The sequence below is a fragment of the Stenotrophomonas sp. As-7 genome, from assembly GCF_030291015.1.
Classification (GTDB): Bacteria; Pseudomonadota; Gammaproteobacteria; order Xanthomonadales; family Xanthomonadaceae; genus Stenotrophomonas; species Stenotrophomonas lactitubi.
In genome coordinates, this window is record NZ_CP127405.1 from 1098778 (window position 1) to 1152397 (window position 53620).

Annotated in this window: 62 protein-coding genes (2 of these 62 running past the window's edge); 21 read left to right on the forward strand and 41 right to left on the reverse strand. The window is 66.9% G+C overall.

Translation table 11 applies throughout. The annotated features are described in order from the left end of the window. Nucleotides 1-197: the final stretch of an alpha/beta hydrolase gene (locus QP457_RS05080; RefSeq protein WP_205405058.1), read on the forward strand. It extends 1846 nt beyond the left edge of the window; 197 of the gene's 2043 nt are visible here — the last part of the coding sequence; its start codon lies off the left edge, out of view; it ends in the stop codon at nt 195-197. Between the two features lie 44 nt (nt 198-241). Here the strand turns inward: QP457_RS05080 and QP457_RS05085 are convergent, their stop codons facing one another. Further along, entirely contained in the window at nt 242-1663 is a 1422-nt protein-coding gene (locus tag QP457_RS05085; protein WP_205405057.1) for an MFS transporter, read from the reverse strand. Nucleotides 1664-1692: 29 nt separating this feature from the next. Here QP457_RS05085 and soxR point away from each other — a divergent pair, with 29 nt between their 5' ends. Beyond that, on the forward strand, nt 1693-2127 hold the full coding sequence (soxR, locus tag QP457_RS05090) for a redox-sensitive transcriptional activator SoxR (protein WP_032951587.1): 435 nt from the start codon (nt 1693-1695) through the stop codon (nt 2125-2127). A gap of 37 nt (nt 2128-2164) precedes the next feature. Here soxR and QP457_RS05095 read toward each other — a convergent pair whose 3' ends face one another. Beyond that, entirely contained in the window at nt 2165-2767 is a 603-nt protein-coding gene (locus tag QP457_RS05095) for a short chain dehydrogenase (protein ID WP_205405056.1), read from the reverse strand. 98 nt (nt 2768-2865) lie between these two features. On the opposite strand from QP457_RS05095, the gene QP457_RS05100 reads away from it, so the two are divergent. Next, complete coding sequence (locus tag QP457_RS05100) at nt 2866-3741, forward strand: LysR family transcriptional regulator (protein WP_180163775.1); 876 nt, start codon at nt 2866-2868, stop codon at nt 3739-3741. A gap of 55 nt (nt 3742-3796) precedes the next feature. Here the strand turns inward: QP457_RS05100 and proC are convergent, their stop codons facing one another. Continuing rightward, nucleotides 3797-4618, reverse strand: coding sequence for a pyrroline-5-carboxylate reductase (proC, locus tag QP457_RS05105; protein WP_205405055.1), 822 nt, complete (start codon nt 4616-4618; stop codon nt 3797-3799). 16 nt (nt 4619-4634) lie between these two features. Continuing rightward, nucleotides 4635-5312, reverse strand: coding sequence for a YggS family pyridoxal phosphate-dependent enzyme (locus tag QP457_RS05110; protein WP_205405054.1), 678 nt, complete (start codon nt 5310-5312; stop codon nt 4635-4637). An 87-nt stretch (nt 5313-5399) separates the two neighbouring features. Here QP457_RS05110 and QP457_RS05115 point away from each other — a divergent pair, with 87 nt between their 5' ends. The 3 genes from QP457_RS05115 to QP457_RS05125 all read left to right on the forward strand — a co-directional run bounded on the left by QP457_RS05115 (nt 5400) and on the right by QP457_RS05125 (nt 8806). Further along, the gene (locus QP457_RS05115; RefSeq protein WP_004147099.1) at nt 5400-6437 is read left to right on the forward strand and encodes a type IV pilus twitching motility protein PilT; all 1038 of its coding nucleotides are present in this window, start codon (nt 5400-5402) and stop codon (nt 6435-6437) included. A 79-nt stretch (nt 6438-6516) separates the two neighbouring features. Beyond that, on the forward strand, nt 6517-7680 hold the full coding sequence (locus QP457_RS05120; protein WP_049467229.1) for a PilT/PilU family type 4a pilus ATPase: 1164 nt from the start codon (nt 6517-6519) through the stop codon (nt 7678-7680). Between the two features lie 142 nt (nt 7681-7822). Next, a complete protein-coding gene (locus QP457_RS05125; RefSeq protein WP_099819251.1) occupies nt 7823-8806 on the forward strand; it encodes an aldo/keto reductase in 984 nt (327 codons plus the stop codon). Nucleotides 8807-8879: 73 nt separating this feature from the next. Here the strand turns inward: QP457_RS05125 and QP457_RS05130 are convergent, their stop codons facing one another. Then, the gene (locus QP457_RS05130; RefSeq protein WP_205405053.1) at nt 8880-9779 is read right to left on the reverse strand and encodes a LysR family transcriptional regulator; all 900 of its coding nucleotides are present in this window, start codon (nt 9777-9779) and stop codon (nt 8880-8882) included. Between the two features lie 407 nt (nt 9780-10186). On the opposite strand from QP457_RS05130, the gene QP457_RS05135 reads away from it, so the two are divergent. After that, nucleotides 10187-10399 carry a DUF4287 domain-containing protein gene (locus QP457_RS05135; protein WP_033830520.1) on the forward strand — a complete coding sequence of 71 codons (213 nt, stop codon included), beginning with the start codon at nt 10187-10189 and terminating at the stop codon, nt 10397-10399. 326 nt (nt 10400-10725) lie between these two features. Beyond that, nucleotides 10726-11433: a YitT family protein gene (locus QP457_RS05140; RefSeq protein WP_099819252.1), complete on the forward strand. Its 708-nt coding sequence runs from the start codon at nt 10726-10728 to the stop codon at nt 11431-11433. A 33-nt stretch (nt 11434-11466) separates the two neighbouring features. On the opposite strand, the gene QP457_RS05145 is transcribed toward QP457_RS05140, so the two are convergent. Continuing rightward, the gene (locus QP457_RS05145) at nt 11467-12012 is read right to left on the reverse strand and encodes a DNA-3-methyladenine glycosylase I (RefSeq protein WP_205405052.1); all 546 of its coding nucleotides are present in this window, start codon (nt 12010-12012) and stop codon (nt 11467-11469) included. Further along, entirely contained in the window at nt 12009-13796 is a 1788-nt protein-coding gene (locus tag QP457_RS05150; RefSeq protein WP_205405051.1) for a DUF4153 domain-containing protein, read from the reverse strand. Before QP457_RS05150 ends, QP457_RS05145 begins: the two co-directional genes overlap by 4 nt. Nucleotides 13797-13877: 81 nt before the next feature. Here QP457_RS05150 and QP457_RS05155 point away from each other — a divergent pair, with 81 nt between their 5' ends. Genes QP457_RS05155 through QP457_RS05165 form a run of 3 tightly spaced genes read left to right on the forward strand, consistent with a single transcriptional unit; the run spans nt 13878 to nt 15871 of the window. Then, nucleotides 13878-14444, forward strand: a complete 567-nt coding sequence (locus QP457_RS05155; protein ID WP_165376445.1) for a YqgE/AlgH family protein — start codon at nt 13878-13880, stop codon at nt 14442-14444. Beyond that, nucleotides 14437-14904 (forward strand): Holliday junction resolvase RuvX, encoded by a 468-nt coding sequence (gene ruvX / locus QP457_RS05160; protein ID WP_025874031.1) that lies wholly within the window; start codon nt 14437-14439, stop codon nt 14902-14904. Before QP457_RS05155 ends, ruvX begins: the two co-directional genes overlap by 8 nt. A 16-nt stretch (nt 14905-14920) precedes the next feature. Next, nucleotides 14921-15871 (forward strand): aspartate carbamoyltransferase catalytic subunit, encoded by a 951-nt coding sequence (locus QP457_RS05165; RefSeq protein ID WP_099819257.1) that lies wholly within the window; start codon nt 14921-14923, stop codon nt 15869-15871. 103 nt (nt 15872-15974) lie between these two features. Here QP457_RS05165 and QP457_RS05170 read toward each other — a convergent pair whose 3' ends face one another. From QP457_RS05170 to QP457_RS05250, 17 genes are all read right to left on the reverse strand, one after another. After that, nucleotides 15975-16463: a transposase gene (locus QP457_RS05170; RefSeq protein ID WP_205405125.1), complete on the reverse strand. Its 489-nt coding sequence runs from the start codon at nt 16461-16463 to the stop codon at nt 15975-15977. A 194-nt stretch (nt 16464-16657) separates the two neighbouring features. After that, nucleotides 16658-17455 (reverse strand): prolyl oligopeptidase family serine peptidase, encoded by a 798-nt coding sequence (locus QP457_RS05175; protein ID WP_205405050.1) that lies wholly within the window; start codon nt 17453-17455, stop codon nt 16658-16660. A gap of 70 nt (nt 17456-17525) precedes the next feature. Beyond that, nucleotides 17526-17792: a hypothetical protein gene (locus tag QP457_RS05180; RefSeq protein ID WP_089239293.1), complete on the reverse strand. Its 267-nt coding sequence runs from the start codon at nt 17790-17792 to the stop codon at nt 17526-17528. 11 nt (nt 17793-17803) lie between these two features. Beyond that, nucleotides 17804-19165 (reverse strand): magnesium transporter, encoded by a 1362-nt coding sequence (gene mgtE, locus QP457_RS05185; RefSeq protein WP_025874026.1) that lies wholly within the window; start codon nt 19163-19165, stop codon nt 17804-17806. A gap of 216 nt (nt 19166-19381) precedes the next feature. Then, nucleotides 19382-21151, reverse strand: a complete 1770-nt coding sequence (gene ptsP, locus QP457_RS05190; protein ID WP_205405049.1) for a phosphoenolpyruvate--protein phosphotransferase — start codon at nt 21149-21151, stop codon at nt 19382-19384. 2 nt (nt 21152-21153) lie between these two features. Beyond that, nucleotides 21154-21423: an HPr family phosphocarrier protein gene (locus tag QP457_RS05195; protein ID WP_025874024.1), complete on the reverse strand. Its 270-nt coding sequence runs from the start codon at nt 21421-21423 to the stop codon at nt 21154-21156. Next, nucleotides 21416-21808 (reverse strand): PTS fructose IIA subunit family protein, encoded by a 393-nt coding sequence (locus QP457_RS05200; RefSeq protein ID WP_099819261.1) that lies wholly within the window; start codon nt 21806-21808, stop codon nt 21416-21418. Before QP457_RS05200 ends, QP457_RS05195 begins: the two co-directional genes overlap by 8 nt. A 425-nt stretch (nt 21809-22233) precedes the next feature. Then, complete coding sequence (rapZ, locus tag QP457_RS05205; protein WP_162292003.1) at nt 22234-23118, reverse strand: RNase adapter RapZ; 885 nt, start codon at nt 23116-23118, stop codon at nt 22234-22236. A gap of 27 nt (nt 23119-23145) precedes the next feature. Beyond that, on the reverse strand, nt 23146-24096 hold the full coding sequence (gene hprK, locus QP457_RS05210) for an HPr(Ser) kinase/phosphatase (RefSeq protein ID WP_004147299.1): 951 nt from the start codon (nt 24094-24096) through the stop codon (nt 23146-23148). Further along, the gene (locus QP457_RS05215; protein ID WP_032977285.1) at nt 24093-24545 is read right to left on the reverse strand and encodes a PTS sugar transporter subunit IIA; all 453 of its coding nucleotides are present in this window, start codon (nt 24543-24545) and stop codon (nt 24093-24095) included. The genes hprK and QP457_RS05215 overlap by 4 nt, the downstream gene beginning before the upstream one ends. Nucleotides 24546-24565: 20 nt before the next feature. Next, nucleotides 24566-24883 carry a ribosome-associated translation inhibitor RaiA gene (raiA, locus tag QP457_RS05220; RefSeq protein WP_004147311.1) on the reverse strand — a complete coding sequence of 106 codons (318 nt, stop codon included), beginning with the start codon at nt 24881-24883 and terminating at the stop codon, nt 24566-24568. Between the two features lie 58 nt (nt 24884-24941). Next, on the reverse strand, nt 24942-26381 hold the full coding sequence (locus QP457_RS05225; RefSeq protein ID WP_205405047.1) for an RNA polymerase factor sigma-54: 1440 nt from the start codon (nt 26379-26381) through the stop codon (nt 24942-24944). Between the two features lie 40 nt (nt 26382-26421). Further along, complete coding sequence (gene lptB / locus QP457_RS05230; protein ID WP_025874019.1) at nt 26422-27141, reverse strand: LPS export ABC transporter ATP-binding protein; 720 nt, start codon at nt 27139-27141, stop codon at nt 26422-26424. Continuing rightward, complete coding sequence (gene lptA / locus QP457_RS05235; RefSeq protein WP_099819263.1) at nt 27141-27671, reverse strand: lipopolysaccharide transport periplasmic protein LptA; 531 nt, start codon at nt 27669-27671, stop codon at nt 27141-27143. Before lptA ends, lptB begins: the two co-directional genes overlap by 1 nt. 105 nt (nt 27672-27776) lie before the next feature. Next, entirely contained in the window at nt 27777-28352 is a 576-nt protein-coding gene (gene lptC / locus QP457_RS05240) for an LPS export ABC transporter periplasmic protein LptC (RefSeq protein WP_089239303.1), read from the reverse strand. After that, nucleotides 28349-28897 (reverse strand): HAD hydrolase family protein, encoded by a 549-nt coding sequence (locus QP457_RS05245; RefSeq protein ID WP_100463540.1) that lies wholly within the window; start codon nt 28895-28897, stop codon nt 28349-28351. Before QP457_RS05245 ends, lptC begins: the two co-directional genes overlap by 4 nt. A 66-nt stretch (nt 28898-28963) precedes the next feature. Further along, nucleotides 28964-29965, reverse strand: a complete 1002-nt coding sequence (locus QP457_RS05250) for a KpsF/GutQ family sugar-phosphate isomerase (protein ID WP_100551733.1) — start codon at nt 29963-29965, stop codon at nt 28964-28966. Between the two features lie 54 nt (nt 29966-30019). Here QP457_RS05250 and QP457_RS05255 point away from each other — a divergent pair, with 54 nt between their 5' ends. From QP457_RS05255 to QP457_RS05265, 3 genes are read left to right on the forward strand one after another with little or no spacing between them, the layout of a single operon-like run. Then, on the forward strand, nt 30020-30250 hold the full coding sequence (locus QP457_RS05255) for a BolA family protein (protein WP_089239309.1): 231 nt from the start codon (nt 30020-30022) through the stop codon (nt 30248-30250). 21 nt (nt 30251-30271) lie between these two features. Then, entirely contained in the window at nt 30272-31546 is a 1275-nt protein-coding gene (murA, locus tag QP457_RS05260; RefSeq protein ID WP_180163785.1) for a UDP-N-acetylglucosamine 1-carboxyvinyltransferase, read from the forward strand. Further along, nucleotides 31543-31857 (forward strand): hypothetical protein, encoded by a 315-nt coding sequence (locus QP457_RS05265; protein WP_100551735.1) that lies wholly within the window; start codon nt 31543-31545, stop codon nt 31855-31857. Before murA ends, QP457_RS05265 begins: the two co-directional genes overlap by 4 nt. Before the next feature lie 112 nt (nt 31858-31969). On the opposite strand, the gene QP457_RS05270 is transcribed toward QP457_RS05265, so the two are convergent. The 7 genes from QP457_RS05270 to purM all read right to left on the reverse strand — a co-directional run bounded on the left by QP457_RS05270 (nt 31970) and on the right by purM (nt 36878). Continuing rightward, nucleotides 31970-32653, reverse strand: coding sequence for a DUF3108 domain-containing protein (locus QP457_RS05270; protein ID WP_180163786.1), 684 nt, complete (start codon nt 32651-32653; stop codon nt 31970-31972). A gap of 2 nt (nt 32654-32655) precedes the next feature. Continuing rightward, nucleotides 32656-33453, reverse strand: coding sequence for a DUF3108 domain-containing protein (locus QP457_RS05275; RefSeq protein WP_205405046.1), 798 nt, complete (start codon nt 33451-33453; stop codon nt 32656-32658). 68 nt (nt 33454-33521) lie between these two features. Further along, a complete protein-coding gene (purN, locus tag QP457_RS05280) occupies nt 33522-34178 on the reverse strand; it encodes a phosphoribosylglycinamide formyltransferase (RefSeq protein WP_205405045.1) in 657 nt (218 codons plus the stop codon). Continuing rightward, nucleotides 34175-34837, reverse strand: coding sequence for a DUF2238 domain-containing protein (locus tag QP457_RS05285; RefSeq protein ID WP_205405044.1), 663 nt, complete (start codon nt 34835-34837; stop codon nt 34175-34177). The genes purN and QP457_RS05285 overlap by 4 nt, the downstream gene beginning before the upstream one ends. 43 nt (nt 34838-34880) lie before the next feature. After that, nucleotides 34881-35303 carry a hypothetical protein gene (locus QP457_RS05290; RefSeq protein ID WP_205405043.1) on the reverse strand — a complete coding sequence of 141 codons (423 nt, stop codon included), beginning with the start codon at nt 35301-35303 and terminating at the stop codon, nt 34881-34883. Next, nucleotides 35300-35797 (reverse strand): hypothetical protein, encoded by a 498-nt coding sequence (locus QP457_RS05295; RefSeq protein ID WP_205405042.1) that lies wholly within the window; start codon nt 35795-35797, stop codon nt 35300-35302. The genes QP457_RS05290 and QP457_RS05295 overlap by 4 nt, the downstream gene beginning before the upstream one ends. 22 nt (nt 35798-35819) lie before the next feature. Then, on the reverse strand, nt 35820-36878 hold the full coding sequence (gene purM / locus QP457_RS05300; RefSeq protein ID WP_100551742.1) for a phosphoribosylformylglycinamidine cyclo-ligase: 1059 nt from the start codon (nt 36876-36878) through the stop codon (nt 35820-35822). 112 nt (nt 36879-36990) lie between these two features. Here purM and QP457_RS05305 point away from each other — a divergent pair, with 112 nt between their 5' ends. Genes QP457_RS05305 through hda form a run of 3 tightly spaced genes read left to right on the forward strand, consistent with a single transcriptional unit; the run spans nt 36991 to nt 39994 of the window. Further along, complete coding sequence (locus QP457_RS05305) at nt 36991-38118, forward strand: DUF2066 domain-containing protein (RefSeq protein WP_223482051.1); 1128 nt, start codon at nt 36991-36993, stop codon at nt 38116-38118. After that, entirely contained in the window at nt 38115-39287 is a 1173-nt protein-coding gene (locus QP457_RS05310; protein WP_100551743.1) for an AI-2E family transporter, read from the forward strand. The genes QP457_RS05305 and QP457_RS05310 overlap by 4 nt, the downstream gene beginning before the upstream one ends. Beyond that, nucleotides 39287-39994 carry a DnaA regulatory inactivator Hda gene (gene hda / locus QP457_RS05315; protein WP_180164311.1) on the forward strand — a complete coding sequence of 236 codons (708 nt, stop codon included), beginning with the start codon at nt 39287-39289 and terminating at the stop codon, nt 39992-39994. The genes QP457_RS05310 and hda overlap by 1 nt, the downstream gene beginning before the upstream one ends. 603 nt (nt 39995-40597) lie before the next feature. Here the strand turns inward: hda and murU are convergent. The 4 genes from murU to QP457_RS05335 all read right to left on the reverse strand — a co-directional run bounded on the left by murU (nt 40598) and on the right by QP457_RS05335 (nt 44241). After that, nucleotides 40598-41308 carry an N-acetylmuramate alpha-1-phosphate uridylyltransferase MurU gene (murU, locus tag QP457_RS05320; RefSeq protein WP_205405041.1) on the reverse strand — a complete coding sequence of 237 codons (711 nt, stop codon included), beginning with the start codon at nt 41306-41308 and terminating at the stop codon, nt 40598-40600. Between the two features lie 11 nt (nt 41309-41319). Continuing rightward, nucleotides 41320-42345 (reverse strand): phosphotransferase, encoded by a 1026-nt coding sequence (locus tag QP457_RS05325; RefSeq protein ID WP_100551745.1) that lies wholly within the window; start codon nt 42343-42345, stop codon nt 41320-41322. A 63-nt stretch (nt 42346-42408) separates the two neighbouring features. Beyond that, the gene (locus QP457_RS05330; RefSeq protein ID WP_089239335.1) at nt 42409-42678 is read right to left on the reverse strand and encodes a GlsB/YeaQ/YmgE family stress response membrane protein; all 270 of its coding nucleotides are present in this window, start codon (nt 42676-42678) and stop codon (nt 42409-42411) included. Between the two features lie 69 nt (nt 42679-42747). Next, complete coding sequence (locus QP457_RS05335) at nt 42748-44241, reverse strand: M20 family metallopeptidase (protein WP_180163792.1); 1494 nt, start codon at nt 44239-44241, stop codon at nt 42748-42750. 102 nt (nt 44242-44343) lie between these two features. Between QP457_RS05335 and QP457_RS05340 the strand changes: the two genes are divergently transcribed. The 4 genes from QP457_RS05340 (at nt 44344) to QP457_RS05355 (ending at nt 47557) form a co-directional block, all read left to right on the forward strand. Then, nucleotides 44344-44766 (forward strand): helix-hairpin-helix domain-containing protein, encoded by a 423-nt coding sequence (locus tag QP457_RS05340; protein WP_286041275.1) that lies wholly within the window; start codon nt 44344-44346, stop codon nt 44764-44766. A gap of 337 nt (nt 44767-45103) precedes the next feature. Then, on the forward strand, nt 45104-46171 hold the full coding sequence (locus QP457_RS05345; protein WP_205405040.1) for a L,D-transpeptidase: 1068 nt from the start codon (nt 45104-45106) through the stop codon (nt 46169-46171). Between the two features lie 17 nt (nt 46172-46188). Then, nucleotides 46189-46914, forward strand: a complete 726-nt coding sequence (locus tag QP457_RS05350; protein ID WP_205405039.1) for a murein L,D-transpeptidase catalytic domain family protein — start codon at nt 46189-46191, stop codon at nt 46912-46914. Between the two features lie 34 nt (nt 46915-46948). After that, on the forward strand, nt 46949-47557 hold the full coding sequence (locus tag QP457_RS05355; protein ID WP_180163795.1) for a HutD family protein: 609 nt from the start codon (nt 46949-46951) through the stop codon (nt 47555-47557). A 236-nt stretch (nt 47558-47793) separates the two neighbouring features. On the opposite strand, the gene QP457_RS05360 is transcribed toward QP457_RS05355, so the two are convergent. The 6 genes from QP457_RS05360 to QP457_RS05385 form a co-directional block, all read right to left on the reverse strand. Then, entirely contained in the window at nt 47794-49398 is a 1605-nt protein-coding gene (locus QP457_RS05360) for a sulfite reductase subunit alpha (protein ID WP_205405038.1), read from the reverse strand. Further along, complete coding sequence (locus tag QP457_RS05365; RefSeq protein WP_205405037.1) at nt 49395-50366, reverse strand: FAD:protein FMN transferase; 972 nt, start codon at nt 50364-50366, stop codon at nt 49395-49397. Before QP457_RS05365 ends, QP457_RS05360 begins: the two co-directional genes overlap by 4 nt. A gap of 55 nt (nt 50367-50421) precedes the next feature. Next, the gene (locus QP457_RS05370) at nt 50422-51225 is read right to left on the reverse strand and encodes a DUF4198 domain-containing protein (protein WP_205405036.1); all 804 of its coding nucleotides are present in this window, start codon (nt 51223-51225) and stop codon (nt 50422-50424) included. A 77-nt stretch (nt 51226-51302) separates the two neighbouring features. Next, nucleotides 51303-51821, reverse strand: coding sequence for a DUF2271 domain-containing protein (locus QP457_RS05375; protein WP_032975835.1), 519 nt, complete (start codon nt 51819-51821; stop codon nt 51303-51305). 41 nt (nt 51822-51862) lie between these two features. Beyond that, nucleotides 51863-52498, reverse strand: a complete 636-nt coding sequence (locus tag QP457_RS05380) for a PepSY-associated TM helix domain-containing protein (RefSeq protein ID WP_180163798.1) — start codon at nt 52496-52498, stop codon at nt 51863-51865. 236 nt (nt 52499-52734) lie between these two features. Continuing rightward, nucleotides 52735-53620, reverse strand: partial view of a TonB-dependent receptor gene (locus QP457_RS05385; RefSeq protein ID WP_205405035.1) — the end only. Its footprint extends 1535 nt past the window's final position; 886 of the gene's 2421 nt are visible here — the last part of the coding sequence; the start codon falls outside the window, past its right edge; the stop codon is at nt 52735-52737.

The window sequence follows — 53620 nt, forward strand, 5'->3', positions numbered from 1 at the left end:
AGCGCAAACCGGAACTGCCGGTGGAGAAGTCCGACGATGGGCTGGTGCCGTACTGGAGTTCGCACCTGCCCGGCGCGCTGTCGGAGAAGGTGATCATTTCCGGCCACAGCGTGCAGGAAACCCCGCAGGCAGTGCTGGAAGTACGCCGCATCCTGCACCAGGACATCGATGAAGTGGGCACGGTGGCGCGCCCCTGATCGCGGGTTCCGCCGGGCGTGTCCCGGCGGAACCCGCGGCGTGTCTACACCCGCCTGGCGATCACGGTGGCGAACGCGGCCAGGCCGAGGGTGATGGCCAGGCACATGATGTAACCGGTATGCGGGGCGCTTTCCACGAACAACGCGAACAGCGCGCCGGATACCGCCAGTGCGGTGGTCACCGACAGCGCTTCGCTCAACTGCAGGGCCGAGGTGTTCGCGCCCTGTTCGTGCGGCGGTGACAGTGACAACGTCAGCACCGACAGGCTGGCGTAGATCATGCCCATGCCGAAGCCGGTCAGCGTCCAGCCGACCAGTGCGACCGGCAGTGGCACCGCAGTGAACAGCACCGCCAGCGTCGCGGCGATGCCGACGGTCATCAGCGGCGTGCCCACGCGCAGCAGTTGCTGGCGCGACCAGCCGCGCTGCTGGTGGCCCTGCAGCCACGAGCCGGTGAACCAGCCCAGTGCACCCAGGCTCAGCACGGCACCGGCCCAGCTGGGCGACAGCCCTCGCTCGCGCTGCAGCAGCAGGGGCAGGTAGGCCTCGCAGGCGAAGAACGCGGCAGCGGCCACACCGCGCAGCGCGATCACGCTGGGCAGGCCGCGGCGCAGGCGCAGGGTGCCGGCCGGCAACAGGCGATGCACGCAGAACAACAGCGCCAGCATTGCCACGCCGATGCACACTAGCGCCGGCACGCCCTGTTGCTGCCCACCCAGGTACAGCAGCAGGGCAGCAAGGGACGCGCCGGTGGCCCAGCGCACGATGCTGCCGCGGCCATCATCGGCAACACCGGTCGCTGGCGCCTGCATGCGCGCCAGCGCCGGTCGCAGCAGCAGGCCGGCCGGTATCGCCAGCAGCGGCACCGCCAGGAACACCCAGCGCCAGCCCAGGTGCTGCACGATCACCCCGCTCAATGCCGGGCCGATCATCGAGGGCACCACCCAACCGGCAGAGAACGCGGCGAATACCTTCGGCCGCAGATGCTCGGGATAGGTGCGGCCGACCATCACATACAGCGAGACCGAGATGGCACCGGCGCCGAGGCCCTGCAGCAGACGGCCGGCCACCAGCATGCCCATGCGCATCGCGAAGCCGGCCAGCAGCAGGCCCAGCACGAAGCAGGCCAGACCCCACCACAACGGCCGTGCCGGCCCGTGGCGGTCGGCCCAGCGGCCGGCCAGGGTCATGCCGATCACGCTGGTGGCCAAGGTGCCACCGAAGGCCAGCGCATACAGGCGCAGGCCATCCAGGGCCTCGGCTACGGTAGGCATGGCGGCGGCTACCGCCAGCGCCTCGAACGCATGCAGGGAGACCAGGGCGACCATGCCCACGGTGGTGGCGCGGTAGCGCGCGGACAGGATGGAGGAATCGACCGGATCGGCCGTGGCAGCGGGGGAGGGCATCGGGTTCCTGCGGGTGGCGGACGGGCCGCGCTTGTCATCTGGCGGCGATGGTAGCAGCATGCCACCTCAACCAAAGTTGAGGTCAATCGATGCTGGCACAGGACATGAGCGTCGGCGATGTCGCCCGCCGCAGTGGCGTAGCGGTTTCTGCGCTGCATTTCTACGAGCGCAAGGGGTTGATCAGCAGCCTGCGCACGTCGGGCAACCAGCGCCGCTACGCCCGCGATGTGCTGCGGCGGCTGGCGGTGATCCGCGTGGCGCAACGCGTGGGCATGCCGCTGGAGGCGGTGGCGCGTGCGTTCGAGAGCCTGCCGCAGGGGCGGGCGCCGACCAAGGCCGACTGGGCCAAGCTGTCGGCACGCTGGCAGGTGGAGCTCGAAGAACGCATCCACATGCTGCAGTTGCTGCGCGACGAGCTGACCGGTTGCATCGGCTGCGGCTGCCTGTCACTGAAGCGTTGCCGCCTGGCCAACCCGGATGATGTGCTCGGCGAGCGCGGCGACGGCCCGATGCGCTGGGGCTGACCGTGCTGGTGGGTGCCGACCCTGGTCGGCACGCCCGTCACCAGACCGTGATCGTTTCGCCGCTCTGGATGCCTTCCACCGCGCGCTGGAAGGCCAGCGCCGCGCGCTGTGCGGTGACTGCTTCAAAGCCGGGGAAGTACGGAGCGTAGGCCTCCATCGATTCCACCAGCACGTTCGGGCTGACCACGTTGATGCGCAGCCCGCGCGGCAGCAGTTCCAGCGCCGCCGCGCGCACGAAACCTTCCAGTGCATGGTTGACGGCGGTGGCGTTGGCACCATCGCGGATTGGCTGCGCGCTGACGATGCCACTGGTCAGGGTGATCGAGCCCCCCGCGTTGAGATGGTGCTGCGCGGCCAGTGCAAGGCGCACCTGACCGAGCAGTTTGTCCTGCAGGCCGACGTTGAACTGTTCGGGTGTCATCTGCTGCAGGGGGCCGAAATGCAGCTTGCCGGTGGTGGAGATCACTGCATCGACCGGGCCGGTCTGCGCGAACAGCTCGCGCACGCTGGCGTCGTCGGTGAGGTCCACGCGCAGGCTGCCGCTGCGGCGGCCGGCTGCGAGGATCTCGTGCTGCTGGCCCAGGTGGCGGGCAACGGCCTGGCCGAGGGTGCCGCTGGCACCGACGAGAAGAATCTTCATGACAGTTCCTTGCGAGAGGGGATGGACGCAGTCTGCGCCGTCGCTGGCTGGTTTGGTAAGGGGCGTATGATTCGCATATTCCTAACCATGGGTTTGTAATGGATACCTTGCGCTGCATGCAGGCCTTCGTCGCCGTGGCCGAGCACGGCAGTTTTTCCGCTGCGGCCAGCCAGCTGCAGGTCTCGGCGGTGATGGTCGGCAAGTACATCCAGCAGCTGGAAGCGCATCTGGGCACCGCGCTGCTGCAGCGGAACACCCGGCGCCAACGCCTGACCGAAGCCGGCAATGCCTATCTGGCCGGTTGCCGGCAGGTGCTGGAACAGGTGCAGCAGGCCGAGGCCGACGTGGCCGGGCTGCAGGTGCAGCCGCGCGGGCTGTTGCGGGTCAGTGCGCCGACCACCTGGGGCAGTTGTGTCCTGGCGCCATTGCTGGCCGAGCTGCTGCGGGCACAGCCGCTGCTGAACCTCGAACTGGACCTGAGCAATCGCCGCATCGATCTGATCGAGGATGGTTTCGATGCAGCGATACGCGTCGGTCCGCTGCCGTCGCAGGAACTGGTGGCGCGGCCGCTGCCGCCGTATGCGATGAGCCTGTGCGCATCACCGTCGTACCTGCGCCGCCGCGGTACGCCGCGCACGCCGGCCGATCTTGAAGGACATGATTGCCTGAGCCACCTGGCCTGGCGCGGTGGTCACGGTTGGCAGTTGGCCAACGGCGAACAGGTGGACTGGGAAGCACGGTTGACCAGCAATGACGGTTACGCGCTGCGCGAAGCAGCCGTGGCGGGTGCGGGCCTGGTGCTGCAGCCGACGGCGCTGCTTGCTGGTGAAATCGCGGCAGGACGATTGAAGCCCCTGCTGCGTGACCATCTGCCCGAGCCACGGCCGATGCACCTGATCTACCTCCCCGACCGTCGCCCACGACCGCGTCTGCAGTGTTTCGTCGATTTCGTCATGGCCAAGTTGGGCACGTAGATCCACGCCGCGCGTGGATGGCGGCGGGTGCCGACCGTTGGTCGGCATACCTGTTTCAATCATTCGCTGCAGAGAGCTCCCGCCCACGCACCTGCGCTGCACGTAGTGCTTTTCCCACCAACGCTTCAAACCCGCCGGCCTGGAAGCTCTCGATCGCCGCCTGCGTGGTGCCGTTGGGCGAGGTCACCCGGCGACGCAGTTCGGCTGGGCTTTCACCGGCTTCGTCCAGCATGCGCGAGGCGCCCAGCAGCGTCTGCACCACCAGCGTGCGCGCCGCCTCTGCAGGCAGGCCCTGTGCGATACCCGCCGCTTCCATCGCTTCGGCCAGCAGGAACACATAGGCCGGGCCACTGCCGGATACGGCAGTGACCGAATCCATCTGTGCTTCATCGTCGATCCACACCGTGCGTCCCGCGCTGGCCAACACACGTTCGGCCTGCGCATGCTGCTGCGCATCCACCGACGGCGTGGCATACAGACCGGTGACCCCGGCACCGAGCAGCGCCGGCGTGTTGGGCATCGCGCGCACCACCGGCAGCGAGCCACCCAACCAGCGCTGCAGCTGCGGGCTGGTGATGCCGGCGGCGATCGAGATCACCAAGGGCTTCTGCGCCTGCGCCAGTACCTGCAGTGACTGGCAGACATCGCGCAGCACCTGCGGCTTCACTGCCAGCAGCCACGTATCGCCGTGTGCTGCGGCGTCGGCCGCGTTGTCATGGGTCTGCACGCCGAAATCGGCAGCCAGTGCTTCCCGCAGTCCGGCCACCGGCTCGGCCACGTGGATATGCGTGGCCGGCACGCCCTGCCGGATCAGGCCGGCGATCAGGCTGCGTGCCATGTTGCCGCCGCCGATGAAGGTGATGGAATCAGCTGCCATGAGAATCTCCTTGGAATCAGGCCGGGCGCGGACGCGCGCCGAACAGGGCGGTGCCGATGCGCACCAGGGTGGCACCTTCGGCAATGGCTTCAGCGTAGTCGCTGCTCATACCCATCGACAGGGTGTCCACTTGGGGATGACGGGCCGCCAGTGCCTCGAAAAGTGTGCGCATGCGCACGAACGCATCGCGTCGGCGCTCGGCCTCGGGCCACGGCGCAGGAATCGCCATCAGGCCGCGCAACCGCAGGTTGGGTTCGGCGAGGATGGCCGCGGCCAGCGCCTCGACGTCCTCCGGCACACAACCGTGCTTGCTCGATTCGTCATCGATGTTGACCTGGATGAGCACGTTCAGCGGGCCGCGTTCAGCGGGGCGGTAGCGGGCCAGGGCGGTGACCAGCTTGGGCCGGTCCACGCTCTGCACCCAGTCGAAGTGCATGGCCACCGGTTCGGCCTTGTTCGACTGCAGGTGGCCGATCAGGTGCCATTCCAGCCCCAGACGCTGCAGCTCCTGCATCTTGGCCAACGCCTCCTGCACGTAGTTCTCGCCGAAGGCGGTCTGGCCCTGCGCGGCAAGGGCCGCGACGGCCTCGGCCGGCTGGGTCTTGGACACCGCCAGCAGGCGCGGCGGTGGCCGCCCGGCGGCATCGGCGGCGTTGTGCAGGTTGCTCAGGATCTGGGGCAGGGGAGTGGCCACGTAACGCGTTCCGTTCAATCAGGAGGCTATACTGCCGCCCGGGGAAAGATCCTTCCAGTCGAAGCCGTTATTGGGGAGTAGCCGCTCATGGATATCGCCGAGCTGTTGGCGTTTTCCGTAAAGAACAAAGCGTCCGACCTGCATCTGTCCGCAGGCCTGCCGCCGATGATCCGCGTGGACGGCGACGTTCGCCGGATCAACATTCCAGCCCTGGACCACAAGCAGGTCCATGCGCTGGTGTACGACATCATGTCCGACAAGCAGCGCCGCGATTACGAGGAATTCCTCGAAGTCGACTTCTCCTTCGAGATCCCGTCGCTGGCGCGCTTCCGTGTCAATGCGTTCAACCAGAACCGCGGCGCCGGTGCGGTATTCCGTACCATTCCGTCCGAAGTGCTGACCCTGGAAGACCTGGCCTGCCCGCCGCTGTTCCGCGAGGTGATCCAGCAGCCGCAGGGGCTGATCCTGGTGACCGGCCCGACCGGTTCGGGCAAGTCGACCACGCTGGCGGCGATGATCGACTACATCAACAAGAACGAATACGGCCACATCCTCACTGTCGAGGATCCGATCGAATTCGTGCACACCTCGCAGAAGTGCCTGATCAACCAGCGCGAAGTGCATCGCGATACGCATGGTTTCAACGAGGCGCTGCGCTCGGCGCTGCGTGAGGACCCGGACATCATCCTGGTCGGCGAACTGCGTGACCTGGAAACCATCCGCCTGGCGCTGACCGCCGCGGAAACCGGCCACCTGGTGTTCGGCACCCTGCATACCAGTTCGGCGGCCAAAACCATCGACCGCATCATCGACGTGTTCCCGGCCGGCGAAAAGCCGATGGTGCGCTCGATGCTGTCCGAATCGCTGCGCGCGGTCATTTCGCAGGCGCTGCTGAAGAAGGTCGGTGGCGGTCGTACTGCTGCGTGGGAAATCATGGTCGGCACCCCGGCCATCCGCAACCTGATCCGCGAAGACAAGGTGGCGCAGATGTATTCGGCCATCCAGACCGGCCAGCAGTACGGCATGATGACCCTGGACCAGCACCTGCAGGACCTGGTCAAGCGCAGCCTGATCACCCGCAACCAGGCCCGCGAATACGCCAAGGACAAGCGTCTGTTCGAGTAAGGCGAGGCAATGACGGGGCAGGGCGCAGCACTACGCCATCGGCCCCGCGCTGTTTCCTCCACCGACCGATTCCTGGTACATGCCCCATTGGGAGCCCGCCGTGAACACCACCGCGACCACCATCGATTTCACTTCGTTCCTCAAGCTGATGGCGCACCAGCGCGCCTCGGACCTGTTCATCACCGCTGGCATGCCGCCGGCGATCAAGGTCAACGGCAAGATCTCGCCGATCACCCAGACTCCGCTGACGCCGCAGCAGAGCCGCGACCTGGTGCTGAACGTGATGACGCCGGCGCAGCGCGAGGAATTCGAAAAGACCCACGAATGCAACTTCGCCATCGGCCTGTCCGGTGTCGGCCGCTTCCGTGTGAGCTGTTTCTACCAGCGCAACCAGGTCGGCATGGTGCTGCGTCGCATCGAGACGCGCATCCCGACCGTGGAAGAGCTGAGCCTGCCGCCGATCATCAAGACGCTGGCGATGACCAAGCGCGGCATCATCCTGTTCGTCGGCGCTACCGGTACCGGTAAATCCACGTCGCTGGCCGCGATGATCGGCTACCGCAACCAGAATTCGACCGGGCACATCATCACCATCGAAGACCCGATCGAATTCGTGCACAAGCACGAGGGCTGCATCATCACCCAGCGCGAAGTCGGCATCGATACCGACAGCTGGGAAGCCGCGCTGAAGAACACCCTGCGCCAGGCCCCGGACGTGATCATGATCGGCGAGGTGCGTACCCGCGAGGGCATGGACCACGCCATCGCCTTCGCTGAAACCGGTCACCTGGTGCTGTGCACCCTGCACGCCAACAATGCCAACCAGGCGATGGACCGCATCGTCAACTTCTTCCCGGAAGATCGCCGCAACCAGCTGCTGATGGATCTGTCGCTGAACCTCAAGGGCGTGGTCGCGCAGCAGTTGATTCCGTCGCCGGATGGCCGCTCGCGCAAGGTCGCGATGGAGATCCTGCTGGGCACGCCGCTGGTGCAGGACTACATCCGCGACGGCGAGATCCACAAGCTGAAGGAGCTGATGAAGGAATCGGTCCAGTTGGGCATGAAGACCTTCGACCAGAGCCTGTTCGAGCTGTACCAGGCCGGTGAGATCAGCTACGAGGACGCACTGCGCTACGCCGATTCGCAGAACGAAGTGCGCCTGCGCATCAAGCTCAGCCAGGGCGGCGATGCCCGCACCCTGTCGCAGGGGCTGGATGGGGTGGAGATTTCCGAGGTCCGGTAACGGCGGCGCCGGCCACCGGCGCCAGTGCGATGGGTGGCTGGACGGCATTCATGAAATCCAGTCATGACCGACTGCCATCCAGGTCGTTCAATCCACCGGCCCTGCAGGCGTATCGTCATCGCTCCCCTACTGGAGCACGACGATGCAGACACGTGAACTCGGCCGCAGCGGCCTGAAAGTCTCCGCCCTGGGCCTGGGCTGCATGGGCCTGAGCCATGGCTACGGTCCCGCCGTCGAGCAGAGCCAGGGCATCGCCCTGCTGCATGCGGCGGTCGAACGCGGCGTGACCTTCTTCGACACCGCCGAAGTCTACGGGCCGTATACCAACGAAGATCTGCTCGGCAAAGCGCTGGCACCGCACCGCGACAAGCTGGTGATCGCCACCAAGTTCGGCTTCAAGGACGCACAGGTCGACACCGGCTTGGACAGTCGCCCGGAGAACATCCGCGCGGTGGCCGAAGCCAGCCTCAAGCGCCTGCGCACGGACCATATCGACCTGTTTTACCAGCACCGTGTGGATCCGAACGTGCCGATCGAGGACGTCGCCGGTACCGTGCGTGACCTGATCGCCGAGGGCAAGGTGCGCCACTTCGGCTTGTCCGAAGCCAGTGCGGCCACGGTGCGTCGCGCCCATGCCGTGCAGCCGGTGGCTGCTGTGCAGAGCGAGTACTCGTTGTGGTGGCGTGAGCCGGAACGCGAACTGCTGCCGGCGCTGCAGGAACTGGGCATCGGCTTCGTCCCGTTCAGTCCGCTGGGTCGCGGCTTCCTGACCGGCGCGATCAACGCCGACACCACCTTCGCCGACAACGATTTCCGCAATACCGTGCCACGTTTCGAAGTGGAAGCACGTCGGGCCAATCAAGCGCTGGTTGATCGCATCACCACGATCGCGGCGGCGCGCGGCGCCACTCCGGCACAGGTCGCGCTGGCCTGGCTGCTGGCGCAGGCGCCGTGGATCGTGCCGATTCCGGGTACGACCAAGGTCCATCGCCTGGAAGAGAATCTGGCCGCCGCCGACCTGCAGTTGTCGCCGGCCGAGCTGGAGCGTATCGCGCAGACGCTGCAGGAGATCGCCATCGTCGGCGAGCGCTACAACGCACAACGTGCGGCACAGGCCAAGGGCTGATCGCAGTGGGTGCGTTCTATGGTGGGTGCGGACTCTCGGCCTGTGGTGGGTGCGGACCGTTGGTCCGCACTCCTCAATCCATCATCGGCCCACGCAGCGCATCAAGCACGGTGCGCATCGCCACGGTGACATGCCGGCGCGACGGGTAGTACGCGTAGTAGCCGTCGAAGTGCGGGCACCAGTCATCCAGTGTTGATTGCAGCTGGCCCTCCTGCAGGGCCGCCTGCACCTGGTCCTCGGGCAGCCAGGCCAGGCCACTGCCAGCCAATGCTGCCGCCCGCGTCATGCCCATGGTGTTGAAGGTCCACTGACCAGAGACGCGGATGCTCAGCTCGTTGCCGTCCTGGCCGAAATCCCACGGCATCAGGCCGCCATGGGTGGGCAGGCGCAGGGTGATGCAGTTGTGCCCGGCCAGATCGTGCGGGTGCACCGGCGCCACGTGCTGGCGGAAGTACGACGGCGCGCCCACCACGCGCATGCGCAGCGGCGGGCTGATCGGCAGCGCCACCATGTCGCGTGCCAGGCGCTCACCGAGACGGATGCCGATGTCATAGCGCTCGGCGACGATGTCGGCCAGGCCGTAATCGGTGGTCAGCTCGACCTTCAGGTCGGGGTACTGCTGCAGCAGCGGCGCCAGCCTTGGCCAGGCCAGGTATTCGGCGGCGTGGCCGGTGGCATTGATGCGGATGGTGCCTGCGGGCCGCTCGCGATATTCGGCCAGTGCAGCCAGTTCGTCTTCGATCTCGGCCAGGCGCGGGGCCAGTGTCTCCAGCAGACGGGCGCCGGCCTCGGTGGTGGCGACGCTGCGGGTGGTGCGGGTCAGCAGGCGCACGCCCAGCCGTTCTTCCAGCCCACGCATGGCATGGCTGAGGGCGGACTGGGACACGCCCAACTGGGCGGCGGCCTTGGTGAAGCTGCCTTCGCGGGCGACGTGGACGAAGGCTTGCAGGTCGTTGAGGTTTTCACGCGGCATGAGGGGATGATACGGCCGGGCTGCGCCCGGCGCCCGTGGTAGTGCCGGCCGCTGGCCGGCAACCTCAACAGCAACAGCCGAAGCAACAGCAACAGCGTGCATTCCGTGGGATGGCAGGGTGGGTCCGGTTGCGGGGGACGCCGTGAATACGTCCCTGTAGGCTTGGCCGCGGCATCCATGCCGCGGACACCCCCGCAACCGGACCCACCCCGCCTTCGACAGGGCTCCGCGACCTGTCGGAATGGCATGGCCTGCTCTTGGTGGGTGTCGACCTTGGTCGACACGTAGATCCACGCCATGCGTGGATGCGTGCCCGGTGGTACCAGCGCTGGTCGGTAAATGCCGATGTCGATTTGTGGTTCCGTGGTTCGTCGAATGGGTACTTTCCAAACAACAGGGAGCAGCACATGAGCACCGACAGCAAACCCAAGGGCCCGGCGTCCTACTTTCCGTCCATCGAGAAGACCTACGGGCAGCCGGTGGCACATTGGTTGGGGCTGCTGGCCAAACGGCCGGGGCTGAAGCACATGGAGCTGGTCAGCTTCCTGAAATCCGAGCACGGACTGGGCCATGGCCATGCAAACGCCCTGGTCGCCCACCACCTGGCCACCCAGCGCTGAGACAACCGCTCCACCGAGCGCAGCGACCCGCTTCTGCTCTTCTTTTCTCTTTACGTGGCTGGACGCGCACGGAAATTGTCCAAGGCCGGGGGAGATGGGTTCGCGGGGGTGTCCGTGGCATGGATGCCGCGGCCAAGCCCCCAAGGACGGGTTCACGGCGCCCCCCGCGAACCCATCTCCCCCGGCCAAGCGCGGCTTTTGCTGTTGATACGCCCAGCCACGAGGGGCTGCGTCGTTCGCCGGAACTCCCAACTGAACGATTTCATCTGCAACTGTCATGCAGATCGTGTCTAATACCGCTCCCCACCCGTAGTGCCCCCACCTGTATGTCCCTCCAATCCCATGGCCCGGCGCCGTGCGACGACGCTGACGGCCACCTGGTCACCGCTGGTCCGCTGACCCCGCCGCCCGATGTTGCCGGCACCCCCGCCGACGAGAAGGCACTGCGCCACTCGGTCGCCGAGGACGTGCAGGGCATGGTGCTGGCGATGCTGGTGGCCTCGCTGGGCCTGGCCATCTTCGCCAAGGGCGGGCTGATGATCGGCGGCATGGCCGGCATGGCCTTCCTGCTGCACTACGCCATGGGCTGGAACTTCGGCCTGGTGTTCGTGCTGGTCAACCTGCCGTTCTACTGGGTGGCCGTGCGCCGCATGGGATGGGAATTCACCCTGAAGACGTTCGCGGCGGTCACCGCCTGCGGCCTGCTGACCGACATCCTGCCGCGCTGGGCCGACTTCTCGCATATCGCGCCGTTGTACTCGGCGCTGGTCGGTGGCGCGCTGTCCGGCCTGGGCATCCTGTTCTTCATCCGCCACCGCGCCAGCCTCGGCGGCATCGGCATCCTGGCGGTGTACCTGCAGCGCACCCGCGGCTGGAGTGCCGGCAAGGTGCAGATGTCCTTCGATGCATGCCTGATGGTGGCCGCATTCTTCGTGCTGTCGCCGTCGAAGGTGATGTACTCGGCCATCGGTGCGGTGGTGCTCAGCCTGGTGCTGATGTTCAACCACCGCCCGGGCCGCTACATGGGCGTCTGACGGCTCAAGGGCAATGCCGGCCAGTCGCCGGCATTAGCGGGGCGATGACTGCAGCCACGGTGGCGCCAGCTTCAGCAGCGTGGCGTGCACCGGGCAGTCCTCGGCATGCGCGCCCGGCAGGTAGCCCAGGCTCATCAGGAACTCGCCGGTGATCTCGCCGCCGGTGAAGCGGAACGTCTTCTTGAACAGCTTTACCCAGTCGGCCTTGCTGCGCGGGTGGTGCGCGTCCAGCCATGCGGCGAAGCTGCCGTGGCTCTGGCGCAGCTGCTGGATCACCTGTGCGTTGTGGATCGCCGCCAGCACCTTCAAGCGGTTGCGGATGATGCCGGGGTCCGACAGCAGGCGCTCGATGTCCTGCTCGGCATAGGCGGCGACGCGATCGACGTCGAAGGCGTCATAGGCCGCGCGGAACCCCTCGCGCTTCTTCAGGATGGTTTCCCAGCTCAGGCCAGCCTGGTTGATCTCCAGCAGCAGGCGCTCGAACAGCTCGCGCTCATCACGCTGCGGGAAACCATATTCGTTGGCGTGGTAGTACTCGTGCACCGGGTGGCCCGGGGCGATGCGGCAGTATCCGCTCATTGCTTTTCCTTCATCCTGCCGAAGTCATGGGAGTGGTGGATGTCAGCCGGTTGGTCGCCCAGCGAAAGATCGGGCCAACGGCTGGGCGCAATGCGTAGCTGGCCGTCGCGAAGCGCCTGGTTCGCCGCCTTGCCATCGTCTTCGCGGAAGTTTACCTCGGCCGCCTCCCGCCACTGGGCGTCCTGCCAGACATGCAGCGCGCACTCCGGCCCCCGGCTGCGGCCCTCCTTGCACAGCAGCACCTCCTGCTGGCCATCGCCATCCAGATCGCGCTGCAGGGCGATGCAGCCGTTGTCTTCCTTCACGCAGTCGCTTGCATCCATATGCTCCAGCACGCTTGTCCACCAGGTGTCCGGCGGCGATGCGCTGCCCTTGGCCAGTGTGATGCGCTGCTTCAGCGTCAGAAGGTCGTAGACACCCGCCTCCACGTAGTCCTCCAGGGTATAGCTGGCACCGGGTTCACCCTTCATCTGCTGGGCGATGATCGCCGTTGCGCGCCGGTCGGCCTGGATGACCGGGTCCTGCTGCAGCGCGCGCAGCGCATCCACGCCGGGGCGCCCGTTGTACTGCCGCAGCTGGCGGCTGTCATTGACCGTCAGTGCGGAGGGATCGGCACGCACACGCTCGGCCAGGCTGCGGGCGGCGATGCGTGCTGGATCCAGCAGCGGCGTATTGCCCAGCACGGCCAAGGCCAGCACGGCCCAGCACATCACCCGGTTCACCGGTTCGATGCCCTGCAGCCAGCGCTCGCTCCGGCGCACCACCGCCAGCGCATAGCCTGCGGCGTAACCGGCGGTGAGCACGCCAACACCCACGCCCCAGAAGCGCTCGATGGTCCAGCCATACTGGCCGATGCGCAGCGCCAGCGAGTACAGCGCCACGCCTGTGTACACTGGCAGCACCAGCAGACTGGCCTCGACCACCCGGCGCAGCATCGTCGGGTAGGGGCGCTCGATGCCGCTGCGCTGATAGACCGCGTTGACCATGCATACCAGCAGCACTGCCAGAGTCAGCAGCTCCTGCGCCTGCGAGCGATAGCCACCTGGCGAGGCCAGGCCTGTCAGCGGCAGTGAAATCACGAACAGCACCGCAATGAACGAAAGCAGCGGCAGCAGCCCGCGGCAAAGTGCGAACAAGACCTGGCGGATGATCTGGATGGCGCGATGCTGGGTACGGCCGATCAGCACGCCGAACCCGGCCAGGGTACCGGTCGCCAGGGCGACGAATGCGCGCTCCCTGAACAGATGATGGAAGAAGTCCACTTTCACGACCGAGAACAGCGCCGCCCACAGCCACAACAGCATCCAGGCCAGGCCGGTGAACACCGCCGCGACCAGCAGGATCAGACCGTTCTGCCACGCCCGCTCGAACAGCGCCGGGTAGTCCGCGCGCCAATGCCCGTGCTGCAGACGGAACTGCCACCATGGCAACAGCACGAAGGTGGCGATGGCCAGGCTGATCGACAGCGGATCGCGCAGGGACGCAACCCAGATGTTTTCGACGCCGGCAAGATTCCAGCCAACCCATGCGGCCAGCGCGATCACCAGCAGCGAGGCCAGCAGGGCGTGCAGCCACAGGCGCCGGTCACGCAGGTGGCCCAGGGTCAGGGCGATGGCCGAAGGCACCGTCAGTACCCAGGCATTCCAGCTGTAGCGGCAGGCCAGATCGTGGAAGGGCCAGTGCGGCGCCAGTTCCTGTGCGGCGTACAAGGCCAGACCCTGCAGCAGCGCGATCAGCACGATCATGCTGCGGGTCGACCAGGGCAGCGGAGCATCCTGTTGCATCGCTCAATCCTCCATGGAATCACACCATCCTAGCCCATCCCTTCGCGCCCGCATCCGGCCGCAGCGGTTAGAATGACGCCCATGCCAGTAACGCCGACTTCCCTCGCCAATCACCTGCTCGTGGCGCTGCCGTCGCTGATCGACGCCACCTTCGCCCGCACCGTTGCGCTGATCTGCCAGCACGACGAGAACGGGGCAATGGGGGTGCTGGTCAACCAGCCGTCCGAGTACACCCTGGGCGAAGTGCTGGCGCAGATGGACATCGCCACCGTCGATGGCGTCCTGCAGGCGCGTCCGGTGCTCAATGGCGGGCCGGTGCATCCCGAACGTGGCTTCGTCATCCATGACGATGCGCGCGCGTGGGATTCCAGCCTCGTCGTCGGTGACGGCCTGTACCTGACCACCTCGCGTGACATCCTCGAGGCGATGGCGCGCGGCGAAGGCCCGGCCAACGCCGTGGTCACCCTGGGCTGCGCGGGCTGGAGTGCCGGCCAGCTGGAAAGCGAACTGTCCGAAAACAGCTGGCTGACCGTGCCGGCCGACGCCGAGCTGGTGTTCCAGCTGCCGCTGGAACAGCGCTGGCAGGGTGCCGCCTCGCGCATTGGCGTCGATCTGTTCCGGCTGACCGATTACAGCGGCCATGTCTGAGCCGGCCCTCATCCGCCGCGATGGCACCGTGCTCGGCTTCGATGTCGGCTCGCGCCGGATCGGTGTGGCGATCGGCAGTGCGTTCGCCGCGCATGCGCGCGCGGTGGCCGTGGTCGATGTGCACGGCAATGGTCCCGACTGGGCGGCGATCGAACGCCTGCTCAAGGAATGGAAGCCCGATGGCCTGGTGGTTGGCGATCCGCTGACCCTGGACGGCCAGGACCAGCCCAACCGCAAGCGCGCGCAGGGCTTTGCCCGCCAGCTGCGGGAACGTTTCAAACTGCCGGTGGTGATGATCGACGAGCGTTCCAGCTCGGTCGAGGCCGCCCGCCGCTTCGCCGTCGAGCGCGCCGAAGGGCGCAAGCGCCGCCGCGATGCGGCCGCCCTCGATGCCGTGGCCGCGGCGGTGATCATCGACCGCTGGTTGTCGTCGCCGGACGACGCCATTCCCATTCCCTGACGATACGAACCCCGCCATGACCGCCCAGCAACTCGATGACTCCGGCCGCCTGCGCCACCTGTTGACGCTTGAAGGTCTTCCCCGCGACACCCTGGTGCAGCTGCTCGACCGCGCCGGCCAGATCCGCGATGCCGCGGTCGGCCGTGTCGGCAACAAGCGCCACGTGCTGGGCGGATCGGCGGTGTGCACCTTGTTCTTCGAACCCTCCACCCGTACCCGCAGCTCGTTCCATCTGGCGGCGCAGCGGTTGGGTGCGGACGTGCTCAACTTCGACGCCTCCACCTCGTCCACGCGCAAGGGCGAAACCGCGTGCGACACGCTGAAGAACCTGGAAGCGATGGGCGTGCGTGGTTTCGTCGTACGCCACCCGGATGACGGCGCCGTGGCCGCGCTGGCCGCCGTGGCGGGCGAGGGCACCGCGCTGATCAATGCCGGCGACGGCCGCAGCTCGCACCCGACCCAGGGCCTGCTGGACATGCTGACCCTGCGCCAGGCCAAGGGCCCGGACTTCTCGAAGATGAAGGTGGTGATCGTCGGTGACGTCAAGCACTCGCGCGTGGCCCGCACCGACCTGCATGCGCTGCGTACGCTGGGCGTGGGCGAGATCCGCGTGTGCGGCCCGCAGTCGCTGCTGCCGGACGACGACACCCTGAAGGGCTGTGTGGTCGGTGATGATTTCGACGCGATGCTGGAAGGCGTCGACGCGCTGATGATGCTGCGCCTGCAGCGCGAGCGCATGGAAGAGGGGCTGGTGCCGTCGCTGGAGCAGTATCACGCACAGTACGGGCTGAACACCGAACGCCTGGCCCGCGCCGGCAAGGACGCAGCCGTGCTGCATCCGGGCCCGATCAACCGCGGCGTGGAAGTGACCGACGACGTGGCCGACGGCCCGCAGTCGTGGGTGCTGCGCCAGGTCGCCAACGGCGTCGCCGTACGCATGGCCGTGCTGGAAACCCTGCTGGGTTGATTGCCGGTGGGTGCCAACCTTGGTTGGCACTGGCCCCGCTCTGGTAGATGCCAACCTTGGTTGGCACGTGCACTGCTTTGGTAGATGCCAACCTTGGTTGGCACTATCCGTCCGTGAATGCCTCCGGCCAATCACCCAAGGCCTCCAGCTCCCACTCGCACCATGCGTGCGGATACTGACCGAGCTGCGTCGCCAGACCCGCCCTGATCGGATTGCCCATCAGGTACAGCGCATGCCGGTACAACGATTCGTCCGAGCGGATCGCATGATCGTGGTAGCAGGCCTGCCAGAAACGCCCGACCCTTCCCAACAACCGGTTTGCCTGCTGCGCCGTGCGCGATTTGAAGCGCTTCATGACGGTTTCCAATGTTCCTGCACGCAATTCGAACAGCCAGTGGATGTGATCGGGCATGACTACGTAGGCGATCGAGCGGGTGAAGCCTTCCTGATCGAGCCTCTGGAATTCCTGGATTGCCAGGGCTGCGGCAGCATCGTTGGCGAACAGGGGCGCGCGGCGATCCACGACGGTAGTGAGGAGGTAGCTGAGGCCGACGCTGGAGCGACGGCCGAGCAGGAGACGGACGTTTTGCATGGCGCAAGCTTGGGTGGACATGCCTGCGACGAACATCGGGGAATGGCTTGATCTTGGGTAGGCCAGTGCCAACCAAGGTTGGCATCTACCAGAACAGTGCCAACCAAGGTTGGCATCTACCAGAACAGTGCCAACCAAGGTTGGCATCTACCAGAGCAGTGCCAACCAAGGTTGGCATCTACCAGAACAGGCGCTCAGCGCTTCTGCTTGAACAACCACGCCCACATCGCCGCGTCGGCGTAGGTGGCATCCCAGGCATTGTGGTTGCCTTCCGCGTACTCGGTATAGCGCACGTCACGCGCGCCTGCGGTCTGGAAGGCGGCATGCAGCCGGCGGTCGTCATCCGGCGGCACCACATCATCCAGCGCGCCGTGGAAGATCCAGATCGGGGTGCGCTGCAACCGTTGCGCGATCACTGCATAGGGATCCGCTTCGTTCGTCACCTGCTCCACGAACAGGGTGGGACGTACCGCACGCGGCGCCAGTACCGCACCGCAGACCGGCACGATCGCGGCGAAGCGCTGCGGGTCATCCAGGGCGATGTTCCAGCTGCCGTAGCCACCCATCGACATCCCGGTCAGGTACTGCCTTGCAGGGTCGGCGCCGAATTCGGCGATTGTTGCATCGAGCGCGGCCACGGCCACACGGTTGTTGCGTCCACTCCATTCTCCACGGCCGGGTACCTGCGGAAACACCGCCAGTGCGGGGAAATCGGCGGCGTGCCGACGCAGGTACGGGCCCAGGCCTGCGTGGGTCTGCTTCACGCCATCGCCGCCGCGCTCGCCGGAACCGTGCAGGAACAGCACCACCGGCAGCGGCCCAGACGCGCGCGCGGTTTCGGCTGGAATGAACACCTGGTAGTAGGCGGTTTCGCCGTCCACCTTCACCGCGCGGGCCTCGAAGTGGCCGCGCGCACCGGGCGGCGTACTGGCGCACCCGGTCATCATCAGCAGGGCCAGCAGTGGCAGCCAGCGCGAGAACGATCGAAGCATGGCGATTCCCATGAGGGAGAGGTCGCTTCGATGGTAGTGTGCTGCGGCCAGCCCGGCATCGTGCGCCGCATCACTGCGGGCGCGGGAAACTGGCGATGATCTGCAGCTGCTCCTGCGCTTCGGCATTGCCGCCTGCGGCTGCGGCCTGCACCTGGGCCATGTCCGGATGCAGCACCACCAGCAGCGGGTTCTCACACACCGGGCACACGTACTCGGTGGCGTCCTCGTCCAGCTCCATCACCATTGCCCGTGAACTGCCTTTCCACTCGCAGGCCGCGCAGGTGTGAGGCTGGTCGCGCCAACCCGGCGCAAAGTAGTTTTCGATCGTCGTTGCCATGGCAATTCCAGTCAGTGCAGCAGGACCATGGTGGCCAGGCCGAGGAAGGTGAAGAAGCCCATCGAATCGGTCACTGCGGTCAGGAAGATGCCGCTGGCCAGCGCCGGATCGAAGCCGAAGCGCTTCAGGCCCAGGGGCACCAGCACGCCGGCCAGTGCCGCGAACAACAGGTTGCAGGTCAGCGCGATGGCGATCACCGCCGAGAGTCCGGGCGAGTGGAACCAGGCGAGCACGATCAGGCCCAGCACCGAGCCGAGCACCACGCCATTGAGCAGGGCGACCCGTACTTCCTTCCACAGCAGCGTGCGTGCGTTGGAACTGCCGACCTGGCCCAGCGCCAGGCCGCGCACCATCAGCGCCAGCACCTGGGTGCCGGCATTGCCGCCGAGCCCGGCGACGATTGGCATCAGCACGGCCAGTGCGACCAGCTTGTCGATGGTGCCTTCGAAGTGGCCGACCACGCTGGAGGCCAGGAACGCGGTGCACAGGTTCACCGACAGCCACATCAGTCGGCGCCGCATCGCGCGCCAGACCGGGCTGAACAGATCCTCGTCCTCATCCAGGCCGGCGGCGCCCAGCGCCTGGTGCTCGGCCTGGCCACGGATGATGTCGACCACGTCATCGATGGTGATGCGGCCGATCAGGATGTTGTTGTCATCGACCACCGGCGCGGAGATCCAGTCATGGTCGGAGAACTGCCGCGCCACTTCCTGGTCGCTCTCGCCGACATCGATGGCAGGCTGTTCATCGTCGATCAGGCGGTTGATCGGGGTGGTGTCTTCATGGGTCACCAGCGAGGCCAATGACACGCGGCCCAGGTACTGATGGCGGCGGCTGACCACGAACAGGTGATCGGTGTGGTCGGGCAGCTCGCCGCGCAGGCGCAGGTAGCGCAGCACCACATCGACGTTGACGTCGGCGCGTACCGTCACCACGTCCGGGTTCATCAGGCGGCCGGCGCTGTCCTCGGGGTAGGACAGCACCTGTTCCAGGCGCTCGCGGTTTTCGCGGTCCATCGACTTGAGGACTTCGTCGATGACCGTGTCCGGCAGATCTTCGACCAGATCGGCCAGATCGTCGATGTCGAGGTCTTCGACCGCGGCGATGATCTCGTCCGGGTCCATGTCTGCGAGCAGGCTCTCGCGCACGTCGTCGCCGACGTGGACCAGCACCTCGCCGTCGTCTTCCGGATCGACCAGGCCCCAGACGATCTCGCGTTTGCCCGGTGGCAGCGATTCGAGCAGGTTGCCGATCTCGGCCGGCGCCAGGGTATTGACCAGACGGCGTACCGGGCCCAGCCGACCGCTGTCCAGTGCATCGGACAGCATCCGCAACTGGCGCGCAGTCTTGTCGTGGCGTACAGCCTCAGCCATCGCAGCTCCCGCGGGATAAGAAAAGCCGCGATCCTTGCAAGGATGCGGCAACAGGGGTGTTCAGCGCGTCATTATCGCAAGGGGATGTTTCAGCGCATACCCCGCTGGCCTGCGGCCACCGGGGCCCACACATTCCGCCGGGCATGGCCCGGCGCTACCAAGGGTGGCACGCGGCGGTAGCGCCGGGCCATGCCCGGCGAGCGCGTAGCGCGGGAATCAGGACGCGTCCGCCACCAACGCCAGCCAGCGCTCGATGCCGCGGCGGTCACGCATGCCCAGCAGCTTCGGTGCGCGGGCGCGCAGGGCACCGAGGTCGGCATCACGGACAGCCCGGCGTACTTCCAGCAAGGTGCCCGGGTGCAGGCTGAATTCGGTCAGGCCCAGCGCCAGCAGCAGCGGGGTCATCCGTGCGTCGCCCGCGATTTCGCCGCAGACCGCCACCGGAATACGATGACGCGCGCCGGTTTCGATCACCATCTGCAGCAGGCGCAGCACGGCCGGGTGCAGCGGCGAATACAGTTCGCCCAGTGCTTCGTTGTTGCGGTCGGCGGCCAGCAGGTACTGCACCAGATCGTTGGTGCCGATCGACAGGAAGTCGACCAGGTCGATGAAACTCTCCAGCGCCAGCGCGGCGGCGGGCACTTCGATCATCGCGCCCAGTGGCACATGCTCGGCCACCATGTGGCCCTCGGCGCGCAGTTGCTCGCCCAGTTTCAGCATGCGCCGGCGTACCGCCAGCAGTTCGTCGCGGGTGCTGACCATGGGCACCAGTACGCGCAGCTTGCCGTAGGCCGAGGCGCGCAGGATCGCGCGCATCTGGGTGTCGGCCACCTTGGGCCGGGCCAGTGACAGGCGCACGCCGCGCAGGCCCAGCGCCGGGTTTTCCTCGTTGCTCAGGGTCAGGCCGGTGCGGTCGGCCTTGTCTGCACCCAGGTCGAGGGTGCGGATGGTCACCGGGCGGCCACTCATGCCCAGTGCCGCATCGCGGTAGGTCTGGAACTGTTCTTCTTCGTCCGGCAGTTCGTTGCGCTGCAGGAACAGGAATTCGGTGCGGTACAGGCCCAGGCCGTGCGCGCCCAGCGCATGCGCTTGGGTTACATCTTCCAGCGATTCGGCGTTGGCCAGCAGGGCGATGTCGACCTGGTCGCGGGTACGGCTGGGCTTGCTGCGCAGGCGGCCGAGCTCGCGCTGCTCGCGCGCGTGCTCCTTCAGGCGTGCGCGGTAATCACGCAGGTTGTCGGCCTGTGGGTTGACGGTGATGCTGCCGTCGGCGCCATCGATGATCAGCACGTCGCCATCGATCACCCTGCTCAGCAGCTGCGGCACGTTGACGATCAACGGCAGGTGCAGGCTGCGGGCGAGGATCGCACTGTGCGAAAGCGCGCTGCCCGCGCTGGTCACGATGCCGACCACACCGTGCGACTGCAGCTGGGCCAGCTCGGAAGGGGCGATGTTGTCGCAGACCAGGATTTCACCGGCCAGGCCCTTTACCGCTGCCGGCCGCTCGGGCTGCAGGAACGCATGGATGCGCCCGATCACATGGTCGAGGTCGTCCATGCGGCTCTTCAGGTAGGCATCGTCCATGCCATCGAAGACTTTGGCCAGGCGGTCGCGCTGCAGTCGCAACGCATAGCCGGCGCTGTAGGGACCGCTGCGGATCAGTTCGTCCAGGCCGAACAGCAGTTCGGGATCGTCCAGCAACAGTGCATGCAGGTCGAGGAACTCGCCCACTTCCTGGTTCAGCGCACCATGCAGGCGCTGGCGCAGCTCGTGCATTTCCGTGCGCGCCGCGTCCACGGCGCGGTGCAGGCGTGCCAGCTCGGATTCAACCTGGGAAGGGGTGACGCGCTGTTCGGCTACTTCCAGCGCATGCGGCAGGCGCACGCGGGCGCGGCCCATCGCAGTACCGCGGGCGGCGCCGTGCCCGGCCAGCAGCTGTACCGGCCGTTGGCCGGTGGGGGCTTGGCCGGCGCGCGCGCGCGGCACGCTCAGTTGTCCTCGTCGAAGCGGCGCTCGAACAGGTCGACCACCGCGTCCATCGCCGCGACTTCGTCCTCGCCGTTGATGCGGATGGTGACCGGCGTGCCTTGCCCTGCCGCCAGCAGCATCACGCCCATGATGCTCTTGGCGTTGATCTCACGGCCCTTGGCGGCCATGGTCACATTGCAGCGGAACGGCGCCAGGGTCTGCACCAGCTTGGCGGTGGCCCGGGCATGCAGGCCCAGGCGGTTGCTCACAGTGAGTTCTCGTTCAAGCATCGTCGACTATCGCTCCATTACGGGTGCCCGCCGCCGCAGTGGCAGGCAGTTGATCCAGTCCCTGTTCCGGATAATTCATCACCCGCAGCAACATCGGCAGACTCAGCGCCGACACCCGGCGAACCGGGGTCCCCAACCGGGCCAGCTGCCCGGCAAGGTTGGCGGGGCTGGCGCCGTACAGGTCGGTCAGGATCAGCACGCCCTCACCCCCATCGACCCGCCGCAGAGCGGCCGAGGCGAGCGGGAGCAGAGCATCCAGGTCTGCGTCGAACGGTACTTCGAAAGCTTCGGTTTTCAACGGCAACTGCCGCAGAAGCCGGGTCGCCACCTCAAGCAGGGCGATCCCGACCCCAGGATGTGTTACGAGGAGAATGCCACAGGTCATTACTGCACGTTAACAGGTCAAGGTGAATTGGCGATAGCAGCAGGAGAGGGGCACTGTGTCCCGTATTCAGCGTTACTCGGGTCGGAGCCCTTTTCCGTTGAAAAAGGGATCCGACCCCATCCGTTTTTCGATGCATGACAGAGAGCCATCCACGCATGGCGTGGATCTACTGTGTCGACCAAGGTCGACACCCACCAACAGCAGCAGAGAACGCCGTCCCGACAGATCGCGGGAACCTGTCGAAGGCGGAGCGGGTCAGCAAGCGGGGGCGTGAGCCGCATGGATGCGGCGACCGAGCTTACATGGACGTACTTGCAGCGTCCCCCACTTGCTGACCTGCCCCGCCACCCCACGAAATGCAGGCGTTTGACGTTGACGTTGCCGTGGCTTCTGCGGGTGCCGGGCGCAGCCCGGCCGACCACCCCTCAATCCTGCTCGCGGTGGTACGTCGCCACGTCTTCCCAGCCCATCTCACGTGCATGGCGGGCCAGGCGTTCGGCCAGGAACACCGAGCGGTGCTTGCCACCGGTACAACCGAAGGCCACCGTCACATAGCTGCGGGTGCCATCACCCAGCTTGGGCAGCCACGTATCCAGGAAATCCATCAGCTGCGCCAGGTAGCGCTGCACATCCGGCTGCGCTTCCAGGTAGTCGCGCACGCCGGGCTCGCGACCGCTCAGCGCCCGCAGTTCCGGATCCCAGTGCGGGTTGGGCAGCACGCGCGCGTCGAACACGAAGTCGGCCTCGGCCGGCACGCCGCGCTTGTAGGCGAACGATTCGAACAGCAGCGACAGGCGGGTGGCATGGCCCATCGCGAATTCGGTGATGATCCGGCGCCGCAGCTGATGCACGTTCAACGCACTGGTATCGATCACCGCATCGGCTTCGCGGCGCAGCGGCGCGATCAGTTCGCGCTCGCGGGCGATCGCTTCCGGCAGCGACAGGCCCAGCTGGCTCAGCGGGTGCCGGCGGCGGGTGTCGGCATAGCGCTTGAGTACCGTTTCATCGTTGGCCTCGAAAAACAGCACCTTGGCGTCCACGCCGGCATCGGTGGCCAGCTGCCGCCAGCTGGACAACTGGGTCAGGTCGCTTTGCCCGCGTACATCGATGCCCACCGCCAGCCGGCGCGCTGCTGCACCGTTGTGGTGGCTCAGGACATTGCGCACGAAGTCCGGCAGCAGCTGGATCGGCAGGTTGTCCGAGCAGTAGTAGTCCTGGTCCTCGAAGGTCTTCAGGGCGACGGATTTACCCGAGCCGGACAGGCCGCTGACGATGATCAGGGTCGGGGCGGTGGGACTGACGGTGCTCATGGACGGACTCTTCGAAGGGCAGGAGGGTCAGGGCGTTCGCCGTTCCAGCAGGTTGCTGTGGCGGGCGATGAACATCGCCGCCGGGTCGATACCCTTGGTACGCAGAATGTGCAGGCGGGTGGCCGCCTCGGTCAGCACGGCCAGGTTGCGGCCGGGCATCACCGGCAGGGTGATCAGCGGCACGTCCAGGTCCAGCACGTGGCGCGTGCCCGAGTCGCCGGTCAGGCGCTCGTAACCATGGGGGGTGGGCTCGGTCATCGGCTTGGTCAGGTGGACGATCAGCCGAAGGTACTTGTTCTTCTTTACAGCGGTGTCGCCAAACATCTCGCGGACGTTCAGCACGCCCAGGCCGCGCACTTCCAGCAGGTCCTGCAGCAGTTCCGGGCAGGTGCCGTCGAGCACGTCGGGGGCGATCTGGGTGAACTCGGGGGCGTCGTCGGCCACCAGGCGGTGGCCGCGACTGAGCAGTTCCAGGGCCAGCTCGCTCTTGCCCGATCCCGCTTCACCGGTGATCAGCACGCCGATGGAATAGATCTCCATGAACACGCCGTGCAGGATCACCCGCGGCGCCAGCGTCCGCGCCAGGTGGTACGACAGATGGTTGAGCAGTTCGTGGCCGCGCTTGGGCGAGAGCCACAGCGGCGTGCCGGATTCATCGGCGGCCGCGCGCAGGTCTTCCGGGCAGGGCTGGTTGCGGGTCAGCACCAGCGCCAGCGGATGCGACTGCATGATTTTTTCGATGGTCTCCCAGCGCTGGCGTGGTTCCAGCGCGTCCAGCCAGGACAGTTCCTCGGTACCGAGGATCTGCACCTTGTTGGGATAGATCGCATTGAGATAGCCGGCCAGCGAAGGGCGTCGCGAGACCGTATTACCGGCCTCCAGCTCGCGCTTCTCGCCGGATTTGCCCGCTGCCCAACGCAGGCCAAGCCGCTCACGCTGCTGTTCGAACAGTTCGCGGGCAGTGATGCTGGTATTCATGCGGCGCTCGCCGGTGGGGTGAGGTCCAGGGCCTGGCGCAGCTCCCGTGCATCACCGGCCTCGCGCAGCGCCTGGCGGATGCAGGGCGCGGAAAACAGCTCGGCCAGCTCGGACAGCAGCATCAGGTGTTGATGGGTGTAGTGGGCGGGAACGGCCATGGCGAACACCAGGTCCACCGGCTCGTCGCCACCGAAATCGACCGGGGTCTGCAGACGCAGCAGCGCGCCACGGGGTCGATCCAGGGTCGGCGCACGACCATGCGGGATGGCGATGCCGTAACCGATCGCGGTACTGCCCAGCGCTTCGCGCTGGCACAGGTTGAGATAGATCTGTTCGGCATTGGCCTGGCGGCAGGCCAGCAATCCGGCCGCGGCCTGCAGGACGCTGTCGCGGTCGGTGGCCGTGCAGAGCTGGGTCTGCACGGCCGCCAGGAGGTCAGTCAGGGGCATGTCTGCGGGAGCGGTGGCCATCAGCCACCATTGTCGCCCACCGGCAGCGGTGCGTGCTGCTGTTTTTTCTCCTTGTGCTTGATCACCAGGCGGTCAAGCTTGTCCGCCAGCAGGTCGATCGCGGCATACATGGTCTGCGCATTGGCTTCAGCGTGCAGGGTCTGACCCGGAATATTGAGGCTGGCATCGACGTGGTGTTCAGTCTTCTGCAGCTTGAGCGTCACCCGCGCTTCGCAGTGCTGGTCGAAGTGTTTGCCGATCCGGGCCAGCTTCTCCTCTACATAGGACTGCAGGGCCGGGGTGACTTCGACATCTTTGCCAAACGTTTCGATGCGCATCGGGTTTCTCCTTTGATCGGATGTGCCAATGAACCTCTCCGCCGGGCGCGGCGGCGCGTCAAACGATTCTGACTCTTTCGTGCGAGGCGGAGATGTTCATGGCCTCACGATACTTCGCCACGGTGCGCCGCGCTACTGGGATTCCCGATGTTTTGAGCAGGTCAGCCAGCTTGGCGTCAGAAAGCGGCTTGCGTGGGTTCTCGTCATCGATCAGGCGCCGGATCATGGCCTGGATGGCGGTGCTGGATGCTTCGCCACCACCCTCGGTGTCGATGCCCGATGCGAAGAAGGCACGCAGCGGCAGGGTGCCGCGTGGCGTACGCACATGCTTGCGGGCGATCGCGCGCGACACGGTGGATTCGTGCAGGCCCAGTTCGCCGGCGATCTCGCGCAGGGTCAGCGGGCGCAGAGCCTGTTCGCCGAATTCAAGGAAGCCCGCCTGCTGCTGGATCAGGCTGCGCACCACCCGCAGCAGCGTCTCGCCACGCGCCTGCAGGCCCTTCAGCAGCCAGCGCGCTTCCTGCAATTGGCCGCGCAGATAACCGGCATCGGCGTCACCGCAGCGACGGATCATCTGTTCGTACCCGCGGTGGATCACCAGCTTGGGGCCGGCATGGGCGGCCAGCGCGGCGCGCCAGATGCCGTTCTGCCGCCACACGACCACGTCCGGCACCACGTAGGTGTCCTGGGCGAGCGGAGCGATCTGGGTGCCGGGGCGAGGGTCCAGCGAGCGCAGCAGGGCCACGGCGGTCTCGACCTCGGCCAACGGCTGCTTCAGCTGCTGGGCCAGGCCGGTCACGCCGCTGCGCGGCAGTTGTTCCAGTGGACCGGCGGCGACCTGTCGGGCCAGGGCCAGGCACGGGGTGTCGACAGGCAGCACGTCCAGCTGCAGTTGCAGGCATTCGCCGAGGCTGCGTGCGGCCACGCCAACGGGGTCGAAGCGCTGGATCTGGTGCAGCACGGTCAGGATTTCGTCTTCACCGGCATGGATCGCCGGCAGCAGCGCTTCGGCAATGGCCGAGAGCGGCTCGCGCAGATAGCCATCGTCTTCCAGCGAATCGATCAGCGCGGCGCCGATGCTGCGGTCGCGGTTGGACAGGTGGGTCAGGTGCAGCTGCCACAGCAGGTGGTCGGCCAGGGTTTCGGTTTCGGCGACGCGTTCGGCAGCACTGCCGTTGTCGTCGTCATCATCGAAACTACCGCCGCTGCCGCCACTGCTCCAGTCCAGCTCGGCGGGCGCCCAGTCGTCGCCACTGCTTTCAGCATTGTCGGGCGGGGCGTCATTGTCTGCGCCCGCGTCGTCGCTGCTGGCGTCCTTGTCGACACCGGCGCCTTCGTCGCTGCTGTCGGACCAGTCCAGCAGTGGATTGCTCTCCACCGCCTGGGCGATTTCCAGCTCCAGCTCGGTCGTGGACATCTGCAGCAGCTTGATCGCCTGCTGCAGCTGGGGCGTTAGCACCAGCTGCTGTCCCAACGATGTCTGCAGCCGAGTCTTCATGCCTGTGCCGAACGGAAGGGAGAGGGCCCGGCGGCCGCGGTTACAGCTTGAAGGAATCCCCAAGGTAGACGCGGCGCACGTCGGCGTTGTCCAGGATCGCCTCGGGCGAGCCCTGGGCCAGTACGGTGCCCTCTGCGAGGATATACGCGCGGTCGCAGATTCCCAAGGTCTCGCGCACGTTGTGGTCGGTGATCAGCACACCGATGCCGCGCTGCTTGAGATGGGTGACGATGCGCTGGATTTCGCCGACCGAGATCGGGTCCACACCGGCGAAGGGTTCGTCGAGCAGGATCAGGCGCGGCTTGGCGGCCAGTGCACGCGCGATCTCGCAACGACGGCGCTCACCACCGGACAGGCTGGCACCGAGCTGTTCGGACACGTGCCCCAGCTGCAGTTCGTCGAGCAGGCTGTTCAGTTCGCGCTCGCGGCCAGCCGAATCCAGGTCCTCGCGCAGTTCCAGCACCAGGCGCAGGTTGTCGGCCACGGTCAGCTTGCGGAACACCGACGGTTCCTGCGGCAGGTAACCCACACCCTGCTTGGCGCGGGTGTACATCGGGTCGCCGGTGATGTCCTTGCCGTCCAGCACGATGCTGCCGGCATCGGCACCGACCAGGCCGACGATCATGTAGAAGCAGGTGGTCTTGCCGGCACCGTTGGGACCCAGCAGGCCGACCACTTCGCCGGCGTCCAGAGTCAGCCCGAAGTCCTTGACGACTTCGCGCTGCTTGTAGCGTTTGCGCAGGCCAGTTGCGACGAGCATTACTTCTTGCCTCCCGCCGGCGCCGCAGCCGGGGCGGCCGCAGGCGTCTTGTTCTTCGGCGGAATCACGGTGCGCACGCGGCTGCCATCGCCGCCGGAGTTCATCTCACCGCTGCGGGTGTTGTAGACCATGCGCTGGCCGGCATTGGTGCCGCGCGCGCTGGTGACCTTGTAGTTGCCGGTCAGGGTGATGATCTCGGTGGTGATGTCGTAGTCGATCCGGTCGGCCACCGCATCCATCCAGCTGCCATCGTCGAGCTGCTGCTTCATCTTGGCCTGCTTGCCGGTGAACACCGCGCGCACGGCTTCGCCGCCCTTGAGGTAGATCTCGGCCTCGGACGAACGCAGGTCCAGCGTGCCCTGGGTGATGATCACGCCGCCCGACAGCACGGTCTTGCCGTCACCGGTGAGGGTGCCGGACTGCGCGCCGGAATCAATGTTCATCGCTTCATTGCGGTCGGTCGACTTGGCAAAGGCGACAGCGGGGACAAGAAGACTGAGTGCGAGCACGGCTGCAAAGGGAATCTTCATCGGGGTCCGTTCTACCGGTGGTGGCCCTCCGGCGGGACCGGGGGCTGCGGGTGGGGGCTGCCTGCTTCGCGCCTGTCGGGAAGACGTCGCGGGCGGGCGGCGGAATCAGCGCTTGGGCGTGTAACGGCCTTTGGACTGGCTGAGGAAATGATACGTGTTGTTCTTCGAATCCACCTCGAACCCGACGCCGGACTGCTCCATGCCCGGGCGGGTCATGGTCACCAGGGCATCGGTACGGGCGCGGTTGTCCTTCGGGAATACGTCCAGGTGGTCGGTGCGGAAGGTGGTCGGGACCACGCCGGGATCGGCCGGGCTGTCGCCGGCGACGTTGCCCCGCAGCTTCATCTCGTCGCCCTTGGCACTGAGCCAGCCGGTCTCGGCGCGCAGTGTCCAGTGCTTGCCGTCCTTGTCGGGCATTTCGAACAGCGGGGTGGTGATGTTGAGCGTCTGGTCGCCACGCTGGCGTTCCAGCAGGGGCGCGCGCAGGGTGGTCGATTCCTTGCCGTGTTCGTCCAGGGCGACGATCTGGAAGTCGTGCAGGATGTAGTCCACACCGGCGTCCTGGCCTTCGACAACAGGTGCCTTTTCACGGTTGCGCAGCGCGGCCCAGCTGCTCAGCAGGGCCGCCAGCAGCAGGCCCACGCCGAGGATCATCCGCCAGTTCAAGGTGGGGGCATTCATGCGCCGAACCTCGCCAGCACGGCGTCCAGGCGGCCCTGCGCGGCCAGCAGCACGTCGCACAGCTCGCGTGCGGCACCACGGCCGCCGTCGGCGCGGGTGATCCAGTGCACGCGCTCGGCGATCCACGGATGGGCATTGGCCGGAGCCACGGCCAGGCCGACCGCGCCCAGTGGCGCCAGGTCCGGCAGGTCGTCACCCATGAAGGCCACCTGCTCCAGGCCGATGCCGTGCTGCGCGCACAGCGCCTGCACGCTGGCCAGCTTGTCGCCGACGGCAATCTGGGTGTCGATGCCCAGGTCGGCGCCGCGCTTGAGCGCGGACTGGCTGTTGCGCGCGGTGATCAGCACGGGGTGGATACCGTGCTGCTGCAGCAGTTTCAGGCCCAGGCCATCCTGCACGAAGTACGCCTTGCTCTCGTTGCCATCCTTGTCGTAGTACAGCCGACCGTCGGTGAGGGTGCCGTCCACGTCGAAGCAGGCCAGGCGGATATTGGCCGCAACGGCATGCAGGTGGGCGGGGAAGGCGGGCAGGGGGGACCAGGGCATCAGGGCATCGGACTCGGTGGTTGCGGGCTCGTTGGTACAGACTGAATGGGGTCTACGGACTGTCGGTTAAACCACCCGGGCCCGCAACAGGTCATGAATGTTCAGGGCGCCGACCGCGCGGCCCTCGCTGTCGACCACGATCAGGCCGGTGATCTTGTGGGTTTCCATCAGCCGGGCAGCCTCCACCGCCAGCTTGTCAGCGCTGATGGTGCGCGGTTGCCGGGTCATCACATCGGCGATCCTGGCGGTGCGCACGTCCAGATCGGTGTCCAGGGCGCGGCGAAGGTCGCCGTCGGTGAACAGGCCGATCAGCACGCCCTGGTCGTCGACCACGGCGGTCATGCCCAGGCGCTTGCGGCTCATCTCCATCAGCGCTTCGCTGAGGCTGGCGCCGACATCGACCTTGGGCAGGTCCTCGCCGGTGTGCATGACGTCGGTGATGTGCAGCAGCAGGCGGCGGCCGAGGCTGCCGGCCGGGTGAGAGCGGGCGAAATCGTCGGCGGTGAAGCCGCGCGCGTCCAGCAGGGCCACCGCCAAGGCGTCGCCCATCGCCAGCGAGGCGGTGGTGCTGGAGGTGGGCGCCAGCGCCAGCGGGCAGGCTTCGGCCGGTACGCTCACATCCAGGTGGAAATCGGCGGCGCTGGCCAGGCTCGACTGCGGGCGTCCGGTCATGGCGATCAGCACGTTGCCCTGGCGCTTGAGCACCGGCAGCAGCATCAGCAGCTCATCCGATTCACCCGAATAGGACAGGGCCAGCACCACGTCGTCCTCGGTGATCATGCCCAGGTCGCCATGGCCGGCCTCGCCCGGGTGCACGTAGAACGCGGGGGTGCCGGTGGAGGCCAGGGTGGCGGCGATCTTGCGTGCGACATGGCCGGACTTGCCCATGCCGGTGGCGACCACCCGGCCGCGGCTGCCCAGGATCGCCCGGCAGGCCTGCTGGAAGGCGTCGCCGAGGCGGTCGGCCACGGCGTCCAGCGCCTGCCGTTCGATCTCGAACACGCGCCGGCCACTGGCGACCAGGGCGGCTGGGTCGGCGGAACGGGGGGGCAACAGGGATTCGGCCATGCGGACGCCACGCAGCGGAAGTAGAATGGACGCACATTTTATTAGGAAAGCCCGTTGGACGCCGACACCATCCGCAATCTGATCGAAACCGGCCTGCCCGGCGCCCGCGCCGACGTGCAGGGTGACGATGGCGTGCATTTCGAAGCGACCGTGGTCAGCGAGGCCTTTGCCGGCAAGATGCCGCTGGCCCGCCACCGGATGGTGTATGCCACTCTGGGCGACCTGATGGGCGGCGCGATCCACGCGCTCGCATTGAAAACCGTGACCCCGGCCGAAGCCGGCTGAACCGCAGAAGATCCCCAATACATGGCCAAGATCGTTGTGACCGGCGGCGCTGCGCTGCACGGTGAAGTAAGCATCTCCGGCGCCAAGAACGCCGTCCTCCCCATCCTGTGCGCGACCCTGCTGGCCGACGCGCCGGTGGAGATCACCAACGTGCCGCATCTGCACGACGTGGTGACCACGGTGAAGCTGCTGGGCGAACTGGGCGCAAAAGTGACCATCGACCAAGGCACGCTGTCGCGCGGCAGTGCGATCGTGGTCGACCCGCGTCCGGTCAACCAGCATGTGGCTCCGTATGAGCTGGTCAGGACCATGCGCGCCTCCATCCTGGTGCTGGGCCCGCTGCTGGCCCGCTTCGGCGCGGCCGAAGTGTCGCTGCCGGGTGGCTGCGCGATCGGCTCGCGTCCGGTCGACCAGCACATCAAGGGCCTGCAGGCACTCGGTGCCGACATCGTGGTCGAGAACGGCTTCATCAAGGCCACCGCCAAGCGCCTGAAGGGTGGCCACTTCACCTTCGACATGGTCAGCGTGACCGGTACCGAGAACGTGCTGATGGCAGCGGTACTGGCCGAAGGCACCACCATCCTCGACAACGCGGCGATGGAACCGGAAGTCACCGACCTGGCGCACTGCCTGATCGCGCTGGGCGCGAAGATCGAAGGCCTGGGCACCGCACGCCTGGTCATCGAAGGTGTCGAGCGCCTGTCCGGTGGCCGCCATGAAGTGCTGCCCGACCGCATCGAAACCGGCACCTTCCTGGTGGCCGCCGCGATGACCGGTGGCAAGGTCACCGTCAACCGCGCGCGTCCGAACACCATGGACGCGGTGCTGGCCAAGCTGGTGGAAGCCGGCGCCACCATCGAGACCACCGAAGACAGCATCACCCTGGACATGCACGGCAAGCGGCCGAAGGCGGTCAACCTGACCACCGCGCCGTACCCGGCGTTCCCGACCGACATGCAGGCGCAGTTCATGGCGCTCAACTGCGTGGCCGATGGCGTGGGCGTGATCAACGAAACGATCTTCGAAAACCGTTTCATGCACGTCAACGAACTGCTGCGCCTCGGCGCGGACATCCAGGTGGAAGGCCACACGGCCATCGTGCGCGGTCACGAACGCCTGAGCGGGGCGCCGGTGATGGCGACCGACCTGCGCGCATCGGCATCGCTGATCCTGGCCGGCCTGATGGCCGATGGCGATACCACCATCGATCGCATCTACCACCTTGATCGCGGCTACGAGAACATCGAAGAGAAGCTGTCTTCGCTCGGCGCCACCATCCGGCGCGTGGCCGCATGATCCTGCGCGGCAAATTCAGCCGTCGCCGCAAGGCGCTGTTGGTGCTGGTGTTGATCGTACTGGCGTGGCTGGGCTACGCCTGGTACGCCAACATCGCCATCACCAAGGGCATCGAGCAGAAGGACATGGACTGGAATGGCGATGGCACGGTGACCCGTGACGAGATCATCCAGTCGTTCTACGCGGTGGCGGTGAACGACAGCCAGGACGGCAACCGCCATTGCCGTACCTTCGTGCGTCGATCCACGGGCGAGCAGATCCGGGTGGACTGCCGCACCGAGTTCGCGCCGGCGGAAGCGCCGAAGAAATAAAAAAAACGCCCGCGAAAGCGGGCGTTTTTTTGGGACATCCATCCACGCATGGCGTGGATCTACTGGGACGTGAAGTAGATCCACGCCATGCGTGGATGGCGCGGATCCCCGGTCAGTTCATCGCCTTGATGGTCAGGTCCAGCGCATCGCGACCGCTTTCACGCTGCAGCATGCGCGCCGGTACCGGGAACTCCGGCACGATCCAGGCGATCAGCTCCTTGTTGCCGTCGACGCGCGAGACCTTGGTGGCCTCGTAGCTCTTGCCGCCCACGGTCACCGATTCCTTGCCCACCACGCGGTAGGTCATGTTCTTGATGCGGCCTTCGTCGACCATGCGATAGGTCAGCGGCTTGCCGGCAGCCAGGTCGCGGGCAATGGCCAGGTTGATCAGCAGCGCGTCCATGTCGCCGGCCTTCAGGGCGATCGGTCCGGCGCGATCCGGCTTGATGTCGCCGGTCCAGGTGGCCTGGTTGCTGGTCCAGTTGTAGTTGGCCTGCACATTGCGCTTCTTCACCAGCAACGCCGAGCGATCCTGGCTGCTGAGCGGGCGCAGCTGCCCGCGCACCTCCTCGAACACGGTGGTCTGGCTCAGGTCGGCCAGCTGGTTCTTGACCTGCAGGCTGTAGCGCCACTTGTTGCTGCCTTCGCTGGCCAGGGTCATGCTGCCGTTGGCCTGCATGCCCATGTAGCTGGCCAGGTAGTCGGCCTTGAACGGCTGCAGGGCCATGGCCGGCAGGCTGGCCACCGACAAGGCGGCAGCGGCGATCCAGGTCAGGGGGCGGGTCAGGGTGTTCATGCTCAGACTCCTTGGTATTCGATCAGGCGCAGATCGACGCGATCTTCGCCGTCTTCGCGTTGCAGGATGCGCACCGGGGTGGGGACACCGTTGGCGATCCAGAGAATGGTTTCGTTGTTGCCGCCGTTGGTCCGATAGACCCGCAGCGCGTTGTAGGACAGGTCGCCGACCTCGACGTTCTCGGTCTGCGGCGCGGCCTGGTAATCGTGCTGGCGCACCTTGCCCATGTCGACGTAGCGATAGTGCATGGCCGCGCCAGGGCGGGCATCGCGCATGATCGCCAGGTTCATCAGCAGGGCGCTCTGGTCGCCGGCCTGCAGCGGAATCGGTTGTGCGCGCTTCTTTTCCACGTCGCCACTCCACTGCGCGGTGCCGGCCTGCCAGTTGTAGGTGCCGACGGCCTTCTTGCCGAGGAACAGGCCCTTGCGCACCGTGCTCTGGCTGAGCGGCGCGTACACGCCATTGCGCTCCTCGAACACGGTGCTCTGCTCGATGTTCAGGCCGAGCACGCTGGCAAAGCCGCGACGGCCGACCACCTGCATGTCCACCCGCCACTGGTTGCCACCGGTGTGGGTGACTTGCATGGTCGCGTCGCCCGCTTCCTTGCTCTTGTAGAAGGCCTGGTAGGTTGCGCTGAACGGCTGCAGCGGCGGCGGCTCCCAGGCCAGCGCAGGCAGCACCGGCGGCGCCACCTCGGCAGGTGCCGGCGCAGCAGGCGCTGTTGCCTGGCCCCAGCCCGCACAGGCGAGGACGGCAAGCGGCAGCAGCAGGGTTGTACGCAGCAGGGTCGTGGTCTTCATGGCCGACAGGAACCGCAGGAGGGGAGCAGGATGCCAGCCCCGCAGTCAGCGGGGCGTGTGCACGGGCGTTACCGGTTCAGGTTCCCGGCGGAATCTAGAGCCAAGGGGCTAAACAGGGGGTGACCGTCGAATGTCGGCTGGCCTTCCCGTTCAGCCAGACGGCCTGCACACAGCAGTTCCAGGGTGGCGATCAGCAGCGGATGCTCCACCGCGAGCACGCGTTCGGCCAGGGTCTGCGCATCATCGCCGGCAAGCACCGGAACCCGCGCCTGCGCCAGCACCGCGCCGGCATCCAGTTCCGGCACCACCAGGTGCACGCTGGCGCCGTGCTCGCTATCGCCGGCCTCAAGCGCCCGTGCATGGGTGTGCAGGCCCTTGTGCAGCGGCAGCAGCGAGGGATGAATATTGACCAGGCGGCCATTGAACCGCTGCACGAAATCGGCGCCCAGGATGCGCATGTAGCCGGCGCAGACGATCCAGTCCGGGGCGGATGCAGCCAGCGCATCACCCAGCGCCTGCTCGTAGGCGGCGCGGTCGCTGAACTCCTTCGGCGCATGCCCCCAGCGTCGATCCGCTGCCACCCGCTCCAGTGCGGTCGCATCGGGGCGGTCGGAGAACACGCCGACAATCTCGGCCTGCAGTCGCCCTGCCGCGATGGCGTCGACAATGGCCTGCAGGTTGCTGCCGCGACCGGAGGCCAGCACGGCGATTCGGCAGATGCTCATCGCCCCGCGCTCCGGCGCACCAACGGCCACAGCAACAGGCTGCCCAGGGTCGCCAGCAGCATGTCCGCATGCGCGTCCCACATGTCGCCCTGCTGGCCGTTGTAGGCCTCGGCCGCTTCCGGCGACAGGGCAAGGGCGATGCCCCATTCCAGCCACTCATACACCAGGCTGGAACACATCACTGCCATCACCGCCAGGGTGAATGCCTGGCCGATGCGCAGCGCAGGCCAGGACTGTCGCGCCAGCTGCAGCAACGCCGGTGTGAAGCAGACGCCATAGAGGAAGTGGATCAGGCGATCGAAGTGGTTGCGCTGCCAGCCAAAGGCGGCATCCGGCGACCATCCGAGCAGCGACTGCAGCCAGGCGTCATAGGGAACGTTGGAATACAGCCAGCGCGCGGCCACGCAGTGAATGGCGATGAAGCCGCAGATGGCGATGAACGCGCCGTTGTCCAGCTGCCAGCGCCGGTCCACCCACCACAGGGCGAGCAGGCCGATCACGGTCAGCGAGCTGTGCAGGGTCTGCTCGAGCGGCCACAGCGGATGGATCCAGGTTGCTGCGAATATGCACAACACCGCAGCCAGCGCGACCTTCTTCGGTCCCGACAGTGAGTGGGTGGCGCGGTTGCTGGCGAGCGTGGAGGCGGCGGGCGTGGACATGTCGGAGCAATCAGCAGAAGGGACGGAACATGCGCCTGCCAGCTCAGACGCTGACGTGGTCGCCGCGGTCGAACAGTGCAGCGATCTCCGGTTTGCGCAGGAAATACACCGCGTAGGCGGTCAACGCCATGCCCAGCGGGCCGGCCATTACCGCTGCCCAGGCCGCGCCGCGACACCAGGCCAGATTGCTGCGCTGGCCAAGCAGTCGCGCGGTGCGCAGCTGCAGGAAGCCCAGCCCGATGGCCAGCAGCGACACCGCGCCGTACACCGTCGCCAGCACGGCACCGTCATCCATGCCGCGTTCGAAGGCGACGATGCCGACAAAACCGAGGAACACCAGCGCTGCCAGCCAATGGAAGCCTGCCAGTGCATAGAACAGGATCTTCAGGTTGTGCAGGTGGCTGGCGGTCTGCAGGTCGGCCAGGGTCTGCCGGGGCAGGGGTGGCGGGTTCAATCCATCGCTCATGCCACACCCGCCTGGCCAGCGAAGGCGGCCTTCACCTGCGGGCGCTGCAGCACGACCAGGGTGAACACGCCGAGGATGGTGCCGATGGGGGTGAACAGGCACGACAGCCCCGCCACGATCATGCACAACAGGTAGCGGCGCTGCTGCGACAGGCAGCGGCCGGCATAGGCGACAAAGCCGGCCAGGGTCAGCCCACCAAGCACGATGCAGAAACCCATCACGGTGAACAGCCAGCCGACGAACTGCTGTTCTTCCGGCGAAGACGGTTCACCGCCGGACTTCATCGGCAGCGAGCCGGACAGCATGGCGATGCCCAGCACGATGTGCAGGATGAAGATCAGCGAGAACACCGCCATCAGGCCGGCGACCACGTAGTGGCCGATCGCCAGTTGGCGCAGCTGGGTGGCGTCCTGCGGGCCGAACACCGGCACGGCCGGGTTCGGCGGCAGCACAGACGGAGCCGGCGTCGACGACAAGGGAGGGGGTGCGTCCATGCGGGTTCCTTTGTCCAGTGGATCAGGCGATGTGGACGCGTTCGCCGCCCTGGGCGGTGACCACCTGGCCGATCGTCCAGTGCTCCAGGCCCTGCGCCTTGACCGCAGCGGACACGGCCTCAAGCTGGTCCGGGGCGACGATCAGCACAAAGCCGATGCCGCAGTTGAAGGTGCGCCACATTTCACTGTCGGCCACCGCGCCTTCCTTCTGCAGCCACTGGAACACCGGCGGCAGGGTCCACGACGAGGCCTGGATGTCCAGGCCGAGGCCCTCGGGCACCACGCGGATGATGTTCTCGGTCAGGCCGCCGCCGGTGATGTGGGCCATGCCATGGATGGCATCGCCGTGCGACTTCAGCAGCGACAGGATCGGCTTGACGTACAGGCGGGTGGGGGCCATCAGCGCATCGACCAGCTTGACCCCGCCTTCCAGCTCCAGCTCGGCCGGGCGGCCGGCGCGGTCGTAGATGCGACGGACCAGCGAGTAGCCGTTGGAGTGCGGGCCGGACGAGGCGATGCCGATCAGCACGTCGCCTTCGGCGACATGGGCGCCGTCCTTCAACTCGCTCTTTTCGACGGCAGCGACGGTGAAGCCGGCCAGGTCGTACTCGCCCGGCGCGTACATGTCGGGCATCTCGGCGGTTTCGCCGCCGATCAGGGCGCAGCCGGCCTCGGTGCAGCCATTGGCGATGCCGCCCACGACCGCGGCGGCGGTATCGATGTCCAGCTTGCCGGTGGCGAAGTAGTCCAGGAAGAACAGCGGCTCGGCGCCCTGCACCAGCACGTCGTTCACGCACATGGCGACCAGGTCGATGCCGATCGTATCGTGGCGGTTCAGCTGGTGGGCCAGCTTCAGCTTGGTGCCGACGCCGTCGGTACCCGACACCAGCACCGGCTCGCGGTACTTGTTGGACAGGTCGAACAGGGCACCGAAGCCACCCAGGCCGCCCATCACCTCCGGACGGAAGCTGCGCTTGACCAGGGGCTTGATCCGCTCGACCAGCTCGTTGCCGGCGTCGATGTCGACACCCGCGTCACGGTAGGTGAGGGGGGAAGGGGCGGAAGACGGGCTGTTGGTCACGGGCGTCGGCGCTGGCAGGGGTTGAATCGCCGATTTTAACAGGCCGCATTGGCGCAAAGGCCGTATTCGGGCAACAATTCCCCCCGGATACGTCGAGCCAATGGATGTCCTGATGCGCCGCAGCCTGTTTTTGACCCTGCTCCTTGCGCTGTGCCTGCCGGTGGCCACGATGGCCCAGAGCGGCATGCGAACCGAGGGGGATGTTGCCACTGCCAGTGGTGCGTACGAGGCCGAAGTGCCCGTCAACAGCCAAGCCGAGGCTGACCGCAACGGTGCACTTGCCCGCGCGTTGAGCGTTGTACTGGGCAAATTGTCCGGCGATCGCAGCGTCATGTCGCGCCCCGGCGTGGCGCAGGCGTTGCGCAATGCCAAGGACTATGTGGCCAGCTACGACTACAAGCAGGACCAGAGCGTGGGCGCCAGCGGTGCGCCGAGCTTCCGTACCCTGCTGGTCGCGCGCTTCCGCGAGGATGACGTGGACGGGCTGGTGTCGGCGCTGGGCCTGCCGCTGTGGCCGCAGCCACGACCGAAGCCGGTGCTGTGGCTGGCCGTTGATGACGGCAGCGGTCCGCGTCTGGTCAGCGTGCAGCAGGCCAATGCCGCGCGGCCGTTGCTGAGCCGGGCCATCGAGCGCGGCTACAAGCTCGGCCTGCCCAGTGGTGGCGCCGCCGAGCAGGCCCTGGCCGGTGCCATCTGGCGCCAGGACAGCGCTGCCGTTGCCCGCGCCTCGTCGCGCTATTCGCCGCCGATGCAGTTGATCGGCAAGCTCTACCGCGCCAATGGCGGCTGGCAGGCGGACTGGGTGTTCGTCGACAACGGCCGTGAACTGAACAAGTGGACCAGCAAGGACGCCAACGCCATGCGCGCGATGGCCGCCGGTGCCGATGGCGCTGCCGACGCGCTGGTCAAGCGTTATGCCAAGGCCGGTGCGGCCACTGGTCAGGCGGGCACCTACCGCGTGGTGGTGACCGGCATCAACAGCGCGGACGAATACCTGCGCCTGGCTGCCGGCCTGCGTGAAGTGGCCGTGGTGCGCAACGTTACCCCGCTGCGTGCGACCGCCGATCATCTGGAACTGAATCTGGAAATGACCACCGGCCTGGCCGGCTTCAACCGCATGCTCGGCGACAACGGCGTGCTGGTGCCGTCGGCGACCCTGCCGGCCCTGCCGACGCCGATCGACGATACGACCGGTGCACCGGCACCGGCGCCGGTCAGCAACGAGTACCGCCTGCGATGATCCTGTCCCCGGAAGCGGAAATCGCGCAGTTCCTGCGTCGGCTGAAGTACATCCTGCTGGCGGGCCTGATCGGCTGGATCGTCTGGCTGCTGGCACCGATCCTGACCCCGTTCGTGCTGGCGCTGGCGCTGGCCTGGCTGGGCGATCCGCTGGTGGACCGCATCGAGGCCACCGGCCGCTCGCGCATGACCGGCGTGGTGCTGGTGTTCGTGGCGATGGTGCTGGTGATCGTCGCGCTGCTGCTGGTGCTGGTGCCGATGATCGAGCGCCAGATCACGACCTTGATCGCCGCGGCGCCGCAGGCGCAGGCTTGGTTGATGGAGAAGGGCATTCCCTGGTTCGAGCAGAAGACCGGGCTGGAAGTGATGCAGTGGATGGACCCGGACCGCCTGATCGAGTGGGTGCGCAGCCATTGGCAGCAGGCCGGTGGGTTCGCAACAACCTTCATGGGCTACGTATCGCGCTCGGGCTTCACGGTGGTCACCTGGGTGGTCAACCTGTTGCTGCTGCCGATCCTGGCGTTCTACTTCCTGCGCGATTGGGACAAGCTGGTCGAGCGCGTGGCATCGGTGATTCCGCGCAACCAGATCGGCACGATCACCGCGCTGGCGCGTGAATCCAATGAAGTGCTCGGTGCGTTCATCCGCGGGCAGTTCCTGGTGATGCTGGCGCTGGGCGTGATCTACGCCGGTGGCCTGTCGCTGGTCGGGCTCAAGCTGGGCCTGTTGATCGGCCTGATCGCCGGCCTGATCAGCTTCATTCCCTACCTGGGCGCGACTACCGGCATCCTGATGGCGATCGTGGCTGCGCTGGTGCAGGCGCAGGGGTTCGACCTGAAGCTGCTGATCCTGGTCGGCGTGGTGTTCACCGTCGGCCAGCTGCTGGAGAGCTACGTGCTGACCCCGCGCATCGTCGGCGACAAGATCGGCCTGCACCCGGTGGCGGTGATCTTCGCGGTGATGGCCGGTGGCCAGCTGTTCGGCTTCCTTGGCATGCTGCTGGCACTGCCGGTGGCGGCGGTGAGCAACGTGCTGTTGCGCTATGCGCACCAGCGCTACCGGCAGAGTGAGCTGTATGCCGGCGAGAAGCCCGCGATCGTGCTTGATGGCGTGATCGACCAGCCCCATATCATCGTGCCTGGCAATGACAAGGGTCCGGAACTGAAGTGATTGGTGTGCCGCAACTTCCGCTGGCCCTGCATTACCCGCGGGACCAGCGCCTGGAGAGCTTCATCGGTGCGCCGGACGGCGCGCTGGCGCAGCTGCATGCCATCGCGGTAGGGGCCAGCCACGATTGGATCTACCTGGAAGGCGCGGCCGGCACCGGCAAGACCCATCAGGCGCTGGCGATGTGTTCCAGCGCCGAGCAGGCCGGGCGCCTGCCGACGTACGTGCCGCTGGCCAGTGTGGTTGGCCGGGTGCGGGTGGCGCTGGAAGGACTGGAGCAGCGCGAGCTGGTGGCGCTGGATGGCCTGGATGCGGTGGCGGGCAACCGCGAGGACGAGATCGCGCTGTTCGATTTCCACAACCGCGCGCGCGCTGCCGACGTGACGGTGCTGTACACCGCGCAGAAGTCGCCCGGCGAACTGGGCCTGGTGCTGCCGGACCTGCGTTCGCGCCTGGGCCAGTGCGTGCGCGTGCTGCTGCAGCCGCTGGACGAGGAAGGCCGCGCAGCAGTGCTGCGCGAGCGCGCGCTGCGCCGTGGTTTGGCGATCGACGAGGCCGCCATCGAGTGGCTGCTGTCGCACACCGGCCGCGAGCTGGGGGGGCTGATCACGCTGCTGGACTGGCTGGATCGCGAATCGCTGGCGGCGAAGCGGCGGATCACCGTGCCGTTCCTGCGCCAGGTACTGGAAGAAGGCCGTCCTCGTTACTGAGATTGGGGTTGGTCGGCAGGGCTGCGCCCTGCACCCCCTGAAGCCGAAGCAACGTCAACGTCAACGTCAGAAGCGGGCTATCTGTGGGATGGCGGGGTGGCTCAGGTTGCGGGGGACGGCGCAAGTACGTCCATGTAGCCTCGGTCGCGCCTTGCTCGTGTGCGCTGTCCTGCGCACACGGCAAGACCGGGGTTGGGCGTCCTGCCCAACCCGCCCGAGGCATGCCTCGGGCCCATGGCGCTCACGCCCCCGCAACCTGAGCCACCCCGCCTTCGACAGGTTCCCGCGATCTGTCGGGACGGCGTTCTGCACTGCTGTCGGTAGGTGTCGACCTTGGTCGACACGGTAGATCCACGCCATGCGTGGATGCGTTTTTCGCTTTGTGAGCGAAGCGACCCGCTTCTGCTTTTCTTTCTTTCTTTCTTCCGTGGCTGGACGCACACGGAAACTGTCAGAGGCCGGGCGGGGTGGGTTGCGCAGGGGCGTGAGCCGCATGGATGCGGCGACCGAGCTTACATGGACGTACTTGCAGCGTCCCCTGCGCAGGCCATCCCGCCCGGCCAAGCAAGGCTTCTGCTCTGAAGACGTCCAACCACGAGGGGCTCAGCCGTTCGCCGCCAACTCAACGTCCAGCGCACGCAGGCGATCAACAGTACCGACATCCGTCCAGCGACCGCGATGATGCTGACCGCTGATCCGCCCCTGCGCCATGAAATGCTTCTGCAGCGGCACCACCGAGAACTTCGGTGGCACGCGCTCGCTGCCCGCTGCCTTGCCGATCACCGCGCGCCAATCGGCCACGATCGACGGACGATAGACGCCGATGCCCGCATAGGTCAGGCACGGACCTTCGCGGTCGTGGTGCAGCACGCCGTGCGCGTCCAGCCGGTAGTCGCCGGCGGGGTGCTGTGCCGGGTTGTCGACCAGCACCAGATGCGCTTCGCCGGCCGGTTCACGCGGCAGCGTGGCGAAATCGAAATCGGTCCAGATATCGCCGTTCACCACCAGGAACGGATCGTCCCCCAGCGCCGGCAATGCATTGAGGATGCCGCCACCGGTTTCCAGCGGGGTATCGCCTTCGTGCATGAAATGCAGCTGCAGGTCCCATTGGCGGCCATCGCCCAATGTCGCCGGAAACTGCTCGGCGAGCCATGCGGTGTTGATCACCACGTCGCGGATGCCGAATGCAGCCAATCGCTCCAGGTGCCACACGATCAGTGGTTTGCCGGCCACTGCCAGCAGCGGCTTGGGCGTGTGCAGGGTCAGTGGGCGCATGCGCTCGCCCAGGCCGGCGGCGAAAATCAGTGCCTTCATCGACGCGGCCTTCAGCGCAGCACGCGCATCGGCGCGGCCAGCTCGGCCAGTGCCGGCTTGATCCGCATTTCCAGCAACTGCTGCAACGGTGCCAGTTCGCGGTAGCGTGGCAGCACTTCATCCAGGTAGGCGATGAAGCGTGGCGCGTCGTCCAGGTAGTGGCCCTTGTTGTCGCGGTAGCGCAGGCGGCAGAACAGGCCGAGGATCTTCACGTGGCGCTGGATGCCCATCCAGTCGGCATCGCGCAGGAAGGTGGCACGGTCGGGTACCGGCAGGCCGGCATCGCGCGCGCGCTGGTGATACTGCGACAGCCATTCGTCCACGCGCTGCAGCGGCCAGCTCAGGAAGGCATCCTTGAACAGACTCACCGCGTCGTAGGCGATCGGGCCACGCACCAGGTCCTGGAAATCCAGCACGGCCGGGCCGCCGTCCACCGGCATCAGGTTGCGCGGCATGTAGTCGCGGTGGGTCATCAGCTGGGCCTGGCCCAGCGCGTTGTCCATCAGCCGGCGGTGGACCAGCTGCAGGCCTTCGATCTCGCCGCAGTCCAGTTCAAGGCCAAGATGGCGCTGCAGGAACCACTCATCGAACAGGCCCGCATCACGCTGCAGCAGCGCTTCGCCGAACTGGCCGAAATCGGCCGGCACCGGGATGGCCTGCAGGCGCAGCAGCTGTTCGATGGAGCGGCTGAACCACGCGTCGGCATTGCGTTCGTCGAGGATCTTCGCCAGCGTCGGGCCGCCCAGGTCTTCCAGCAGCAGGAAGCCGGCGTCGAGGTCCTGGGCAAGCAGCGCGGGCACGCGCAGGCCATGATCGTGCAGCAGGCCGCGCATGCGCAGCCACGGCGTGGGGTCTTCCAGCCCCGGCGGGGCGTCCATCACGATGTGGCTGCCACGCTGGCTGGTGGTGCGCCAGTAGCTGCGCATGCCGGCGTCGACCGAGGCGCGTTCGACCACGGCGTTGCCGTCGTCGAGCTGGGTACGGGCCCACTGCAGGCGCTGTGCGCTGCGCTGGGGATCAGAGGCGGGTTCGGTCATGCAGGCATATCCGGGCGCGCCGGGCGCGCCAACGTCGGGGCAGAATGAAGAGGAGGTAGCGGCTCAGCGGCGGCCGCTGAACAGGCGCAGGATCGCCAGCACGACGACCGCGCCGACGACCGCGCCAAGGAAGCCGGCCGGTTCACCGGGCGCGTACCAGCCCATGTACTGGCCGAACCAGCCGGCCAGCAGCGCGCCGATGATGCCCAGCACGATGGTCAACAGGCAGCCCATGCGGTTGTTGCCGGGCATGAAGAAGCGTCCCAGCAGGCCGACGAAGAAGCCGACCAGGATGATGTAGAGCCAGCTGGTGCTGCCAAACAGACCGTTCATGCCATCAGTGCTCTCGAAGGATGGACGCAGCCTAGCAAGGCCGGGCTGCGTCCGTCACTGCGTGCTGGATCAGCAGCAGCCGTGGTCGCCGTGGCGGGTGCCGCTGTCGGCGGCCACCGGCGAACCGCTGGTCTCGCCACGCAGGCTGGCCGCGTAGTGCTCGCTGATCACCTTGGACACGCACGAGGTGACCTTCTTGCCCATCGGAATGTGCAGGAACTCGTTCGGGCCGTGGGCGTTGGAGTGCGGGCCGAGCACGCCGGTGATCATGAACTGGGCGCCCGGGAACTTCTCGCCCAGCATGCCCATGAACGGGATCGAGCCGCCTTCGCCCATGTACATCGCCGGCTTGCCGAAGAAGGTCTGGCTGGCGTCGTCGATGGCCTTGGTCAGCCACGGTGCCATCGCCGGCGCGTTCCAGCCGGTGGAGGCCTTTTCCAGGTCCAGGGTGACCTGCGCGCCGTTCGGCGGATCGCGCAGCAGCGCTTCCTTCAGCAGCTCGCCGCAGGTCTTGCCATCGGCGGTCGGCGGCAGGCGCAGCGACAGCTTCACCGCGGTATGCGGACGCAGCACGTTGCCGGCCGATTCCAGCGGCGGCATGCCGCCGATGCCGGTCACCGACAGGGCAGGGCGCCAGGTACGGTTGAGCACCAGCTCGGTCAGGTCGTCGTTCATCGGCTTGAGGCCATCGACCAGCGGGAATTTCTCGAAGATCGCAGTATCGACCACGTCGGCGGCGCGCTTGGCCTGTTCCAGGCGCTCAGCCGGGATCTCCACGTTCATGCCCTCGATCAGGATGCGGCCGGTGTCCTGGTCCTCGATGCGCGACAGCAGCTGGCGCAGCAGGCGGAAGCTGGACGGCACCACGCCGGAGGCATCACCGGAGTGCACGCCTTCGTTGAGCACCTTCACCGAGAAGTTGCCGCCGGTCAGGCCGCGCAGCGAGGTGGTGCACCACAGCTGGTCGTAGTTGGCGCAGCCCGAATCCAGGCAGACCACCAGCGACGGCTTGCCGATGCGGTCAGCCAGGTGGTCGACGTAGGCAGGCAGGTCGTAGCTGCCCGATTCTTCACAGGCTTCGATCAACACCACGCAGCGGGCGTGCGGCAGGCCCTGGGCCTGCAGCGCCAGCACCGCGGCCAGCGAGCCGAAGATGGCGTAACCGTCATCGGCGCCGCCACGGCCATACAGCTTGTCGCCGCGCAGGACCGGGGTCCACGGGCCCAGATCGTCGTCCCAGCCGGTCATCTCCGGCTGCTTGTCCAGGTGGCCGTAGAGCAGGATGGTGTCGTCGCCGGTTTCGGTGCCGGTAGCCGGAATTTCCAGCAGAATCAGCGGGGTACGGCCTTCCAGACGGACTACTTCGACCTTCAGGCCGGGCAGTTCCTGCGCCTTGGCCCAGGTTTCCATCAGGGTGACCGCCTGCTCCATGTAGCCGTTCTGCACCCAGTTGGCGTCGAACATCGGCGACTTGTTGGGAATGCGGATGTAGTCGACCAACTGCGGGACGATTTCGCTGTCCCACTTGTCATTGACGAATTGGCCGAGCTTGGCGCTGTCCATCTGAAACTCCGGTTGCATGGCTGATCCGCCCATTCTACGCCTCGGCCAAGGGTAGGGTTTTCCCTACATCACGTCGGGTATTTGGCTGGCTTTTAGAAATCCGTGAACCCGATACGCTGTGTGCATGTGGTGACGGACACTGTTTCGACCGACGGGATTGCCGGTCGGGACGGTCAGAACCACAAGGAGATACACGTCGTGCCTTGGTTTGTCGTGTTTAGGGCGCTGGTACTGGGAATGTGGATCGCGGCGGCGCAAGCTGCCGAGCCGATCGACATCAACCGGGCCGATGCCCAGGCGCTGCAGCAGGGATTGACGATGGTCGGGGCCACCAAGGCCGCGGCAATCGTTGAGCACCGGCGCAGACACGGCCCGTTTCACCGCGTCGAGGACCTGACGCAGGTGAAGGGGATAGGGACATCGATCGTCGAACGGAATCGACGGCGGATCACCGTTGGCAACACGAAGTTGCCTGCGGATCCGGTACCCGGATCGGTACCGGTGCGAACCGTACCCAGGCGCTGACAACAGGAAACGTCGGGACCGGCAGGATGCAGGTCCATTGGCTACGGACAGGATGCCCGTAACCACCGACCGTCGCAGGGATGCGGCACCAATCACCAGGATGGTGGCATCACAGACCTGTGGAAGGGGCTGAGATACAAACAGGACAGACGCGGCCGCGTGCAGGATGCAACGCCGCCCCCGCTTCGCAGGATGCGAGGGGGTGGCAGCAGGCCGACAGGGACGTGACGATTGCCCGGTACGACACATGGCTGTGTCGCCGGGCAATTTCTTTTGGCGCAGCCACCACGCGCGCATGGTGTACGGTGAGGCCTTCGCATGGAATGGAATCGGCTGGATGCACCTGCACCGTTTGACCCTGATGCTCGCCGCCGCGCTGGCACTGCCCTGCGCCGCGCACGCGGCCGCACCCTCCAAGCCGGTCGCGGCGACGGCTTCCGACGTACGCGGTCCGACCGACCTCAAGCCCGGCGAGTACCTGTGGCATCCGGAGGTTTCGCCGGCTGGCCCGATCGTGCTGGTGGTGAGCCTGGATGAGCAGCGCGCCTACGTGTACCGCAATGGCATCGCCATCGGCCTGACCACGATCAGCTCGGGCAAGACCGGCCATGAGACGCCGACCGGTGTGTTCACCATCCTGCAGAAGGACAAGGACCACCGTTCCAACCTCTACAACAGCGCACCCATGCCGTACATGCAGCGGCTGACCTGGGACGGCATCGCGCTGCACGGCGGCAGCCTGCCCGGGCACCCGGCCTCGCATGGCTGCGTGCGCCTGCCGCAGGCCTTCGCCCAGAAGCTGTTCAGCGAAACCAAGCGCGGCGATACGGTGGTCGTGGCCGATGCCAAGAGCGCGCCGATGACGCTGGCCTATCCGGCGGTGCTGGCGCCGGTGAATGCACGCGGACAGGCCCTGCCGGAAGGCGAGGCTGGCGCCCCGGACAAGGCGTGGTGGGATGATGCGGCCGCCCCCAGCGGGCAGGTCGGCATCCTGGTCAGCCTGCACGACCAGCGCCTGTACGTGCTGCGCGATGGCGTGATGATCGGTGAGTCGCCGTTGAAGGCCGACGCGCTGCCGGCGTTCCAGGGCACCACTCTGTTCGTGATGGGCCAGGGCTACAGCGACACGCCCAGCCCGCTTGACGCACAGCAGCGCCTGCACCAGTGGACGGCCTATCCGCTGCTGGGCCAGGACCGTGCCCAGGCCACGCCGGACCTGCTGGCCACGCCATCGCTGCCGATGGCGCTGCCAGCCGATTTCGCGCGCCAGCTGTACCAGGTGCTGGTGCCGGGCACGACGCTGCTGGTGACCTCGCTGCCGGCGGTGCGCCCAAGCGCGGCTGAATCGGGTATGCAGCCGGTCTTGGAATCGGAGCCGCCAGCGTCCACCCTCAAGGGATCCTGAGCCCTCCCTACGTGCCCATGTCTGCTTTCCGCCTGTGCCGGCTGGCCGCCCTTGGCCTGCTGGCGACCACTGCCAGCGCCCCGGCCGGGGCACAGACGCCTGTTGCCGCGATCAGCGCCGATGATCTCGCTGCGCAGCTGGCCCGCAGCGCGCCCAAGGCTGACCGCCGGGTGCTGCAGTTGGCCGCCCACGCCATGCGCTGCGCGTTGCAGCGGCCGGAACTGGGTGTCAGCGGCGAACGCCTGAGCGTGATCGACTACTCGCGGCCATCCACCGAGCCACGGATGTGGGTCTTCGACCTGGCCCGCCAGCGGTTGTTGTTCGAGGAATGGGTGGCGCACGGCCGTAACAGCGGCGAAAACCGCACCGAGCATTTCTCCAACCGCGATGGCAGCTTCATGTCCAGTCTCGGCGCGTTCACCGCGCAGGAAACCTACATGGGCGGCAATGGCTATTCGCTGCGCCTGGCAGGGTTGGAGCCGGGTTTCAATGATCGCGCACGCGAGCGCGCCATCGTCATCCACGGTGCGCCGTATGTGAATCCCTCCACCGCACAGTTGCAGGGGCGGTTGGGGCGCAGCCTCGGCTGCCCGGCGGTGCGGTTGTCGGTGGCCAAGCCGCTGATCGATGCGCTGCGAGGCGGCACGATGGTGTTCGCGTACTACCCCGACCAGGACTGGCTCAAGCACTCGCAGCTGCTGGGTGGCGATTGCGGTACGGCCGCGGGTCTTGCAACGCGGTGATGCGTTGTGGCGCGCGGCATGATGCAATGCGCGCATGAACATCGACTCCCTGCTGCAGACCCCGAGCCAGGTGATTTCCAGCCTGGACTACCGCCGCGAACGCTGGCGCAACGGCCTCGGCTGGACCCGCGAGATCCTGCGGTTGCCAGCGCAGGGCGATGACTGGGCATTGCGCCTGTCAGTGGCCGAAATCGAACAGGACGCCGCGTTTTCCGCGTTCCCCGGTGTCGAGCGCGAACTGGTGTTGTTGCAGGGCAATGGCGTGCGCCTGCGTTTCGAGGACGGCCGTGTAGCCGAGGTGCTGCCACCGCATGGGCGCGTGCGTTTTGCCGGCGAAGCCGCGTTGCACGGCGAGCTGGTCGACGGCACCACCCACGATTTCAACCTGATGTGGAAGCGCGAGCTGCTGCAGGCCGAGCTGCTGCACCGGCCGCTGGTCGGGCCGATGTTCTTCTTCTGCGAGCCGGGTGTGGCGTGGGCCCTGCACCTGTTGGGTGGGCAGGCCACGTTTGGTGCGGACAGTGGATTGCCTGCGATGCAGGGCGGCGATACCGCGTGGTTGGCGGCCGGTGAACGTCAGCGGCATGCGCTGCAGGGCGGCGGGGAGTTGCTGGCGATACGGGTGAGCGCTGCGGGCGGCTGAGCCATCGTCGGCGCCCGGAGGCAATCATCCACGCATGGCGTGGATCTACTGAAAATGCGGTCGCTGTGCTCCAGTAGATCCACGCCATGCGTGGATGCGGTAGCCGAAACCGCGGCATGGAGTCGTTCAGTAGATCCACGCCATGCGTGGATGCGGTAGCCGAAACCGCGGCATGGTGCGAACCAAGGTTCGCACCCACCAGAAGTCGGTGCGCACCCACCAGAAGTCGGTTCGCCTCAATACACATCGCGTCGGTAGCGACCGGCCAAAAGCAGCGCTTCCTTGCCGTCGGCACCGAGCACCTGCTCGATCACCGCATCCACTGCCGGGGCCATGCCCTGCAGGCTGCCGCAGACCAGGATCGTCGCGCCTTCATCGACCCACTGCCGTAGCGTGGCCGCTTCGGCCAGCAGGCGATCCTGCACATACCGATGCGCGCCGCCATCACGGCTGAATACCGTATCCAGGTGGGTCAGCGTGCCGTTGGCGAGCATCGCCTGCAGCTCATCGCCGAAGTGGAAATCATGCGCGGCTGAGCGTTCGCCGAACAACAACCACGTGCGACCGCCGCCAACGCGTGCGCGCTCGTGCAGGTGTGCACGCAGGCCGGCGATACCGGTGCCGTTGCCGATCAGCAGCAGCGGAACATCGATGGCGACGCCGTGGAAATTCTCGTTGCGGCGCAGGCGCATCTGCACCGGCTCGCCGACGACGGCGTGGTCGCACAGCCAGCCACTGCCGACGCCCGGTGTGCCATCGGCACGCAGCTGACGGCGCAGCAGAAGCTCCACCGCGCCGTCGTCCATCACCGAGGCGATGGAATATTCGCGATGCGGCAGTGGCTGCAGTGCCGCCAACAAGCCAGGCAGGTCGCCCGCAGCAACCAAGGACGGCAGATGCGAGCGTGCGACGCGGGCGAGCAGCGTATTCCCGTCGTCCAACACGGTGTTGGCATCGAAGCTCTGCGCCTGCAGCCAGTCGCGCGTGCTCTGTTCGGCGTGCTGCGGACCGACCTCGGCGATGTCGCCCGCCTGCCAGTGCGCGCTGCTGTCGGTCGGTGGCTGCAGGCGCAGCCAATGGACAGGACCACCGACGCTGCCGGGATTGAGGTGCATGCGCTGCAGCAGTGTCCACGGCTGGTACTCGGCCGGTGTCCAATCGGGCAGTTCGCTGGCACCGCCGCCGAGCTGGCCGAGCAGCTGCTGCCAGTGGCGCAGGGCGGCTGGATCGGCGTTGTCGACTTCAATGGCGTCGAACAGCGGATGCGCGCCGTGCTGGCGCAGCCAGTCGTGCAGCTGGTGGCCGAACGCGCAGAAGTGGCCGTAGCTGCGATCACCCAGCGCGAGCACGCCGTACTGCAGGTGGTCCAGAGGCGGCGGTGTGGTCATCACCCGGCGCAGGAAGGGCAGGGCGTGGTCGGGTGCATCGCCTTCGCCGGTGGTGCTGACGATGAACAATGCACGTGCGCTGCCCGCCAGCAGGGGCGCATCCACTTCGTGCAGGCCACGCAGGCGCACCGGCACGCCGGCCAAGCGCAGGGCCTGCGCACTGCGCTCGGCCAGTTCGCGGGCGAAGCCGGTCTGGCTGGACCAGACCAGCAGCATCGGTTGGTCGCTGCCTTCGGCCGTGTCATCGCGTGGACGGCTGCGCCACCACACCACGGTGCACGCCAGTGAATACAGCGCGGTGGCGGCCAGTGCGATACCCCACTGCCGCGACGGCGGCGCACCCTGCCACCACGCTTCGCCCAGGTGCAGGCGCAGCAGGGCCCCGCCGATCACTGCCAGCAGGACCAGCACTGCGACGTTGCCAAGGGTTGCGCGCGAGAAACGAGTGCTCATGCGGCCTGCTCATCCAGCAGTCGCTGGAAGGCACTGCTGAGGGTTTCGCGCGGGCCATCGGCGGCGCGCTCCAGGAAGCGTGCGGCCAGCCCTTCGCGCTCTGCCAGCGCGATGCCCGCGTCGCGACCGAGCACGGTCAGTGCGGTGGCCCAGGCGTCAGCGTACATCGCGTCGTCGGCGACCACGGTGACCGCGGCTGCGACCTGTCGCACCGGCGTGCCGCTGCGTGGGTCGAGGCTGTGACTGTAGGCAACGCCATCGTCCTGATACTGGTGCCAGCGATCGCCGGAGGTCGCCACAGCCTTCCCTTCCAGCGCGAGTACACGCGGTGGCGTATCGGTGTGGGCATCTTCTTCCGGCGCCGACTCCACCAGCACGCGCCACGGCTGGCCGTCGGGCTTGCGGCCGTAGCCCGCCAGCTCGCCACCGACTTCAATCAGTGCGGCATCGACACCTTGGCTGCGCAGCCAGGCGGCGACGTGGTCGACACCGAAGCCCTTGGCGATCGCCGAGAGATCCAGTTCCAGGCCACCGGGTTGCAGCAGCGCATCGTCCTGCCAGTGCAGGCGTTGCCAGCCGCAGCGTGCACGGGTTGCCTGCAGCGTGATGGCATCGGGCGCACGTCGTTCACCGGCATGCGCACCGAAGCCCCACAGCGCCACCAGTGGGCCGATGGTGGGGTCGAAGGCACCGTCGCTGGCGGCGGCGATGGCCTGCGCGCAGGCCAGCACATGGCGGGTTTCGGCCGGCAGCACGCAGTAGTGACCCGCGTCGGCGCGGTTGTAGCGGCTCAGGTCGGAGCCCGCCTCCCACGTGCTCATCTGTGCGACCACTTCATCCAGGCGTGCCTGGATGCCCGCATGCAGCGGATGCAGGTCGCGCTGGCGCGGTGCCACCAGTGACACGCTCCAGGTGGTGCCCATGGTGGTGCCACCCAGCCGGGCGATGTCGAGTGCGGTAGAGGTCATGGGCATGCGTGGCAGGCTGCGATACCCGGGCGCGCCGGGTATCGCAGCGAAGCGTTTACTGCGGCAGCACTTCCAGCGTGGCGACGTAGCTGAGGCGACGCTTGGCGGCTTGCTTGACCGACGTCTTCTTGTCCTCGGTGCCGGTTTCCAGCCAGTACATGCCGGCTTCCGGCCAGGTCACCTTGATTTCGCCCTGGGCGTCGCTGGTCAGTTTCTGCTCGTCCTGCGCATTGCGGTAGCGGGTGCCACCGCGCACGATCTCGAACTCCAGGCCAGCGGTCGGCTTGCCGTCGACCAGTACGCGGAAGGTGGCTTCCTCGCCGGCAAACAGGTCGTTCGGGTGGCCGACGGCCACCAGTTCGATGCCGCGGTTGGTCGGCTTCAGCGCGGTGTCGTTCGGCGCGCCGTTGGTGACGAAGGTCTCCACGCGGCCGACCGACTGGCTCACTTCCAGCTTCTTCGCATCCTTGGGCAGTTCGCCGAAGGTGGCGGCGGTGCCGCGCCAGCGCTTGCGCTCGCCATTCAGTTCATAGGTGGCCGACAGGCCGTCGTTGACCGAGGCGATGCGGTAGGTGCCCTGCTGTTTCAGTTCGACGTCGAACACGCTGCGGTACTTGCCGGTGGACGCGTTCTGCGCCTGCACGGTGCTGCCGTCCGGGGCGGTGATCACCACCGATTCCAGGCGCAGCGGCACGTGGTTGAAATAGAACAGGTCATTGGAGACCGCGCCATCGACGGTGATCCACGGCGCGTTGCCGGCGATCACGGTCTGCGAGGGAAGCAGCCAGGCCTTGTGGGCCAGGGCAGAGAAGGGAAGGGCAGCGGCCAGAGCGGCGGCGAGGACGAGCGTGCGCTTCATGCGGAAGACTCCAGGAAGGATCGGGTGCGTTGCGACAGGACGGAGGGAATTACGACTTAATCCCCTCCGTCCCCTTTTCAGGGTTTGACGGCGAGGGTGACCTGGCCCAGTTCGGTGGCGCCCTGCGCGCGGCCGTTCTGTGCGGCGGTGGCCGGCCAGGTGAAGGGGATCTTCAGCAGTTCACGGCCGCCGACTTCGCGCACCGCTTCCACCACCAGGGTGTAGTTGCCCGGGGCCAGCTGCTTCAGCGCCGGCTGCTTGTCGTTGAACGACAGCGCGTGCTTGCCGGCGGGACGGGTCGGGCCGGTCACGCCGTCCACCGGCACCTGCAGGGTGCGGCCGCTCTTGCGCCACCACTGGCGCAGGTCGGGCAGCCACTTGGTGCCATGGCCTTCGCTGTTGCTGGTCTGCTGGTACCAGACCGACAGGTTGGCGGCGACCTTCTGGTCGGCGCCTTCCAGCCACACTGCCACATACGGGCGGTGGTACTCGGCCACGTTGAGCTTGGGTACTTCGACGTTGATGTCGAGGGTGGTGGCGTAGGCCGGCGAGGTGGCCAGCAGGCCGCTGAGGGCGATGGTCAGGGTGACGCGCATGGGGCGGCTCCGAAGAAACGGATGGAAATCACGGTGGAAGTTCAATGGATCAGCAGCAGGGCGATCAGCAGCGGAATCATCAGGCCCAGGCCGACCAGCGGCCAGGTCATGCGTCGCTGCCGCGCATGCAGGTGCAGCAGGAACAGACCGGTGATGCAGAACACCAGGCAGGCCACGGCGAACACGTCCAGGAACCAGCCCCACGCGGGGCCGGCATTGCGGCCCTTGTGCAGGTCGTTGAGGTAGGACACCGCGCCGCGCGAGGTCGATTCGTACTCCACTGCGCCGGTTTCGCGGTCGATGCTCAGCCAGGCGTCGCCGCCGGGGCGTGGCAGCGACAGGTAGATTTCCTCGGCTGACCATTCGGCGGGGCGGCCGCCGATGGAAATGCCCAGCTGCTCGTCCAGCCATTGCCGGGCCGGGCGCGGGATCGGCGCGTTGCCGTCCTCGCGTGTGCCGAGCTGGCCGCGCACGTCGGCCGGCAGTTCCAGATGCTGGTTCTGCACCTGTGGCTTGGCCTCGATCTTCGCCGCATGATTCAGCGTGAGCCCGGTCACCGCGAACAGCAGCATGCCGATCAGGCAGACCGCCGAGCTGATCCAGTGCCACTGGTGCAGGGTACGCAGCCAGAAGCCGCGGCTCTGCTGCTGCACGGTGGAAGATGCGGGACGGCTCACGGCACGGTTCGGGACGGATGAATACTGGCCATTACATCATTGATGAGAATTGCTCGCAATTAGATGTCGTTGTGTATCTCTGAAGGGGTAGTGCGGACCGGTAGATCCACGCCATGCGTGGATGGAGCGGTGCCGACCAAGGTAGGCACCCACCAAGGCCGGGCGGTGCCGACCAAGGTCGGCATCTACCAGGGCAGGGCGATGCCGGCCAGCGGCCGGCACTACCGGTCGCGGCCTCAGAACTTCGCGTTGAGCGAGATCCAGTAGCTGCGGCGCTGGTCCTTGGTGGCGTAGTCGTCCACGCAGTTGTATTCGCTGGGGCTGGTCAGCAGGCACGACTGCGAGACGAAGTTCTTGTCGAACAGGTTGTTGACCCGCGCGTTGACCGTCAGCCACTGCGTCGCCTTCCAGCTGCCACCGAGGTGGAAGATCGTGTAGTCCTCGTAGTAGCGGGTGTGGCTGGCACCGGCGGCATCGAGGATCGTGTCGCGATAGCGGTCGTAGCGGCCTTCGCCGATCAACGACAGGCTGATCGCATCGTTGAGCTGCCAGTTGAGGCTGGCGTTGGCCATGTGCTTGGCCGGCATGGTGCCGGTGATCGGCAGGCCCTTGCCGGAGCCGGCAGTCTGCTCGCTCTTGGTCCAGGTGTAGTTGCCGCGCAGCTGCAGGTTGTCCAGCAGGTCGACGTGGCCGGCCAGTTCCGCGCCACGTGTTTCGGCTTTGTCGATGTTCACGCTCTGGGTGAAGGTGCTGTAGCCCAGCGAGGCCCAGCCCGGGCCGATGTCCACGCAGTAGCCACTGCCGGCAGGTGACACCTCGCAGTTGGGGAACGTGCCGCCGCTGGCGATCTTGTCTTCGAACTTGTTGATGAAACCGGTGACGTTGAAGCCCCAGCGCTGGCCCTCGTAGTACGCGGCCAGCTCGTAGTTGGTGCTGGTTTCCGGCTTCAGGTTGGGCGAACCCACCAGCGGCAGCACACCCTGGCCACCGAAGCCGGTGATGCCGGGGAACAGCTGGTCCGGACGCGGGGTCTTGTAGCCGGTGCTGACGCCGCCCTTGAAGGTCCATGCATCGGTCGCGTTCCAGACCAGGTAGCCGCGCGGGCTGACATGGCTGCCGAAG

What these genes read in the sequence shown, in the direction of transcription:
- proC (WP_205405055.1), bottom strand. Translation starts at nt 4,618, where the DNA reads ATGGCAGCTGATTCCATCACCTTCATCGGCGGCGGCAACATGGCACGC.
- QP457_RS05335 (WP_180163792.1), bottom strand. Translation starts at nt 44,241, where the DNA reads ATGGACAGCGCCAAGCTCGGCCAATTCGTCAATGACAAGTGGGACAGC.
- QP457_RS05145 (WP_205405052.1), bottom strand. Translation starts at nt 12,012, where the DNA reads ATGAGCGGATACTGCCGCATCGCCCCGGGCCACCCGGTGCACGAGTAC.
- QP457_RS05150 (WP_205405051.1), bottom strand. Translation starts at nt 13,796, where the DNA reads ATGCAACAGGATGCTCCGCTGCCCTGGTCGACCCGCAGCATGATCGTG.
- QP457_RS05170 (WP_205405125.1), bottom strand. Translation starts at nt 16,463, where the DNA reads ATGCAAAACGTCCGTCTCCTGCTCGGCCGTCGCTCCAGCGTCGGCCTC.
- lptC (WP_089239303.1), bottom strand. Translation starts at nt 28,352, where the DNA reads ATGAATGCCCCCACCTTGAACTGGCGGATGATCCTCGGCGTGGGCCTG.
- QP457_RS05270 (WP_180163786.1), bottom strand. Translation starts at nt 32,653, where the DNA reads ATGAACACCCTGACCCGCCCCCTGACCTGGATCGCCGCTGCCGCCTTG.
- QP457_RS05325 (WP_100551745.1), bottom strand. Translation starts at nt 42,345, where the DNA reads ATGACCGAACCCGCCTCTGATCCCCAGCGCAGCGCACAGCGCCTGCAG.
- raiA (WP_004147311.1), bottom strand. Translation starts at nt 24,883, where the DNA reads ATGCGCATCGAAACGTTTGGCAAAGATGTCGAAGTCACCCCGGCCCTG.
- mgtE (WP_025874026.1), bottom strand. Translation starts at nt 19,165, where the DNA reads ATGGCTGAGGCTGTACGCCACGACAAGACTGCGCGCCAGTTGCGGATG.
- QP457_RS05095 (WP_205405056.1), bottom strand. Translation starts at nt 2,767, where the DNA reads ATGAAGATTCTTCTCGTCGGTGCCAGCGGCACCCTCGGCCAGGCCGTT.
- QP457_RS05140 (WP_099819252.1), top strand. Translation starts at nt 10,726, where the DNA reads ATGTCCCTCCAATCCCATGGCCCGGCGCCGTGCGACGACGCTGACGGC.
- QP457_RS05135 (WP_033830520.1), top strand. Translation starts at nt 10,187, where the DNA reads ATGAGCACCGACAGCAAACCCAAGGGCCCGGCGTCCTACTTTCCGTCC.
- QP457_RS05370 (WP_205405036.1), bottom strand. Translation starts at nt 51,225, where the DNA reads ATGAAGCGCACGCTCGTCCTCGCCGCCGCTCTGGCCGCTGCCCTTCCC.
- hprK (WP_004147299.1), bottom strand. Translation starts at nt 24,096, where the DNA reads ATGAATACCAGCATCACTGCCCGCGAACTGTTCGAACAGCAGCGTGAG.
- QP457_RS05200 (WP_099819261.1), bottom strand. Translation starts at nt 21,808, where the DNA reads ATGACCTGTGGCATTCTCCTCGTAACACATCCTGGGGTCGGGATCGCC.
- purN (WP_205405045.1), bottom strand. Translation starts at nt 34,178, where the DNA reads ATGAGCATCTGCCGAATCGCCGTGCTGGCCTCCGGTCGCGGCAGCAAC.
- QP457_RS05245 (WP_100463540.1), bottom strand. Translation starts at nt 28,897, where the DNA reads ATGCCCTGGTCCCCCCTGCCCGCCTTCCCCGCCCACCTGCATGCCGTT.
- QP457_RS05115 (WP_004147099.1), top strand. Translation starts at nt 5,400, where the DNA reads ATGGATATCGCCGAGCTGTTGGCGTTTTCCGTAAAGAACAAAGCGTCC.
- QP457_RS05265 (WP_100551735.1), top strand. Translation starts at nt 31,543, where the DNA reads ATGATCCTGCGCGGCAAATTCAGCCGTCGCCGCAAGGCGCTGTTGGTG.
- QP457_RS05310 (WP_100551743.1), top strand. Translation starts at nt 38,115, where the DNA reads ATGATCCTGTCCCCGGAAGCGGAAATCGCGCAGTTCCTGCGTCGGCTG.
- QP457_RS05155 (WP_165376445.1), top strand. Translation starts at nt 13,878, where the DNA reads ATGCCAGTAACGCCGACTTCCCTCGCCAATCACCTGCTCGTGGCGCTG.
- QP457_RS05345 (WP_205405040.1), top strand. Translation starts at nt 45,104, where the DNA reads ATGCACCTGCACCGTTTGACCCTGATGCTCGCCGCCGCGCTGGCACTG.
- QP457_RS05285 (WP_205405044.1), bottom strand. Translation starts at nt 34,837, where the DNA reads ATGTCCACGCCCGCCGCCTCCACGCTCGCCAGCAACCGCGCCACCCAC.
- soxR (WP_032951587.1), top strand. Translation starts at nt 1,693, where the DNA reads ATGCTGGCACAGGACATGAGCGTCGGCGATGTCGCCCGCCGCAGTGGC.
- QP457_RS05350 (WP_205405039.1), top strand. Translation starts at nt 46,189, where the DNA reads ATGTCTGCTTTCCGCCTGTGCCGGCTGGCCGCCCTTGGCCTGCTGGCG.
- QP457_RS05290 (WP_205405043.1), bottom strand. Translation starts at nt 35,303, where the DNA reads ATGAGCGATGGATTGAACCCGCCACCCCTGCCCCGGCAGACCCTGGCC.
- QP457_RS05130 (WP_205405053.1), bottom strand. Translation starts at nt 9,779, where the DNA reads ATGCCGCGTGAAAACCTCAACGACCTGCAAGCCTTCGTCCACGTCGCC.
- QP457_RS05365 (WP_205405037.1), bottom strand. Translation starts at nt 50,366, where the DNA reads ATGACCTCTACCGCACTCGACATCGCCCGGCTGGGTGGCACCACCATG.
- QP457_RS05175 (WP_205405050.1), bottom strand. Translation starts at nt 17,455, where the DNA reads ATGCTTCGATCGTTCTCGCGCTGGCTGCCACTGCTGGCCCTGCTGATG.
- QP457_RS05330 (WP_089239335.1), bottom strand. Translation starts at nt 42,678, where the DNA reads ATGAACGGTCTGTTTGGCAGCACCAGCTGGCTCTACATCATCCTGGTC.
- QP457_RS05305 (WP_223482051.1), top strand. Translation starts at nt 36,991, where the DNA reads ATGCGCCGCAGCCTGTTTTTGACCCTGCTCCTTGCGCTGTGCCTGCCG.
- lptB (WP_025874019.1), bottom strand. Translation starts at nt 27,141, where the DNA reads ATGCTCGTCGCAACTGGCCTGCGCAAACGCTACAAGCAGCGCGAAGTC.
- QP457_RS05250 (WP_100551733.1), bottom strand. Translation starts at nt 29,965, where the DNA reads ATGGCCGAATCCCTGTTGCCCCCCCGTTCCGCCGACCCAGCCGCCCTG.
- QP457_RS05125 (WP_099819251.1), top strand. Translation starts at nt 7,823, where the DNA reads ATGCAGACACGTGAACTCGGCCGCAGCGGCCTGAAAGTCTCCGCCCTG.
- QP457_RS05195 (WP_025874024.1), bottom strand. Translation starts at nt 21,423, where the DNA reads ATGCTTGAACGAGAACTCACTGTGAGCAACCGCCTGGGCCTGCATGCC.
- QP457_RS05295 (WP_205405042.1), bottom strand. Translation starts at nt 35,797, where the DNA reads ATGGACGCACCCCCTCCCTTGTCGTCGACGCCGGCTCCGTCTGTGCTG.
- QP457_RS05355 (WP_180163795.1), top strand. Translation starts at nt 46,949, where the DNA reads ATGAACATCGACTCCCTGCTGCAGACCCCGAGCCAGGTGATTTCCAGC.
- QP457_RS05215 (WP_032977285.1), bottom strand. Translation starts at nt 24,545, where the DNA reads ATGCCCCTGACTGACCTCCTGGCGGCCGTGCAGACCCAGCTCTGCACG.
- QP457_RS05165 (WP_099819257.1), top strand. Translation starts at nt 14,921, where the DNA reads ATGACCGCCCAGCAACTCGATGACTCCGGCCGCCTGCGCCACCTGTTG.
- QP457_RS05360 (WP_205405038.1), bottom strand. Translation starts at nt 49,398, where the DNA reads ATGAGCACTCGTTTCTCGCGCGCAACCCTTGGCAACGTCGCAGTGCTG.
- QP457_RS05100 (WP_180163775.1), top strand. Translation starts at nt 2,866, where the DNA reads ATGGATACCTTGCGCTGCATGCAGGCCTTCGTCGCCGTGGCCGAGCAC.
- QP457_RS05085 (WP_205405057.1), bottom strand. Translation starts at nt 1,663, where the DNA reads ATGCTGCTACCATCGCCGCCAGATGACAAGCGCGGCCCGTCCGCCACC.
- rapZ (WP_162292003.1), bottom strand. Translation starts at nt 23,118, where the DNA reads ATGAGCACCGTCAGTCCCACCGCCCCGACCCTGATCATCGTCAGCGGC.
- QP457_RS05180 (WP_089239293.1), bottom strand. Translation starts at nt 17,792, where the DNA reads ATGGCAACGACGATCGAAAACTACTTTGCGCCGGGTTGGCGCGACCAG.
- QP457_RS05275 (WP_205405046.1), bottom strand. Translation starts at nt 33,453, where the DNA reads ATGAAGACCACGACCCTGCTGCGTACAACCCTGCTGCTGCCGCTTGCC.
- QP457_RS05375 (WP_032975835.1), bottom strand. Translation starts at nt 51,821, where the DNA reads ATGCGCGTCACCCTGACCATCGCCCTCAGCGGCCTGCTGGCCACCTCG.
- QP457_RS05225 (WP_205405047.1), bottom strand. Translation starts at nt 26,381, where the DNA reads ATGAAGACTCGGCTGCAGACATCGTTGGGACAGCAGCTGGTGCTAACG.
- lptA (WP_099819263.1), bottom strand. Translation starts at nt 27,671, where the DNA reads ATGAAGATTCCCTTTGCAGCCGTGCTCGCACTCAGTCTTCTTGTCCCC.
- QP457_RS05120 (WP_049467229.1), top strand. Translation starts at nt 6,517, where the DNA reads ATGCCCCATTGGGAGCCCGCCGTGAACACCACCGCGACCACCATCGAT.
- murA (WP_180163785.1), top strand. Translation starts at nt 30,272, where the DNA reads ATGGCCAAGATCGTTGTGACCGGCGGCGCTGCGCTGCACGGTGAAGTA.
- murU (WP_205405041.1), bottom strand. Translation starts at nt 41,308, where the DNA reads ATGAAGGCACTGATTTTCGCCGCCGGCCTGGGCGAGCGCATGCGCCCA.
- ruvX (WP_025874031.1), top strand. Translation starts at nt 14,437, where the DNA reads ATGTCTGAGCCGGCCCTCATCCGCCGCGATGGCACCGTGCTCGGCTTC.